The organism is Psychrobacter vallis (assembly GCF_904846715.1).
Taxonomy (GTDB): domain Bacteria; phylum Pseudomonadota; class Gammaproteobacteria; order Pseudomonadales; family Moraxellaceae; genus Psychrobacter; species Psychrobacter vallis.
On record NZ_CAJHBU010000004.1, the window covers coordinates 173015 to 229994 of the forward strand.

The following is a 56980-nucleotide window of genomic DNA, read 5'->3' on the forward strand; positions in this document are numbered from 1 at the left end:
ACCGCGATTGCCAGCTTGGTTTTTATAAACCAAGGCATAATTTCGATCAATCTTTGGTTGCGCAAAGTCATCATATTCGATAGCGTGCAGCAACGTGTTGAGACATGACGGCAGTGCATGACGGTAGCCCGTCCCAGCGATGATGCAGTCATAATCCGCCGTAAACGTCTGCTGTTGCTCACACTGTTCAAACGTTATCTTTAAAGTGTCATCAGATAAAGCATCATCAAGTGTTGCCTCGACCACTCCACAATTGGACAGCAGCGTCGTATGCAAGTCTTGGTTGCTGATACTGCGCTCATAAAGCTTATGATAAATATCGCGTATGGTCTCAAACCCCATGCCTTTATAAAGCAAATCCTGCTTGGGCGCGACTTTTGCTTTGGTAGCGCCGTCCAACTGATAAAAATAATCGGTATAAGCGGGGCTAAAATGCTCTAAGCCTAAAGGTGAGTATTCCATGGGGAAAAAACCCGCCGAACGGGTCATCCAGTCCAATTGGAATGTTGGCTCATCATTGGCATCAAATTGCTGATCAAACAACGCCCGATATACTTCAGCCGATGATTGACCAGAGCCTAATACCACTATTTTAGTCAGCCTATCTTCTCCATCATCTGCCTTTCCCTTTTTTGCTTTAATCGCTTCAAAATCAAAATTGTCGGCAAAATTTGCAGTATGCATACAGCGTTCGGGCGCTTGATTGGCAATCTTTTGCAGCGAAGGTGGCAGTGTTGGCTGCGTACCTGTTCCTATCACTAGATTTTTGGCGTAGTACGTTTTTTGTATGCCTTGTTCTTGGACAGTGACGACAAATCCTAGACATTCCTCAGTATTAGAGCCATTACTATTTTCTTTAAAAGCCACATCCACTACTTGTGCATCGAACGCTAAACTCTCCAGCTGCCCTGCGACCCATTGGCAATAATGATTGTACTCTTTACGATAAATCTTAAAGTCCTCTAAAAAATAAAACTTCAGCAATCGGTGCTGCGTATGCAAATAGTTTAAAAATGAATAGGGACTGGTCGGATCTATCAATGTTACCAAGTCTGCCATAAAGGGCACTTGCAACGTGGTGTGCGGTAAAATCATACCTTTATGCCAATTAAACCCAGCTTTTTGCTCAAAGAATTTGACATTGACGTCCGTTTTTTCCAGCAATGCCGCCAGACTAAGATTAAATGGCCCTAAACCAATACCGATAAGATCTAACACGTTGATTCCTTAATTATTTTTATATCGATTATTCACATGTCGATTTTATTTTGAGCGATATTTTGAGCGATAGTCAGATCAATATAAAAGTCAGTCAGCAGGACTGGCATAAATTTTACGAAGCCTCTGTCACCATAGGTACAGCAAGCGAGGAAAATTTGTACCAGTCCTGCATGCTAACGACCTGTCTCTATTGCACTTAGCATCGACGATACCTACCCTAGGCGCTCATAGGATTGGGAATGTCCACATAAATAGACTGTGTTTCAACAGGGGCTACAAGCTCATCTAATGCATGCAATCTAGTGAGCAGATTGCCTTTGAATGGCAATGTCGGACTACGCAGCAACAGAGCGATTAAAGAGCGGTGCGGATACTGGGTTTCTAAAGTCACCAGACAGTCTCGGAACGTCGCTAGTAACGCAGCTTCACTGACAAGCTGGGTGCGAGCAATCGCGGTAATGAGACCAAAGATCGTATTACCCACTAAATAATAAGCAATACGTGAGTCAGCAAAATCTTCTGGAATGACGCACTCTGCTTCACTGATCAGCTCCGGATACGCATCAATAAGCGTCTGGGCATATTCAGCAATATAGCCAAAGCTTTGATTGTCTCTCGCCCAAAACTTGGCAGGATAGCCGTCTTTTAGCTCAATAAGACTGTTTTGTTGATGAACCTCAAACGCAAGTCCATGCTTATAATACATATGAATTAGCGGTATAAAACCGACTTGTAAATAGGTATCAAACCATTTGCCAGCAATGTCCTCCAAAGGCTCATTGGTGCGCTCGTGAATTGACTGAAATAAAGTGGCCAACCGGTTGGTGAGACGAGTCGGATGATCTTGGCTTAAGCTGGCAAGATTGGTGACTTGCATCGATTCGGTAAAAGGATTGTCGCGTAAGATACAAATGGTCTCATCGATGATCTTCCCTTCTATAGACAGTGCGACCCAAGCAGGATCATTCAATACGGCAATTGTGCTGTACTCCGTGCCCAAATTTTTACCATAATCGCTACGCCATATCCGGCAAGCGTGCATACCGCGCTTACATTCTTTTGGCAAATTGATACGCACAGAGTTGGTAATCGCCACAGATAGCGACAACTTAAACATCCAAGGCGCGTCAAATGCCGCCAGCGTACGCACCGAAGTTGTCGGATGTAAATGCCAGCCAAGCCTGCCCAAATCAACCAATTCTCCTTTTTCAATCAATTGTTGATACCACGCTTGCTGCTGCAAAAACGTCGCTTGCCACGGGTGCAGTGGCAGCAATTTATAATCAGGATGTTGCGTAATGAGTTGTTGTTGATAATTACTCATATCAGACAACAGCTTTGATTTAAGCTCGGCGGTGATACTATCGCCATCCACGAACTCTTCGACAATGTGGTCAGGATGCACGAGCCAATAACGCAGCTGCGTTTTGCTGCTGGTCTCGGGCGCATATTTCGCCCATTCCGCGCCATAAAAACCCGCCCGACCTTTTGGGGTGGGATGCATGGCATGACCATAAATCAGGCTTTGCTCGGCTTGAATAAAATCCTGTTTGGCATCAATAATGTCATCAATCTCATCGTTACGATGTTCTAAAATAATCTGCAATCCTTCATAACTTTCAAGCCAGCGCTTGAGCACGCCATTGCCATCGAGCGTCACCTCATCCTTATAATGATGCACGATATCTTCGATAATCAAAGCAGCGAGGCTTACAGCCGAAGGTTTTAGCCAGTGGCGTTCTGATTGAGCGTCACTTAACGAAGCCGAATTCAATAAAGAAGGTGTATCCGCAAAACGGTGCTGACCCAACTGACTGACTCTATCGATGGGCACTGCCATCACAGTGTCATGCGGCGCTAGGGTCAATACCAAAATAGGCTTGTCTTGCGAGATTTGTTTTTGGAGCGCATCCTGCTCTTCTACCATTACAATCTTGCCGCGCCCTGTCTCATAACTGTAGGCGTTCACTAAGTTTTGTAGGGTTAAACGATCCAGCGTTTTATGTTGCATCATTGTGTTTTCCTTCAGAAATATGGAGTCGCTTAAAGCCAGCAATAGCCACTTGGTCAATGATGGTATTGATGTCGTTGATTTGGGTATTGGGATTTAAAATAGTGAGTTTTAGACAAAGCTGCTGCTCAAACTGAGTGGTGGCAATATTCGCCACATTGTTAATCAGTAAGTCTTGGGCAATTTGGCGATTGAGCTGTGACAGCTGTTGGCTAGATAACGTTTGATTTTGTGGCTTAAAGTAAAACAACACGCTACTAATGATAGGCTGGTGCATCAGCACAAAATTGGCGTTGGCTTCGATCAATTGCGCCGCTTGTCTGGCCGTATCAAGACAGGCGTCAATCAAATCGCCATAATCATCCGTACCCAATAAGTCAAGCGCCATCCAAAGCTTTAGGGCGTCAAATCGACGGGTAGTCTGTAGCGAATAAGTGACCAAATTAGGGATATTGTCTCTTTCATCATCGGAGGAATTGAGATACTCGCTATGATGACGAATGCTCTCAAAGTCTCGCTGATCGCGTAATAAAAAAGCACCACAGCTGATCGGCAAAAAGAAATGTTTGTGAAAATCCAAGGTAATGGAATCCGCCTCTTCAATACCGGCAATCAGCTGTCGATAACGCTGAGATAGCAGTAACGCGCCGCCCCATGCCGCATCCACATGCAGCCATATCTGGGCGTTGCGGCAGATTTTAACGATGTCTGCTAATGGATCAATAGCGCCCAAATCGGTAGTGCCCGCCGTTGCTACGACTGCCATCACATTGCACGCACCTATCTCCTCTATTTTATGCTGGAGATGAGATAGCAGCATCGCGCCACTCGAATCGGTCTTTACCTTTTCTACGCACTGTATACCAAGACCTAAAAGCGCTGCGTTTTTTTCAATAGAAAAATGTGCTTGGTCTGAACACAGAATCGTACCGCGGCGCTGACCCATTAGCCCTTCTTTTTGTACATCCACGCCTTGGGCTTCATAAAACTTGTTGCGAGCCAGTAGCAACCCCATAAGATTGCTTTGTGTGCCGCCACTGGTAAATACACCACCTGATTTACATGCCAATGAACTATCGGCTTGTGCATCGGTTTGAGCGTTTGTTTGAACAGCAAGACCTGTATCAAACTGCCATCGCTGGCACAGCCACTCGATGAGATCTTTTTCGATATAGGTGGCCGCTGGGCTTTGGTTCCAAGAATCCATACTCTGATTGGTTGCTGCGATAATCATTTCGGCAATTTGACCAATCAATAAAGTCGGTGGATGCAAATGCGCCAAACAATGACGATGCGCTGTTGACACGCAACTGGGCAAAAACTTGCCCTGTATGTCAGCCAATATGGCTTCGATATCTCGCCCTTTTGCATTAATACTAACAGATGTAGCGTCTTGTACCTGCTGCGGTGTCCCACCTAAATAGACATTGTTGGCATCCAGCCATTGCTGAATGACAGCGCTCGTTTGCTGCATGTGCGTGAGGTATTGCTCACTGGTTTGCTGATTTAATAAGTACAAAGTATCCTCACCAGTCTGTCCTGCGACTATTGTTATAATTTTACAAAACCATACTAGCGATATGATTTGCTACTGGTTGGCTTGTAGCGCACTTTCCAGTTTTGCCAATATTTGCTGTAACTCGTCTTTTGTCACATTGAGCGGTGGTAACAAGCGCAGTACCGTTCCGCCGCGTCCGCCTTTTTCGATGACCAAACCGTGTTTAAAACAGTCCTGCTGAATGCTAGCAGCCACCACGCTATCCGCAGGATAACTGCCGTCGGTTTGTTTGGGCAGACTCGGATTTATAATTTCCATACCGATCATCAGGCCTCGACCTCTGATGTGACCAATCCTTGGGTAGCGTTGCTGTAGAGATTTCAGCTCTGACATAAACCACGCGCCTATGTCAGCGACATAAACGGCCATGTCGTTCTCTTTTAGATACTCAAGGGTGGCAAGTCCCGTTGCCATCGCCAACTGATTACCACGGAATGTGCCAGAGTGATTGCCTGCTTGCCATACGTCATATTGTTTTTTGATACCCAATACCGCCATTGGTAAGCCGCCGCCAATGGCTTTTGACATCACAATCATGTCGGGATCGATATCCGCATATTGATAGGCAAACCAGCGTCCGGTACGGCAAAACCCAGTCTGCACCTCATCAATGATTAATAAAATATCCAGCTCTTTGGTCACTCGGCGTACCTGCTTTAGCCATTCTATTGGCGCAGGATTGACCCCGCCCTCTCCCTGAATGACTTCTAAAATGACCGCTGCTGGTTTGACTACCCCGCTTTCTACATCTTTTAGAAAACTTTCAAAGTAAGTAATGTGTGCGCTGACACTTTGCTCACTAGACAAGCCAAAAGCGCAGCGGTAAGCATTGGGATACGGCAGAAACTGTACTGGGCCCATCAACCCTTCGATGCCTTGTTTGGGGGCAAGATTGCCAGTCACCGCGAGCGCGCCATGAGTCATACCATGATAACCGCCGCTAAAGCTGACGATGCCTGAACGACCCGTCACTTGCTTGGCCAACTTAATCGCCGCTTCTACCGCATCGGCACCCGTTGGACCGCAAAACTGCAAGCAATACTCATCGCTACTGGTGGCCAAAAGCGTATATAAAAACTCACTAAATTTGTCTTTTAATGGCGTGGTGATATCCAAGGTATGCATTGGCAGATTGCTGTCCAAAAGCTGTTTGATGCTCTCAGTGACCACAGGATGATTATGTCCAAGCGCGAGCGTTCCTGCGCCAGACAGACAATCTATGTATTTATTGCCTTCCACATCGGTAATCCAAGCGCCTGTTGCCGATTGAATCGCAAAAGGCAGTTTGCGCGGATAACTGCGAACCTTGGACTCAAACTGCGCTTGGCGATGTAAATAGCATTCGTTATCAGTTTTTTCATCTAAAAAAGACATATACATAGTATCGAACCTTATTTGCTATTCTTCACTTCACCTTGAAAACAAGTTTTAAAGAAAGCTTGAGAAAATAGTCGGCTGATACCAAACCCAAAAATCAAAGTAGCGAGGAAAACGAGTAAAAATACTAATCATAGTAGGCTAAACAAGTTTGCCGCGACTCAGTGTATTTTTGGTTTTGGTATGCATTTAAAAAACATAGTGTGTTGCACTATAACGGGCATTAAACATTGAATGATAATATAAATGATAATCATTATCGTTAATGTGACGTATTATTGACGACCGAGGCTCTACTGTCAACCCCATTTGTTTATTTTTGAGCAGTTAATTTCGCAACTAGTACAAGATTAAAATTTATGAACGCGCAGACGCAAGCTAATGACCAATAATTACGAGCATAAACCCATGAGTATTAGTCATTAGCCTGTTTTTTTAATGCAGGAAATTATTGACTGACAGCAAATAACTAGCTGTATTTAGCACCGAATGAGCAAAATCAGAGTTTTTAAACTTTTCAAAGCGCTTGTTAATCCTTTAAATTCTTAAGCTTCATCCGTAACTCATCAACCGATAACGGTGGTGATTTGGTATGCAACATAGCATGGCAATTAGGGCAAACTGGAACAAGATCTTTAGTCGGATTGAGCTCATATGTTTTTGCAATGCCAGCTAGTGGCTTAATATGATGAACATGAATAAACTCTTTACCTATTTCCCCATAAGCTTCAAAAAATGAGAAGTTACAAACCTTGCAACGGTAGCCATGCTTTTTTAAACATTCAGCCCTTGCTTGCGGATTACGTTCATACACATTAACTGTCACATATTTTTTTGCACCCTCTGTAAATATGCTTTCATCATCTATCTCACCTAGAAAATTATCCTGGGGAGAAATATCTTTACGCCATGCGTAATGAGGAACAGTAGATAGCCTGCGTTCAGCTTCTTGAAGTTCAGCTTGGGAGAACAAATTTCGATACTCCGGCTTCAATACAGAAGACTCCATTGATAGTTCTGGGCGTCCAGCTTCGATCAGTTTTTGAAAGCCTCCTTGTTCAGCACCCACTTTTGATAAAGCTTTTTTTGCATGATTCACAGCCCCATTCTGCCTCACAGAACGAAGATAATAATTAGCCCAATAACCAGTTGCTTTTCCTACTACCGAATAAAGCTCTTCTAATTCTGACTGAAGTTTTTCTATGTTATTCATTATTTACTCGTAAGGATTGATGCCAAAGCTCAGGTGCCTCCGGAGAAGCCGTAAGCTGAAAAGGTAATGATTAGGCTACCAAATGACTTTTAAACGCTTTGTCGATACTAAACGAGACTATAACAGCAATATCTCTAATACCACAGACTCTAACAGCCATTAGCCGTATTTTTTATTCTAGAGTGACATCCTTATTGAATAGAAGAAAGACTAATAAAAAACTCTGATGAGGATTAATTCATTTGTTTATTAACATCCTACGCTTATTGTTACTACAAAAAACTATCGACTCACAGCGACGGGTACTTTACGAATCAACCATAAGAAATACGCGCCGCCAATAATGGCTGCAATCGTGCCCGCAGGTAACTCATAAGGGAAAATAACATAGCGTCCAATCCAATCTGCCAGCACCATAACGCCTGCACCCAACAAAGCCGCTACAGGCAACTGACGCTCAAGCCGCACCGCGCCAAGAGAGGTTGCCAAATGCGGCACCATCAAGCCTATAAAGCTCAGTGGCCCGACGGCAAGCGTGCTGGCGGTGCTCAGTGCAGCCACCAGTGCCAATAGCGCAATCGTGACTGGCGTGACTGCCACACCTAGATTACGAGCGACACCTGTACCCAAACCAAGGACACGCAAAGGTTTGATAAGCAGTAAGCTGAGTGTCAATAAGACAAGCGCAATACCCATGAGATACCACACAGTACTAGGCTGAGCGCTATAAGTCGTGCCTGATAACCAGCTAAGCATCGCCTCTAAACGCGGATCGCCAGACAGCTTGACCATATGCATCACCCCATCCATCATGGCAGCAATGCCAATACCGACTAGTAATAGATAACCCGAACTTACCCTGCGCGCCAGCCAAACGATCAATAACAACACCGCTATCGCCCCAGACAATCCTGACATCAACAACGTGCCTGAGCCAGCAGACAGCCCCAAACTTGGTAGCAATAAAAACCCCAAGACAACACCAAGCGCTGCCCCAGAACTCACCCCTAATACCTCTGGACTGGCCATCGGATTGCGGGTGAGCGTTTGCAGTAGGACGCCAGCGACCGCCAGCATAAGACCCGTTGCAGCCGCACTCAGACTGCGAGGCAGTCGATACTGCTCGGTAATTGCCCAATCCGTGCTCAGCCCCCAACCATTGACATCTTGCACCAAAAGACACGCCAGAATAATCATGACAATGACGCCAATGCCCCAGCGCCAAAACGCGATGGGCGTGTGCTTACCTGTCAACATTGGCGTCACGGTTTCTATGCGCTCACGGCGCTGTCGTAAAATCAGCCAAATAATAAGTGGTGCGCCAAGAATACCCGTCATCGCCCCTGCTGGGATTTGCATATTCAGCACCGGCTCAAGCAACAAGGCCAAATTGCTGGTCAGCCATAGCAGTAACGCCCCTAAACCAAAGGCCGCAGCCAAGCGTTTGCTGATTGATGAAATGCCTAAAGCGTTGACTAAGCTAGCAGCACCCAGACCGATAAAGCCAATTAGACCAACCTCACTGACCACCAAAGCCGTTATAACGGCCACGATAAGCACCACCAAAGCGCGGATACCATTGATAGGTACGCCCAAACGCTTGGCCTGCATGTCGTCCAAACTCATCAGGGTCAGTGGTTTTAATAACGGCAAGCACACGACTGCCATGACGACCGCCGTTATCGCCAGCATCATACTGGTGTGCCAGCTGTTCTGTGCCAAAAACCCCGCTGCCCATGACAACATGCCATTGCTACGCTCAGCAAAAAACAACACCAAGACGTTGGCAACGGCAGCGAGTAAAATATTGACCACCAAACCTGCCAATATTAAAATCAAAGGGTTAAATCGGCTGGGCGCTGACAGAGCAAAGACCAGCCCCATACTGATAATCGCCCCGACAAAGGCCACATAAATACCGCCATAAATCGCTAAGCTTGGCACAAACAAGGTCACGATTAGCATGGCCAACTGTGCGCCCACGCCCACACCCAAAGTGGTGTCTGAAGCCAAAGGGTTTTTGACCAATTGCTGTAGCAATATACTGACCACGCCCAGCAAACCCCCTGCCAATAGCGCCACCACACTGGTCGCTACCACATGCAGCTGCGTCGCCATGCTGGCAATATCCAACTGCGCGCTTGAGAGAAACAAATCCCCAATAGGCCGCGTCCACTCTTGATTGATTAATGCCCAGCTGCTCCACAAGCACAAGCTTACAAGGACAATAAACGTTGCCCATAATTGCCATGACGTAGCCGCGAGACGAGTGCTTTGTTGTTGAGGTGCGTTCGGTGATGGACTAGGTAGATTTTGCGTTGGCGCAGCGGGTTGCTTTGAGGTATCGAGCGACTGAGAAGAAGAAAGTGACGTCATAAGCTTGGCATCATTGGTTATGTTATTGGCAGGTGTGTGATGGGGCTGATTGGTGTTAGCATTGGTATTAACATTAATGTTAGCGGTCATGACGCACTCCCGCCTTTTAATTCGACAGTGGATAAATTATTTGCCAAGTCGACCAATGATGACATGCCACCATAAATCCATACTGGCGGCATCTCGCCCACACAGCGGTTATTGCCGTAGCTTAAGCGCTCCCAAACCAGACTGTCCTTAATCTCAGCTCGGGTGATCGGGCTTAAAGGATCGATGATTAATAAGCAAACATCGTCATCCAATTGCGCCAAGTCGCCCATTCGTATCGGCACAAAACCGTAACTATTGCCTTTGCCCAGTACCACAAGCTCTTTTTGCATTTGGGTAAGCGCTGGTTGAAACAAACTGTTGGCGACATACATGCGCATATTATTGGCATCAGCAAACTGTACCACGGCGAATTTTTTTATATTTGGATAGCGCTGTTGGAGACGCTCACTGGCGACCTCTATGTCTTTACGGCTTTTTACAATATAGTCTTCAGCCAATTTAGGCTCATCAATCAATTTACCTAACTGCCGTGTCGGCTGGGTATAATCCGCCCAAGTCGCGGTATCACCTTTAGCGGCAAACATAATAGACTCGGCGGGCACGTCCCCATAAAGGCTTCGGGCATGTTCATAAAAAAAGTTATCCACCACCATATCAACGGGCAGCTGGGCGATCAGTTCAGCATTGGGCTGATAGCGAATACCCAAATCAATCGTTGAAGGCGGCAATTTAGGCGTGCCCACCCATCTGTCCCAAACTCTCATATCGCCTGTTGCAATCGGTGGATAGCCCATTGCGGTCAACGTCGCCGCATTGCCCCAGTCGGGAGAAACGATATTGATGTCCACGTTATTTGGGCTGTCTACTTGCGTGGTCTGTTGCTCAGTCGTTGGCTTATGACAGGCAGTCAGTGCGGTGGCGAGTGCCAACGTTGCGACGATAGGTCGCCACTTTATCTTTACCAAAGCGGTGCCGATACGATCAGTTAGTAAAGGTTTTGCGACCCGTTTAGAGTCGATATATTGATACAGGACAGAAAACATAGCGGTCTATCTTTTTTAAGCGGATAAGATGAGATAAGTAAATGAGCAACAATGGGGAAAGCCCGATATCAAGCAACGGCAACCGGTTGTCCGGTTATAGGATGCTGAAGCAACTGCATATCGACGTTAAAGATGTCACGCAGTATGTCAGGCTGCATGGTGCTTTTGATGTCACCATTATGACAAACACGGCCGTTTTTTAGCGCGATGACTCGATCGGCATACTGCGCTGCCAAATTGATATCATGGATAATAATAACCACACTCAACCCCTGCTCATCGACCAAACGACGAATAAGCTGAATAACTTCTAGCTGATAGTGCATATCAAGTGCCGCTAATGGCTCATCGAGCAACAGATATCGGGTGTCCTGCGCCAGACACATAGCCAGCCAAACTCGGGCACGCTCGCCACCTGAGAGTGTGACCGTAATACGGTCAGCGAACGCTTCTGTTTGAGTGATACTCATCGCTTCTGCTACTTTATCTCTGTCAATTTGGCTTGGTTTTTGGAGCCATTTTTGATGAGGATAGCGTCCCAGCATGACCAATTCACGCACTGTGAACCCAGCGGCGTCCGGTAATTGCTGCGGCAAATAAGCCATTTGCCGAGCCAGCTCCTTACTACTGTAGTCACCAATACGGCGCTCATCTAAATTGACGCTACCGCCATTACTCATCATCTCGCCTGCCAACGCTTTAATCAAAGTGGATTTGCCTGAACCGTTATGTCCCACCAAGGCTACTAATTCATTGGTATCCATCTCACAGCTCACATTGTCTAGTAAGGTATTTCCTTGACGACTGACGGTCAGTTGATCTGCACGTAACATATAGGTACTCATCGTTAATTAAAATCGTGGTCTTTGTATCAAAAAGCCAATAAAAATTGATTTTACTCGTAAACGAGAATAAAAACAATTATCATTAATGGAGATGCCGTTTTTCTCTCCTCCATTCACTGTTGTTCGTGAGTATATATATGACCCATTCTATCCCCTCTATTGAAAACAAGTCTCCTACTCAAGCAGACTCGTATACCATCTTAACCTTCCCTGAGATTGCAGATGCCATGGCTCATATCAATGAGGAACATGTCGATGAGCTGCTCGGATTTTTGCAGGTTTTTACGTCCTTGAAGTCAGATGAGCTGGTTGGGGCAAACGTACAATTGACGGCGGTATATGCAGAAGCAATCGCCCTACAGATACAGTTTGATGACACAAAAAAAACGTCTACTCAGACACGTGAGCAGACGTTTTTTATTCCATTTATAGCGCCTATCACCCAAATGGAGGAGTTAAACACCCAATATATTTTGCTCAAACAAAAAGCGGACAAAAAGCTCGGCAAAAAAACCATCAAACTGACCAAACAGCGTTTTGTCGTACAGGACAGCCGCATGATCAGCAAAAACATGCTGCGCCTTATATTAACCGTCCCTCACTTAAATGCTATTGGTGATACCTCAAACCATCATCGCTCAAGCTCTGTACCAATCAATGAAGCTGGCTATGCGTATTTATTTGATTTAGAGCATAACCGCAGCGTGGCAAAAATTCCTAATGAAGGCGCTGATAACAGTATTGATAAAAGTGAGCAGCCTGAACGCGCTCATTGCTATTACACGTTAAGAAAAGCGTGGCAAACCTCAGATGGCGTGCAAGCGTGGGTCGATGTTTTTTTGCATGGTGACACGTCAGGCGGTAATTGGGCGCGTTCACTACAAGCAGGCGATAGCGTGATAAGCAAACGTGAATTCCCTGAAAAGGTTGAGCATTTGCGTGAAGGTCAAGCGTTGCTGATTGCTGATGAAACCTCGATGCCAACTGTTGCGCGCTTGCTCGAGCTTTGGGACAATCCTCAGCCGCCATTAGTTCTTTGTGTCACAGAAGATGCAGCCGATCAAACATATTTTGATACGGTTACATTAGGCACTGATAGCATAAATAATAATGCGGCAAATCAGCAAGACAATCACTTTACGGTATTGCCTTTAGTGACGAATCAAGTCAATGCGGGACGAGCGCTGGCCGACTTAATCGATAAGACATTGGCTGATTATTTGACCACACATCCTTTACACATTGATAAGTTTTGGAGCGCTTTAGAAGCAGGTACAGCCAAAGCACTTCGAGGGCTATTACAACAAAGGCTCGGATTGGCGCGGGCTGACTCGGTTATTAAGGTTTATTGGCGTAAGGATTGATAGAATAATCGTTGTTTCATTTTTTATTTAGGATCAACTATATACAGCTGGCTTCTATGGTTGGCGCTACTAGTGTGCCAAGATTAAACTCGGCGAACTCCGCATGCAGGGTGACCACATCGCCCATAATTAATAGTGCAGGCGTAGGCAGATTGGCAGACGCTTGTTGTTCTGCGATATCCTTTAATGTGCCTATAAGTACTTGCTGCGTGGGTAAACTGGCATGACTGATGATAGCAAAAGGTGTCTCACTGTCGCGTCCTGCCGCAATCAACCCTTTTGTCATCTCATCCAAACGGTGCAATCCCATATAAAAAACGACCGTCTGAGTGCTGTCAAGCAATTCGCTATAGTCAGTATTCGGTTCGCCAAGTTTTTTGCAGGCAGTGACAAACTGAACCGATTGGGCATGATCGCGATGCGTCAGTGGAATACCTGCTCGACTTGCCGCAGCACTGGCAGCGGTGATACCGGGAATTGACTCAAAGTAGATGCCATGACGTACCACTTCTTGTAGCTCTTCGCCGCCACGCCCAAAGATAAAGGGGTCACCGCCCTTTAGCCTCACCACTGTTTTATTGGCAAGCGCATGTTTGACCAAAAGCTCGTTGATACCCTCTTGCGGTAACGCATGATTGGCACGGCGCTTACCGACGAATATTTTTTCGGCAGTGAGCGCACACATATCCAAAATATCTTCAGAGACCAAGCTGTCATACAGTACCACATCAGCACGCTGCATCACTCTCAATGCCTTTAAGGTCAGCAGTTCAGGGTCACCAGATCCTGCACCCACCAAATATACAACTCCTTTCTTATGATAGGCTTTGGTCGTTTCTGCACAGTTTTGACCCGCTAAGTCGTACGTTGAACGGTTTGACACAAAGGCAGATGAATGCGGCATGACGGTAGCTCCTGATGACAACATAAATGCAGTAAAGTGGATAACGAAAAGTAAAACCGTTAAAAAACTCAGTCTATGACTGACCCGTGATCAGTTTTACTCTATAAGCTATAGGTTGCAAACAGCGTGCCACATGAGCGATTAAGCTTGTGCTAATTGACCATACTCCGCGATCAATTCATTGATCTGACCCACACAAGAACCGCAATTGGTACCGGCTCGGCACTGTTTTCCGACTGCTGTCGCACTGGTACAATCATGTTTAGTAATGGCCTCAATAATGATGTTTTCTCCCACAGACATGCACGAACACACCAGCGGCCCTGGATCGACGTAACCACTGGCAGGACGCCCTGCTAACAACCACTTATAACGCTGATTGAAGGGGATTTGACTGGTATCGGCAAAACAGCTGTCGAGCCAATGCATACTCGGTAACGCTTTGAGCGTTGGTGCAAGATAGACAGCCATAATGAGCGCCTCATTAGCCTTCTGATTGCCTGTTTTGATGTTGGCTGTGTTGATATTGGCTATGTTGGCCGTCACGCTACTATTTGCCGCTACTTCATCGATAGATTGGGTCATAACCAAGCGCAATTGCTGGTGCTCTTGGCTGACGGTGAACGCCGTATTCATAGCGCAAGCCTGTGAAACCGATGGCACTGATGATTGCACAGCTTGGGCAAACTGCTGCCAAAACTCAGGAGTATTCAACCGATCACGCGCCTTCGCACTTGGGCTGGCAACGTTAATTAATACGCTATTTGCTTGGCGGCTGAGATTCCAAGTAAGTGAGGGCAAGTTATTTGTCGAAGATGCATCAACACCTGCACTATTATTATTTTGCAATAATTCTTCTTGCCCTATTTTTGCCTCAATATTGTCCAAAATGGTACGCAATTGCACTATAACGGCGTCTTGCCAGTCAGGATGCACCAAAATCTTGCCAAATATGTGCATCGGCACTGCCGTGACGCTGATTGCGGAGTTTTTAAGCTCAGGCTGCCCCGAATGTGGATCAACGACCGTTGGAATCAGCGTGCCCATACGAGCAAAACTGGCAAAAGCCTCGCTCCAGTGCATCGGTATAAACGCATCGCCAACTCGCACCGCATCGCTAATCGTGACTTGTACCAGTACATTACTCGCGGCGACATCATCAGTCAGAGCAGATGTCACATTGTTTTCATATTGACGATAAACCTGCACAAAGTCATCGGCTGCCACATCCAACTGCTTGGCATCATCAGGATGTAGTGTCAGTGTGGGCACGGATTGATGCTGATTCAGTTGCGGGGCTAAGCCTGTTCGAGTCATGGTATGCCATTGATCGCGCAGTCTGCCCGTGATAAGTCGCAAATCAATGCTTGGTTTATTCAATGTTGACGATATATTCTCTTCTAATTGGTTGGCAGGTTGAGAGTAAGACTTTAGAGGATACTGATTGACATCCGCCTGTTGAAATTTACATTTTCGCTGGTGTTGGTTAGGCACACTGGCATCATCAGCAGGCGTAATGGCGATCAGTTGGGCTTTGATGCAAGTTGCTATTTGGTGAGTAGCACTCTTTGACGACTGATTGGATACGTTGTTTTGAATCATAGAGATACGCGTGCCGCCCCATTGAAACGGCGGCATCATGTCATAATCTTCACGACTAAGCGCACTTGACTTAAGGCTTTGATGGATAGGCTGACCGTTATGATCGGCCTCTGTCATAAACACGGATAAATCTTTGGCCAGATTGAAATAACGCGGCTGGTTTTTGGCTGATACGGTTTGGTTTTTATCATTGCCATAGGCTGTCAGTGCCACATACTCGTTGAATATCTCGCTGGGATCCTGATAGTCAAACCCTGCCAGCCCCATGTGTTTGGCCACTTGTGAGAGTATCCACCAGTCTGGCTTTGCCACACCTGTTGCCGGCATTATTGAGCGTTGACGAGAGATGCGCCGCTCAGAATTGGTGACCGTTCCTGATTTTTCGCCCCAGCCTTGGGCGGGCAGTACAATGTCAGCACATTTCACCGTGTCACTGTCTACTGAACAATCAGACACGATCACCAAGTCACATTCTGCCAGCGCTTGGCGAAATCTGTCCGCCTCTGGCAAACTGACCACGGGATTGGTCGCCATAATCCAAATGGCTTTGATTCGTCCATCCAAAATAGCGTCTGCCGCATCGCACGCTTTGACGCCAGCCTCTGAGGAGATAGGCTGCGGCGATTGCCAAAAGTCCGCCACCAGCTGCCGATGATCGGCATTTGCCAAATCCAAATGAGCAGCCAGCAAATTGGCCAGTGCGCCTACTTCTCGTCCGCCCATCGCATTGGGCTGACCAGTGAGTGAAAACGGACTCGCCCCCACTTTACCCACGCGCCCCGTGTACAGATGGGTGTTGATAATGGCATTGACCTTGTCCGTGCCACTTTTGGACTGATTCACTCCCATACTGAACGCCGTCACTGTCTGTTCATTGGCCGCAACCAGCTCATAAAACTGGCGAACATTGTCGATGGGCACTTGACATGCGCTTGCCACTTTATCGATCGTCCACACTTTAGCTGCATTCAAAGCATCATCGACACCTGTGATTTTGCTGACATACTCTTCATCTTGGCAACCGTGCTGCTCAAGGTAATGCAATAAACCATTGTATAAATGCGTGTCGGTGCCAGCCACAATGGGCAAATGCAAATCCGCAAACTCACAAGAGTCTGTACGGCGCGGGTCGATGACAATTAGTTTTTTGTTCGGATTCAACTTCTTGGCCGCTAAAAAACGTCCAAATAAAATAGGATGACACCACGCCATATTTGAGCCGACCAGTACCAACAAATCACAGGCTTCCAAATCTTCGTAATTAGCGGGCACCAGATCGGCACCAAACGCCCGCTTATGCCCTGCTACCGCTGATGACATGCATAGCCGAGAGTTGGAGTCGATGTTGTTACTGCCGATAAAGCCTTTGATAAATTTATTGGCAACGTAATAGTCTTCGGTGAGCAGTTGCCCTGAGACATAAAACATAATGCTGTCGCGTCCATGTTTAGCGATGGTGTCATTTAAACGCTTGGCAATATCTGCTAATACAGTGTCCCAGTCGGTGTTGTTAATAAGTGGCTGTGTATCAAAAATTGGCTGCGGGTCAGACGTTGTTATAGTATGAAGCCGAGTAAATATATCTGGTGGCATGGGCTGCTGCTGGTGCATAGATGCCAGCTTGTTTTGATAATAAGGCTGAATCAAGCGACGCTCAGCACCCAATGTTTGGGCAAGCGCGCTGCCTTTTGAGCATAATTTGCCAAAGTTAGCAGGGTGCTCAGGATCGCCTTTGACACTGACCGTGCCAGCCTGATCAATCTGAGCCAAAACACCGCAACCGACGCCGCAATAAGGACAGGTTGTGCGGACAGTTTTGATCGAACCATGAGCTGTGTCTAGCGACCGCACTTGATTAATCGTGTCAGTCACACTGATATTGTGAGTGGTAATGGTTTGGCTCGCCACATTTTTAGGATGCCGAGATGATTGACCTGAGGTTTTATTGATTGCTGCTTCACTCATGATGCCTCCTCCACCAACTCAGTCATGGCCAATACATTATTTGTCCCATCAACAGCTCTATCGTTCAGATTCAATTTGTCCAAATCACAATAGGCACTACCAAAGATTAAATCCTCTTTTATAAGCGATATATCGACGTTGTCCGTGATAAGTTGGCTGTAAAAACTGCCATCATTGACGTCACCATAAAGTACAGCGCCGATGACTCTATTATTCTTAAGATAAAGGCAGTGATAATGGTTCAAAGTGGGCTGACGATAGATGAGCGTTTCAATAGCCTCAGCATCGTCATCCTCAAAGGCAATTTGACCGGCAGAAAACGCCGATACGCCAGATACTTTGAGTTTTAAAGATAATGGTTTGCTAACGAAAGGTATCCAGTGTTCTTGTGAGGACGCAGTGCCGTCTAGTGTAGTTACGGGGTCTGATATTAGCGTATCTTTTAAGACCGTCACAAGGGTATCGACTTGCTGATTCACGGGGGCGACCATGCCAAACAGCTCACCCTCTAGCTCAATACACTCGCCAATTGCATACACATGAGGACAACTGGTGTGCATGCAGTCATCCACAACGATGCCGCGATTGACGGCAATACCACTGTCTTTCGCCAAGGCGGTATTGGGAATCACGCCCACTGCCATCACTATAAAATCAGCGGGCAAGATACGACCGTCTTTTAAGGCCAGTCCGCACACCTCGTCGGCGTCGTTTATGACGATGGCTTCAGTATTTGCAGACACTTCTAGACCAACGCCGCGTCGACTTAACTCGGCTTGCAAAAGCTCGGCAGCTGGCAAGTCAAGCTGGCGATTGAGCACGTAATCGTCAACATGAATCACGGTCATGTTTGCCCCTTGCGCAGCCAACGCACATGCCGCCTCTAACCCCAATACACCGCCACCAATTACCAAGCCTGTTTTGCCTTGACGAGCATATTCGGTTAACGTGGTGACATCTGATAAGTCGCGAAAGACATGCACACCTTTGGCCGTATGATTGGGAAACGGTATCACTCGAGCCGTTGAACCAGTCGCAATCACCAATTTGGCATAATGAAGACTTTGCCCATTATCAAGCTCAATACACTGGTGCTCAGTATCAATCGTCTCAACGCCGACCCCAGCCAGTACCGTGATACCCAATTGCTCATACTCTGATTTATCATACAAATACGTGTCCTCAAACGCCGTATCTCCTGCCAGCACTGGCGACAACATGATGCGGTTGTAACCCACCTGTGGCTCTTTACTAATCAGAGTGATTGGTAGCGGTACAGCGGAGGTTTCTGCCTGTATACTGTCTGAACGCGCGTTATTTGCCTGTATACCTTGCTGCCGCGCCCGTGCAAGCTCAATGGCAAAGCGGCTACCCGCCATGCCAGCGCCAATGATGATGACACCCGCACTGCCAGTTTGATCATTATGATGATTGGTCTTATGACTATCAGCACTATATTTACCAGCATTATCACTAGCACTGTCACTGTCACTGTCACTAGCGGCATGATGGGCAGACCTTTGGATGAATTCGGTCGTATAAATATCAGACTTTTCGGCAGTTTTTGACCTATGAAGCAACATAAAGCGACGTTCCTTAGCAGCATAGTGCAATGTTAAACAAGCGATGGCATGTCATTGAACGTGGGCGATCATGACAGATAGACCCACAACAATAAGACGATGATGACAGTCTGTATGAAGCAAATGCCATGCCATACCAATAAGGGATTGCGTTTAATCAGTGGTTCAGGGTCGCGACTGCGTGCTCGATTGTCAGGATTGAAGTCTTGTAAAAACTCACCGATGGCCTGATAGCGAACATTGGTATTGGGGTGTAGCGCCCGCATGAGCGCTTGCTGAATAACGGACGGTACATTGTGTTGCCGTAACGGCTGCGCTGGCATGACGAGAGTCTGCTGTGGATTCATTAAGTCTTGCGAGCCAAATGGCAGTTGCCCTGTCAATAGCTCATAACCGATCACGGCAATGGAGAATAGGTCAGAATGTACCCCTTTTGGTGCATCAGTGTAATACTCTGGTGCAGCGTAATGTAGATCGCCATTGGGTGGTCGCGTACTGTCTTTTAATATTGATGAGCTAGCAGAGCCAAAGTCGATTAGCTTCACGGCCCCTGATTTGGTCAAGAGGACGTTCTCAGGTTTAATATCTTGATGCAACAGATAATTGCGGTGCATCACACGAGCGGCCATACCGATTTTGGTCAGCAAATCATAAGTTTGCCATACATCGCAGGGCGCATGGCGTTCGATGAAGTCGCGTAAGCTCTCGCCTTCGATATACTCGGTCAAGTGATATAAATAGTTGGTGCTAGCAGGCACTGGGTAGTAACGCAACAGCCCTGAGGCGTGCAACCCCGACCCCATATTGTGGCTAGTGTTTTTATTTGCGTCAGTCGTCTGCAAGAGATTGGGATCCGCTTGATTATAAGCAGACTCGCCAGCACGGCGGTGTTTTGAGAGGCTCAGACCAATTTTACGTTCTTGTAAAAAATCACGCAGATAATGGCCATCAGCAATGGTATCAAGGCTTGGCGACTTCAATACAAAGTCATTCTGATCGTCATCTTGTACCCAATACACATGACTGCGGGCAGTGCGGGCAATAATACTGACCACGGTAAAACCATCGATACAATCCCCCACTTCCAAATCTGTGGGCAGCTGATAGCGATGCATATCGTGAGACGTTACGCTATCACTTTCAAACAAATCAACTGCATCAGAATTATTTATTAAGGTCGATTCACTCGATATCGGCTTCATACTCAGCATGATCATACTCAAGTTATCGTGACTGCCCTCTGTAAAAGCGTGCTCACATATGATCTGACTGGCCTGAAACCTTGCTGGTAGTTTGTGCGTTGTGGCCAGTGCTTGACACATATTTGTCGCCGCGGTACACAGCTCAAACGCTAACTCGACCTCATCGATATGCTCATAAATACCATCGGTCATTATTGCCAAGCATTCGTTTTGATGCAGTGTAAACACCAATTGTTGCAAGTCCACCTGCCCATCAGCGCCGATAGCCGCCGACAGCGCCCCTTTGTCTTCACCTCGATGAATGCGGTGATCGTCACTAAGTACCGTCAGGCTGTCTATCCCAACACGGTAAATCCGTGAATCGCCCGTATGAAACAGATGAATACGATCACCAATACACAATAAGCCCGACAGCGTCGACAATAAAGGCGGCACTCGCTGGTATGCTTGCGGAAAATACAACACATCATTGGCTTTATTGACTGCCGTTCTAATGATGCTAGCCACTTGATCCTCATCCAAACTGGCAGGCATGGCTTGAGGCTGATCTTCTGACTCATACTGCACTTGCACCAATTTTGCCAATGCAAGTGTGATTTTTTCGGCAACGGTGTTGATGACCAGCTGACTTGCCTGTTTTGGAAACTGGCAAGCACTGACGCCGTCTGCCATGAGCACCAACAGTGGCGCTGTTGGCATTGTCGCTTGTTTAGGCACACAATTTTGGGTTAAGTCAGCAGATTCGGTCGATACAGCATCCCCAAAATAATGCGGCAGACAAGTGGTTATTAGTAGGCTGTCTTGATTTTCCGCTTTACGGCCTTTCATCGTAAAGAAGTCCAGCCACCATAAGGCAGAGTCTGCATTAGAATGGCTGGATTCAATAGCAGATGACTGCTCACCAGTGTGACTTTGGATATCCGAGTTAGCAGGGACATTATCGGTCATGTCAATAGCCATATTAGTAGTCAAGTCCGCACTGACTTTATCACCCTTATACTGCGGGCTTTTGTGAGTGTCTTTTGGACGTCCCTGTTGGCAAGCTTTTGTCATCGTGGTCACAGTCATCCCCATTAATATTTCTCGTGCTACCGATGGCTGACTTGAATTTCGGCAAACGTTCCATCTGGCATCTCTTCTATGATGACACCTTCAGGTTCTTTGAGTAAAAATAGCGCAAAGAAACCAATCACAGCTGTCGCGGCGATCACAAAGAAAAACACCTGATACGACACCAGACTGAGTATCGTTAAATAGACCACTGAGCCAACGTTACCGTATGCGCCCGTCATGCCTGCAAATTGCCCTGTCATACTGCGCTTGATGAGTGGAATCACAGCAAAGACCGCACCCTCTCCTGCTTGTACAAAAAACGAGCAAAACATAGTAATCAATAACGCCAGCGCCAGCGGCCATGTTGAATCAAGAAAGCCCATTAATAAATACCCAATAGCCAAACCTGCTGTCAAAATCAACAAGGTAATTTTACGGCCAAATTTATCACTGAGCCAACCGCCGCCAGGACGTGACATAAGGTTCATAAAGGCATAACTTGATGCCAGCACACCCGCCATCACGATCGACAGACTAAAGGTCTCTTGATAGAACAACGGCAACATCGAGACAACGGCAAGCTCTGAACCAAAAGTGGCAAAATAGAGAATATTGAGGATACCAACCTGCTTAAAATCATAACGATGCGCTTCAGGTACAGGCGTGGTAAAGACCTCTTTATTAAAGCGGTAGCTGCTAATGAACTCGTAGACATACAGCACGGCAAGACCAATATAAATCATCGTGACACTAGATTGACTGAGCAAACTCACGCCAGCAGGTGACAACTTCCATGCCAATAACGCCAATGCCAAATACATTGGCAATTTAAACACCATCATCAGCCAAAAATCACCCGATGACGTCACCATCATGGCGCCCGACTTTTTGGGTTTAAAGTAAGTGGCACCTTTGGGGGTGTTGCGCGCCATTTTATAAAAAACCACGCTATAAAGTGCCATGACGACACCTGATACGGCAGTGGCATAACGCCAGCCCTCATCGCCGCCAAAGACAGCCGCTGCACCAATCGCCACGGTTGGCAATAACAGTGCCGCTGCCGCTGAACCAAAGTTACCCCAGCCGCCATAAATGCCTTCTGCCGTGCCCAGCTCATTGGTTGGAAACCAATCACTCATCAAGCGAATACCAACCACGAAGCCTGCACCCACAAAACCCAGTAAAAAACGAGACAATGCCAAGGTGTTGTAATCTTGTGCAAAAGCAAAGGTAAAGCACGGAATCGCACCGATGGCCAAAATTGCTGTATAGACAATACGTGGGCCAAAACGATCGGTCAACATGCCGATGATGACACGGGCGGGGATAGTCAATGCCACGTTTAAAATCAGCAACGTTTTGACTTGGTCTTTAGTCAGATTCAGCGTTTCACCAATCGCTGATAAAAACGGTGCATGGTTGAACCACACAAAAAAAGTCAGAAAAAACGCCATCCAACCTAAATGCAGGATTTTATTTTTGCCCGAAAAAGACAAGACATTAAGCTTGTCTTTAGTAGATGCAACGGGGGTCGATGATGACATAGGCGGCTTCCTCAAATGGTTAACTTCTAGGTTATTACAAAGCGTCAAGTGTCCAAAAACAATCAATTAAGACACTTGAGGCGGTGCAATGGCTATGCCAGTTGAAGTTGCAAGCCACGTTTTTAACATGAAAATTGATCCTAAAATACCGCTACAACGCCTTCTTATTAAGGCTTGTACGGCGATGGCAAAATAACATGGGTATTTTAATAACTATGAAAAACATAGGGCAGTAGTCAAGGTAACGCGATGACGGACAGACAATGATAGAACCCAAATTGGGGCATGATTATCGCTATTTTGGTGCATTTGTACCTTATGCAGGCACTGACAGAAAATGCATGACCGACAGCCTTATCCTCCATATTGATGTTGGTTTTAGTCTTTCTTTAGCCCCTATTCAGACCCTACCAAACGTTAAGAAACCTACTGTTTATCCTCATACGTCAAGCAAATGCTGAGAGCGTCAATGCTCAGGAATCACACCAAAATAAAGTTGCTTGGCACAATTATTGAATGTTCTATAGCAGTAGGCATCTAAATGTCATTTATCAGCTATATAGAGGACAGTCGTATGAGTAGCACTACAATAAGAGCAGAAAACACGGTCATAAAAAGCAAAGGCAATCTGGTCGTGATTGGCAATGGCATGGTCGGCCATCATTTCGTTGAGAGAGCGATTGAGCAAGGACTGCATGAGCAATTCGAGATTCATGTATTTGCAGAAGAAGACCGCCCTGCTTATGACCGTGTGTATTTGTCCAGTTATTTTGAGCACAAAGATGCCAGTAAGCTGAACCTCGTCGATCTCACCACTTATGAGTCGTCGCAAATTAATTTGCATTTGAACCAGCGAATTGTAGATATCGATTCGACCAATCGCTCTATCACCACTGAGTCTGGTGAGCAGATTGAATATAGTGAGTTGGTATTGGCGACAGGCTCGTACCCCTTTGTGCCACCGATTCCTGGTCGCGAGCATCCGCACTGTCACGTGTATCGTACAATTGCTGATTTGGATGAGATTTTGGCCATTGCTGAGTTACCCACAGTCAAAAAAGGCGTGGTGGTGGGCGGCGGTCTACTTGGACTTGAGGCGGCAAAAGCCTTGGTTACATTAGGTCTCGACACTTATGTGGTCGAGTTTGCCCCGCAGCTTATGGGTGTTCAGCTAGATGCAGCGGGTGGCGAGATTTTGAAGCGCAAAATTGAGGCGCTGGGCGTAAAAGTCCTGACAGGCAAAAACACTCAAGAGATTTTCTCTACTTCTGATAGTACAGACCCTGATAGTGCAGACAGTAATGCCAACTATCTCACCATGCAATTTACCGATGGCACATCGTTAGACACCGATATGATTGTGTTTAGCGCAGGTATTAGACCACAAGATAATATTATTAAAAACAATCCTGAATGCGGTATCGAGATAGGCGCACGCGGTGGCATTTTAATCAATGAGCAATGCCGTACCAATGCCGATCATGTCTATGCGGTTGGTGAGTGCGCCGTTTGGGACAATAAAGTGTTTGGCTTAGTAGCACCCGGCTATAACATGGCGAGTATTTGTGCCGCGCAGATTGCAGGCGATAACGAGCAGACTTTTACGGGTGCTGACATGAGCACCAAACTAAAATTGATGGGCGTTGACGTGGGCAGTATTGGTGATGCTCATGGCACGACGGAAGGCGGACTGAGCTATCTGTATCAAAATCCGGCGGAAGGCATTTATAAAAAGCTTGTCACCACAGCGGATAACAAACGCTTGCTTGGTGCTGTATTGGTCGGCGATACCGAAGACTATAATAACTTGCTGCAATTGTATCTCAATGACATTGACCTGCCAGCGCATCCTGAAAGCCTGATCCTACCCAATGTCGAAAAACCTGTAATGGGCATCGCCAATCTGCCAGATACCGCCACGATTTGCTCTTGTTATAACGTGTCCAAAGGCGCAATTTGCTCAGCGGTCGAAAACGGCGCGTACTCGATTGCTGATGTAAAAGCAGTGACAAGTGCAGGCACGGGCTGCGGCGGTTGTGCGCCCATGGTGAAAGACACCCTGAGCCATCAGCTAACCACGCTTGGTTTTGAGGTCAATAACGACTTGTGCGAGCATTTTGCTTACTCTCGTCAAGACTTGTACAGCTTGATTCGGGTGCATGGCATCAGAACCTTTGATGAATTGCTGACTGAACATGGTCGCGGTCATGGCTGTGAGATTTGCAAACCGACAGTCGCCTCTATTTTGGCCTCGTGCTGGAATGATTATGTGCTAAAACCTGAACTGACGCCATTACAGGACAGCAACGATTACTATTTAGGTAACATCCAAAAAGATGGCACGTATTCCGTCGTGCCGCGAGTACCGGGTGGTGAAATCACTGCCGACAAACTCATCGTCCTTGGACAAGTCGCAAAAGAGTTCAATCTATATACCAAAATCACTGGCGGGCAGCGTGTAGATCTGTTTGGTGCACGTATGGAGCAGTTGCCTGACATCTGGACACAACTGGTGCAAGCAGGGTTTGAAACTGGGCATGCTTACGGCAAATCGTTACGTACCGTCAAATCTTGTGTGGGTAATGACTGGTGCCGATATGGGGTTGATGACAGTATGGGGCTCGCTTTGAGACTAGAAGATCGTTACAAAGGCGTGCGTTCGCCGCACAAGATCAAGATGGGGGTGTCAGGCTGTATGAGAGAGTGTGCTGAAGCGCAAAGTAAAGACTTTGGCATGATCGCAACCGAAAACGGCTGGAATTTATTTGTCTGTGGCAATGGTGGTATCACTCCGCGTCACGGTGAATTGTTCGCAACTGATCTCGATACTGAGACCTTGGTCAGATATATCGACCGCATTATTATGTTTTACATCAAAACGGCCGACAAACTACAGCGCACCTCAAAATGGCGTGAGAGCTTAGAGGGCGGCCTTGAATATCTACAAGCGGTCATCATCGAGGACAGTCTAGGAATCGCGGAGGAACTTGAAGCCCAAATGGAGCTTCTCATCGAAAATTACGTGTGCGAATGGGCTGAGACGATCAACGATACCGAAAAACTCAAACGTTTCCGCCATTTTGTGAACAGTGAACAAGGCGATGACAATGTGGTGTTTGTGACCGAGCGTGATCAAATCCGACCAGCGACTGAGGCAGAGAAGTCAGAAATAAAACTCGTGGAATTGGCTTAACTGAATATCAGCGCCCTGTTCTTTTGTAGATGGTTGGTTCGATTTAAAAAGAGTACCGTTTAAAAAAGATAGCACTACTGGTATAAATGCTTCAAATCCTCTGCCTATCAACCGCACAGCAAGCGAAGAAAATTTATACCAGTAGAATGCTTTATTAACGCCACAATCTTTAAGGATAACACCCCATGACACAGCACACTATCTGTCATCTTAACGACATCATTCCTGATACAGGCGTTTGTGCGCTGATAGAGGGCAAGCAAATTGCTATTTTTCGCACCAAAAAAGACGACCTATTTGCTCTTGATAATTACGATCCATTCAGTCAAGCTAATGTACTGTCGCGAGGTTTAATTGGTGGCACGACGATTGTGACTGAGGCAGGATCGGATGAAGAAATACTCTATGTCGCCTCACCCATTTATAAGCAGCGTTTTAACCTTGCCACTGGACAATGCTTGGATGATGAGAGTGTGATACTAGGGGCTTATCAGGTGACATTAAATAATAACAATATTATTCTGCAAGGCTGGTAAAAAAAAAGGGCGTATCCTCATTGAAGATACGCCCTAAATCTTTTCATAAAGTTTCATTGCTTTAAGAGTTTCTTATGCTGTCTTAATTGACTCATGACTTTTTACGCGACTAATGGTGATACCTGTGAAACCAAACAATATCGTCAGTAACAGCGACAAATAACAGAAAAACGCATAAGGCAAATAGTCAAGAACAGGCACACCCAGCGCTTGGCTGATAAACACACCGCACACACTCCACGGCACCAAAGGATTGATGACCGTACCTGCATCTTCGATGGTACGAGACAAGTTTTTAGGATGCAAATTCAAACGCTCAAACGTTGGGCGAAAGGCCGTACCAGACAGTAAAATACTCAAATACTGCTCACCAATCAGCACGTTGATGCTGAGTGCCGACATGGCAGCGGCAAAGATAGCGCGTCCTGACGTGGTCAACGAGTCTTTTATACCGGATAATAATGCGGGCAAAATACCCAGTGCTGTCAAGAGTCCACCAAGACTCAGCGCCAATATCACAATCGCCTGCGTAAAGAACATACTTTGGACACCGCCACGCGATAGCATGCCACCAACTTCGCCTAACGCCAATGATTCAGCTGGGGCATAGCCAGCAAACAGATAGCCACCCAGCTGCCCGAAGCTCGGCGAGCTATGCAAATAAGTAATGATAAGAGCCACAGCGATGGTACAAATAATCGTGTAGATGGCATTGACGCGAAAAACCGCTAAACCAACCAGTACGATAAAAGGCAACACCGCATAGCCGTGTACCAAGCCACTTTCAATCAATTGTCCTTGTAATACGATTACTTCGCTAAGATCAGAGCCTGCCGTCTGCCCTGAAAAAAACCAAAAAAGAATGACCGTCAGTATCCACGCAGGTACAGTGGTATACATCATATTGCGAATGTGTTCAAACAAATCAATGCCCACAACAGATGAGGCAATCGTACAAGTATCAGACAACGGTGACATCTTATCACCAAAGAATGCCCCTGAAACCACAGCGCCCGCCGCAATCGCGACATTGGCATCAAAGGCATTACTCATACCAATAAAAGCCACGCCTAGCGTCGCCGCAGTGGTCAAACTACTACCCAAGGCGATACCGATAATAGACGTCAATACAAAAGCAGAAATATAATAATACTCTGGTGATATCAGCTCAAAGCCAAAATACATCAAGGTTGGAATGGCACCGGACATCATCAAAGCGGCGACCATCAATCCAATGAAAAAGAACAAATATATCGCACCAATGCCGCGCATAACACCAGAGGCCATTTGTGCTTGCATGTCATCGAAGCTCAAGCCTTTGAACAGACCAATGGCCAGTAAGACACAGATAGCAAGTATTAATGATAAATGAGGAACCCAGCCAAAGCCAATCATGGTAACGCCCATGATGGCAATGACAAGGGCAGAAATCATAAACGCCAATTGCGGTGAAATTTGAGTTAATATTTTTGGAGGCATCACACATCCTTAAAGCGCCAGTGGAAGCTGGCGTTAGATTGAATTTAAGTATTGAATTTAAGTGGGGGCAAGTTTAATGAGTTTGTTTGGCGATTGCCAATCGGATTATTGATCCAATAATCGATCGGTTTTAGCCGCCATGACGAAATCATTGTGATGCAAACCTTTGATGCTGTGAGACCACCATGTAACGGTTGCTTTGCCCCACTCTACCAAGATGCCCGGATGATGCCCTTCTGCTTCGGCGATGTCTGCGAGTTGATTGGCGAACGCCATCGCTGCAACGAAGTTTTTGAATTTATACTGACACTGTAATTGCTTGATGCCGTCTACGTTGATTATTGACCAATCTGGAATTTGTGATAACAGCTCTTTTGCCTCAGTCTCGCTGACGGTTGGTGCGCCAATACGGCAAGCTTCGCAGCTGTCTTGTGATAATGCAGTCATTATAATGTCCTTTTATTTTAGGGGTTAATCGTCGTCTCTTTCAGACGCTTACATCCGTGTTGAGGGTGCTGTACTAAAGTTTAAAACGTTAATAATAAAATCTAATCTGTGCAGCCATTAACTAATTTTCAACGGATAAGTCGGCTCAAACAGCCCCAGTGACATGGCTTGCTTGACCATGCCCATAATATCGCTGTCGATGATCTCAAACAGCGTATCCAACTCATCAATGACATAATAAATCGGCTGAATCTGATCGATGCGATAAGGCGTACGCAGCACATCCATTAGATCAAAAGCTCGACACTCTGGTCGATTTTGCGGCTCATTGCTCAGGGCATAGACGGTTTCAGAGGGTGAACTTAGGATGCCGCCGCCATAGATTCTACGGTTTTCAGGGTTGCTCCCAACCAAACCAAACTCGATGGTAAACCAATACAGCCTCGCCAAAAATCCTCTTTCTTCTTTGGTCGCAGTGAGACCGAGCTTGCCGTAGGTTTCGTTAAAAATCGCAAACGCAGGATGCGTCAGCAGTGGGCAATGGCCGACGATTTCATGAAAAATATCAGGCTCTTCGATGTAATCCATGTCCTCAAAGCGGCGGATAAAGGTTGCCACGGGAAAGGACTTATTGGCCAATAGTTTAAAAAACTTGCCAAAGCTGATTAGTGCCGGAACAGCCGCTGTTTGCCAGCCTGTCGTGGCTTGCAATACCTCATCGATATCCTGTAGCTGTGGAATATAACTAGTCGGTAGATTGAGTTTTTCCAAGCCTTGCAGGTACTCTACGCAGGCACGATTGGGTATTTTCGTCGCTTGACGTGCCAGCAGCGCCTGCCACATAGCATTCTCATCATCACTATAATGAATATGACCATTGGCATCTGGCTGATGCGAGAGGTAAGGTTGCTTTTTCGCAGTCATACTACCTGCACTGACGGTTTTATGAGGAGAGTCTAGAGATTGAAGGCGTTCCATGCCAGTGTTCCTTTTATTGCTGTTAAGGACAAGATAAACTCCATTTGTCCTGTCCACTTATCACATTAAAACTTAACGAAACTTACGGCGTTCCAAGCTTTTGCTAATCGGCTTTTTGCTAATCATGCTTTTACTAGCCAGCTTCTTGCTGACCAACCGTGCCGCGACGTACTTGGTCACGCTCGATAGATTCAAACAATGCCTTGAAGTTACCTTCGCCAAAGCCTTCTGAGTAATCACCTTTACGTTGAATAAATTCAAAGAACACAGGGCTACCTAAGATAGTTTCGGAGAAAATCTGTAGCAATAGACGCGGTGTACCGCCTTCTGTCGTACCGTCTAATAAGATGCCTCGCATTTGCAAGTCAGCGACATTTTCGCCATGGTTTGGCAAACGCTCGCTGAGCATTTCATAATAAGCAGCTGTCGGCGCTGTCATAAGCGGAATCCCAGCGGCTTTGAGCTTATCGATACTGGCAAATAAATCATCACTGGCTAAAGCAATGTGCTGAATACCTTCGCCATTGAAGTGCATCAAGTACTCTTCGATTTGGCCGCCGCCCTGCTTAGATTCTTCATTTAGCGGAATACGAATTTTGCCATCCGGTGCGGTCATGGCCTTACTGGTCAGCCCTGTGTACTCACCTTTGATATCAAAAAAGCGGATTTCACGGAAATTAAAGATACGCTCATAAAAGTTTGCCCAATAGGCCATGCGACCACGGTAAACATTATGGGTCAGATGATCGATGACTTTGAAACCATGACCGACAGGACGTCTATCAACATCGGCAAAAAACTTAAAATCGACATCATAAATAGACTCGCCGTCTTTATAACGGTCAATTAAATAAATCAATGAGCCGCCGATACCTTTAATCGCTGGCAGTCTCAGCTCCATCACCCCTGTTGGTACCTCTACTGGCTGCGCACCCATTGCAATGGCACGCTCGTAGGCTTTTTTGGAATCTTGCACACGAAAACCCATGCTACAAGCCCCTGCCCCATGCTCTTCGACGAAGTAGCTGGCTTGGCTTTTTGGCTCACGGTTTAGGATAAGATTGATGTCACCTTGACGATATAGCGCCACATCTTTTGAGCGATGGTTGGCCACATGGGCAAAGCCAAGCTGTTGGAACAAGGCATCGACAGCGTCAGGTTGAGGTGAGGCGAATTCAACAAAATCAAACCCATTCAAGCCCATGGGATTTTCAAATAAATCTGCCATTGTAATCATCCTTAATTTCAATTGGTGGTATAAAAAACTGTAAAAAATATGCTCAATCAATAATTCTTATTGACGATGCATTTATATTAGATTAGCTTTATTTATAAGACTAATTGTTTTTTATGATTTATTTATCAGGTTTACTTATGAATATCAGCATTCGCCAATTGACCGCTTTTATCAAAGTCGCTGACAACGGCAGTTTTACGCGTGCCAGCGATCAGATGCATTTGACCCAATCTGCCGTTAGTGGTTTGATCAAAGAATTAGAATCTAGCCTTGGTATTGTGTTATTTGATCGCACCACACGTCAGCTGTCCTTGTCGACAGTCGGACATCATTTGCTCCCTCAAGCTCGGCGCATTTTGAATGAGATGCAACTGTTTGAGAACGAGGCCAGCAGTTTGACCAATTTGGCACAAGGTAACGTCAGACTGGCTGTTTCGCAGTTTGCAGCCTCCTCTATGCCAGCAGTGATCGCCCAGTTTGCCCAGCAGCATCCTGAAATTGGCGTGTCATTGTTGGATTGTTCAGCAGAAAATTTGCTGAAACATGTTCAAGACATTGAGGTGGATTTAGGCGTCGGTACTGAGCTTGAATTTATGGAAACTGAAGATGATATCCGTGCCGATTTGTTATATCAGCTGCCGTTTTGCGTGGTCATGCCGGACACACATGCACTGGCAAAAAAACCTGAAATCACGTGGCAAGATTTATTAGATATTCCGCTCATTACGCTACAAGGGCCTTTTATTGAAAAAGTAACCGCAGAGCTGGATGACCGCATCGCTGACCATATTCAGCAGGCGCGTTACAAAGTAAATTTTATGTCCACCGCGCTTGAGATGACCCGTCAAGGCTTTGGCATCACTCTGTGTCTGCCCTATATGCCTGAGGTGATTGACTGGGTCAGTGCCAACGGCCTACAAATGAGACCGCTGGCGCAACCGGTTAAAATGCGGCAGTTTTTTATCTATCAGCGGTCTTCGCGTGCGCTCTCTCCTGCTACTATTGCCTTTAAGGAGTTTTTGCAGACTTACTTTTCTAGCCATTTTAATGACTTACAGCGTAGTTAAGTATGGAGGCAACAGGCATTACTGGCGATAAAACCGTTAATAAATAATGCCTTTGAACAACTATCTGATTAATTATGCAAGATAGTTGAATCTCATATTGAGTTAAGCGTCGATTTGCTCTATGATTTTTGGCGGCTCAATTTATATTTTATAAGGAAACAACATGTTTGAACGTATCGACTATTATGCTGGTGATCCAATTTTAGGGTTGATGGAAAAATATTCAGCGGACAGCAATCCCAATAAAGTCAATTTAGGCATTGGTATTTATTATGATGAAAATGGCGTATTGCCCGTACTCGACTGCGTAAAAACAGCAGAGCAGCGCATTGCTGATCCTATTTCTCCTCGTCCCTATCTGCCAATGGCAGGCTTACCAGGACATCGTAAAGGCTGCCAAGAGCTATTATTTGGTAAAGACGCTCAAATCTTACAAGACGGTTTGGTTGCGACCATCGCCACTATCGGTGGTTCTGGCGCTCTAAAAGTCGGCGCTGAGTTCATCCATGAATGGTTCCCACAATCTAAATGCTATGTGAGTGATCCAACATGGGGCAATCACATTGCCATTTTTGAAGGCTCTGATGTCGAAGTCGGTAAATACCCGTACTATGACAAAGCCAGCAGTAGCATCAAATTTGATGAGATGATTGCGTTTTTTGAAACGTTGAACAAAGATGATGTGATCTTGCTACACCCTTGCTGCCACAACCCAACAGGGCTTGATTTGACCCGTGAGCAATGGGACACAGTGCTAAACGTCATTCAAGCGCGTGAGCTGATTCCATTCATGGATATTGCTTACCAAGGCTTTGGTGAAGATATGGACAGCGACGCTTATGCGATTCGTAAAGCCGTCGATATGGGATTGCCATTGTTTGTCAGTAACTCGTTCTCTAAAAACTTATCACTATATGGCGAGCGTGTCGGTGGTCTATCAGTCGTATGCCCAACGGTTGATGAGACCGAGCGTGTATTTGGTCAGCTGAATTCTTTGGTGCGCCGTATCTATTCAAGCCCACCATCACATGGTGGACGTGTCGTCGATATCGTCATGAATGATGAAGTACTACATGAGCAATGGGTTGGCGAAGTCTATGCGATGCGTGACCGTATCAAAGCCATGCGTCTCAAGCTTAAATCTGTCTTAGAAGCCAAAATCCCGAACCGCAACTTTGATTATATTACCCGTCAAAATGGCATGTTTAGCTTTACAGGATTGACGCCTGAACAAGTAGAGCGCCTACAAAGCGAGTTTGGTATTTACATGGTATCCAACTCCCGCATGTGTGTGGCTGGATTGAACACCAGTAACATCGACTATGTCGCCAATGCGATGGCAGATGTTTTAAAAGACTGACTGCATCCTTTATCAAACGATACCGTTTGGTAAAATCAAGTTATAAGAAAAAGGCTGAGCGTTTGCTTAGCCTTTTTTTCGTCCAGTATTTATTTAGAATTGGCTGTATCCGTACCATATATCATCGCTATATAAAAAACTTGCAATCTATTGCGTCATAAATTACATTATACGTAAGCAATTATTCATAACATAATTTATTACTCATTTTTAGCAAGGAGCATGCTATGTCAACGATTGACACAACCCTCACCTCATTTATCGATATTGCTAGCGATTCTGATTTTTCTATCCATAATCTGCCCTATGGCATCTTTAGTGAAACTCAAGACGGCAAACGCCGCGCTGGGGTCGCCATTGGCGAGCAAGTCTTGGATTTGTCTGTAATCGAAGCAGAAGGTTTATTAAGCTTAGAAGGCGGCCAATACTTTGATCAACCCACGCTAAACGCTTTTATTGACTCTGGTCGAGACAACTGGACGCAAGCGCGTACGACTATCCAAACCCTACTGTCTAGTGCCACCGATACCTTGCGTGACAATGCAGATTTGCAGAAAAAAGCCCTCTTCCAGCAAGCCGATGTCACCATGCATTTGCCTGTTCACGTACCAGGTTTTACCGACTTTTACTCTTCTAAAGAGCACGCGACCAATGTCGGCACCATGTTCCGTGATCCAAGCAATGCCCTATTGCCTAACTGGACTGAGATGCCCGTTGGCTATAATGGACGCGCCAGCACAGTTATCGTCAGCGGTACTGATGTTGTGCGTCCATCCGGTCAATTAAAGCCAAATGCGGATGACCGTCCTATTTTTTCAGCTTGCAAGCGTTTGGATTTTGAGCTTGAAACTGCTTTTGTAGTTGGCAAAGGCAATAGCATCGGACAACCAATAGCAGTAGATCATGCTGCTGATCATATCTTTGGCATGGTTTTACTCAACGATTGGTCAGCCCGTGACATTCAAAAGTGGGAGTATGTGCCACTAGGGCCATTTAATGCCAAAACTTTTGCCTCGGAAGTCTCACCTTGGATTGTGACCATGGATGCGTTGGCACCTTTCAAAACCTCATGTCCAAATCAAGAGCCAAAACCATTGGCTTATTTGAACGAAAAAAACACCGATAACAGTTTTGATATCAATCTATCAGTCGAGCTACTGCCCGAAAATGCAGAGAGCGCCACCGTTGTTTGCGAAACCAATTTCAAATATATGTACTGGTCAATGGCACAGCAGCTAACGCATCACACCATCACAGGCTGTAAAGTAGAAGTCGGCGATATGATGGGTTCAGGCACCATTTCGGGATCAACACCCGACTCTTACGGCTCGATGCTGGAGATTGCTTGGAACGCCACCAAACCTGTCACGCTTAAAGGCAATGAAACGCGCAGCTTTATAGAAGATGGCGATACTGTGATCATGAAAGGCTATAGCGAAAAAGATGGCATCCGTGTCGGTTTTGGCGAAGTACGCGGCAAAGTATTGCCCGCGCTCAGCTTTGATTTTGATAAATAACAGCCAACACATAGCACTAGGGCGTGTCTTCAATCTGAAAATGGTGATAAAAATAAGATAAATGGCAGCCAAACAAGGAAAATAGTGCAGATAATATCGAGATATTGACTAGCTATTTGACGTAGTTTGGCAAGATTTAGCTATTTTTAGCTCATTTAGTCGCTTTTGTTCAGATTGAGGACATGCCCTAATATAAACATAGAAAAATAGGCGTAAAAGCAGTTGAGTGGCACCGTTAAACAAATACTACTGATAGTAAATATTTACTACCAACTTGCTATAGTCGAAGCCAAATAATTTCGATACAAGGAAGCCACGCACAGATAGTACAAGTAGTACATCAAGCGGGGATGACGATGTAGCGGATTTATAGGGGTTTGACTATAAACGCTTTATCAAAAGGAGTTTGATATGAGCTTTACCATCGAAAAAATTCATCATGTGGCTTACCGCTGCAAAGATGCCAAAGAAACCGTGGAATGGTATAAAAAACACCTGAACATGGATTTTATCTTGGCATTTGCCGAAGATCATGTACCCTCAACCAAAGCCTTTGACCCTTATATGCACGTTTTTTTGAACGCTGGTAGCGGCAATGTTTTGGCGTTCTTTGAAGTGCCCAACCAACCAGAAATGGGCTTTGACCCCAATACGCCCAACTGGGTTCAACATTTGGCACTCAAGGTTAAAGACCGCGATGAGTTGCTACTGGCTAAAGAGCATTTAGAAAAAGGCGGCATTGATGTGATTGGCGTGACCAATCATGGGATTTTCCATTCTATTTATTTCTTTGATCCCAACGGTCATCGCTTGGAGCTGACTTATGATGATTCTGCATCAGACACAAAAATATCGATGATTACCGAAGAGATGAAGCAAGAGATGCTGGATGAATGGTCACGCACCAAACGTGCGCCAACACACACGCAGTTTTTGCATAGCGAGGAGATGGCTGAGGCCAAGCAACAAGTACCTGTAGGCGAGTAAACACTTATTAAAGATTTTTCCATCACGTTGCTGACATCTTCTCGGCTACGCTATTTGATAACGCTGCGCTATCGCCAGTATTTGCTCAACCACATTGTGCTGCTTACTCATGGGTAGCTGCTCTGTGGTTCCAATGATGGTGATGGCATACTCTAATGGCAGGCTTTCAATAGAAGGCTTGCCATTGTTGTCATTGATAGTAGGTGACGTCACGATGGCATTGGTGGGTTGTGGCAAGATAACGGGAATGGTAATAGCGTTAATGCCCATCAACATATCACCTGTGACGGTCGCATAACCTTGGGTACGAATCTTGGTTTGCAGTTGGGTGAAATGTTGCCATTGTTCAGCGACTGCCGCTTGATCTTTTGTGTGCCATTCCGTCATTACCAATGGCTCAATGATGGCGTCAGGTTGGTAACTGGCAAACAGCTGCCCTGTCGCCGATGTCGTCAGCGGCATGCGTGAGCCAATTCGCGTAATAATGCTAATGGGGCTGTCCGGCTCAACCGATTGAATGATGATAGGGCCTTCATTAAACCATTTGGCAATTTGCACCGCACAATTTAAAGTATCTTTAATTTCATTGGCAATATGCGTCAGTCGCGCCAAGATATCGTGTTGATTGTAGCCAGTGTGCCCCAATGCTGCCAGTGCATTGACCCTATCACCCAGTCCATAGCGGCCGTCGTCAAGCTTGCGCGCGTAGTTCTTACGAATGAGGCTAACCAAATAACGATGGCACTTTGCCGGATGCATTTGCATCATTTGGGCAATATCCTTTAGCATCATAGGCTCGTTATGATCGATAAGGACATCTAGTATCGACAGGCCAATTTCAAGTGACTGGACACCGTTTTGATTTTTGCTCGTGGGAGAACTGTCTACAAGGCTTTTGGCTACTGGCATGAGTTGCTCGATTAAATATCAATTAAATAAAAGCGTGATTCAGGAATACTTGTCGTTCACTAGGTGGAATAAGCTTGGTATCAATCATTATAAGCCCTTATTCTACTAGGGCGTTTCCTCATTTGAAAAATGGTAATAAAAATGAGATAAATTGAAGCCAAACAAGGAAAGTAGTGCCGATAATATCGGGATATTAACCAGCTATTTGGCAAAATTTAGCCATTTTCAGCCCATTTAGATGACTATCGATTGGATTAAGGACACGCCCTAACAACATACCATAATAAAAGGAATGAATAATAATGAAACTTTATGGCTATTTTCGTAGCAGTACCGCTTATCGTACCCGTATCGCGATGAATTTAAAAGGTTTAGAGTACGATTATGTCGCGGTCAATTTGGCACAAGATGAACAGATGGAAGAAGCTTTTAAGTCTATCAACCCACAAGGACTGGTTCCTGTTTTACAAGTCGATGATTTATTGTTATACCAAAGCCCTGCTATTTTGGAATGGTTGGAGGAAGTCTATCCTGAAAATTCTTTATTGCCAAAAGATGCGATCGGTCGTATGCATGTGCGCGCTATTAGCGCCATGATTGGCTGTGATATGCATCCGATTAATAATCGACGTATCTTACAGTATCTACGTAACGAGCTGTCCGTAGACGAAGCTGACGTTATGGCATGGTGCAATCGCTGGATAAGTGAGGGATTTATTGCTTTAGAAAAACGTCTGGCAGCGGATAACAATCGCGGGAAATTCTGTTACGGCAATCATCCTACTTTTGCAGATTGCTATTTGATTCCGCAGGTTTCTTCTGCTCGCCGCTTTAAAGTAGACCTAAGCCCTTACCCTAATATTGTTGAAATTGATACACATTGCCGTACGCTAAAAGCTTTTACAGACGCCGATCCTATGATGCAACCTGATGCGCCAAAAGCTTGATATATACACATAATTAAATAAATTAAACGCTTCACAAACGAATTTAAACATGTGTATAATTCAAATTAACTTAATAAGGACATTATTTAGTTAACTAGTAATTGTAAGTGAGATCGAATCTCAACCGCCCAATCACTTAAAGTTTCTTTACAAGGATCCGTATGAAATATACCACAAAGGCGCTAATAGCAGCCATGACCCTATGCGTGAGTGCAAGCGCCGTCGCCTCCAGTCACCGTGAAGCCCCTTCTATTACCAAAACCCCAAAAGTCGATGCCTCTGACTTTTATATGTTCAACAGCTATGAGAATAACCGGTCAGATTATGTCACGATTATTGCCAACTATTTGCCTTTACAAGATGCTTACGGCGGACCCAATTATTTCGCCCTAGATCCAGATGCCCTTTATGAGATTCACATCGACAACAACGGTGACGCTGTTGAAGACATTACCTTCCAATTTGATTTTACTCAAAATTTAAATAGTATTGAAATCGATTCAGATCGTAACCCATCAACACCAAATGTCGCCATACCTTTATCTAACGCTGGCGATGCCTCAAACCCTGCCAATGTCCAAACGAGCGAGAGCTATAACGTAACGATGGTCAAAGGTGATCGCCGTAGTGGTGCGCGTACCTCATTAGGCAATTTCGATAAACCATTTGATTATATCGGTACCAAGTCGTTTGCTGACTATCCGACATATGCTCGCAGCTTTATTAAGCCTCTAAATTTAGGCAGTTGTGGTACAGGCAGAGTGTTTGTCGGTCAGCGTGCTGAAGGTTTTGCCATTGATTTGGGCAGAGTGTTTGATTTAATCAATTTGAACCCACTGGGTGCACGTGATGGCGGTACCAACATACTAGCGGACAAAAACGTCACATCGATTGCGATGGAAGTGCCAAAATCTTGTCTCGTCAATAGCACCAGTAAAGACCCTGTGATCGGCGCTTGGACGACTGCCAGTGTTCGTCAGGCGACACTAGTCAATCCGTCTCCTGCTTCTGGCATCAGCACCACCGCTAAAAAAGGTGGCGCATGGACGCAAGTTTCAAGATTGGGTATGCCGCTCGTCAACGAAGTGGTCATTGGTCTAAAAGACAAAGACAAGTTTAATGCCTCAGAGCCAAAAGATGATGTTGCAAACTTCGCCCCTTATGTATTTTATCCGACGCTTCCAGCGTTGATTCAGACGTTATATCCAACGGCACCTGCGCCAACGAACTTCCCACGTCAAGATTTAGTGACCGCATTTTTAACAGGCGTTCCTACAGTGAACAAGCCTGCGAATACAAATCAAGTACCTGCAGATATGCTACGTTTGAACACTAGCATTGCAGCGGTACCTGCTGCAATGCAAAACGATTTGGGTGTAATTAGTATTATTCCTGGTCAGACCGATGGTCGTCCTAAGGCAGATGCTAAAGATGTTGCAGGCTTTCCAAATGGTAGACGCCCTGGTGATGATGTCACTGATATTGCATTGAGAGTATCGATGGGTGCCTTATGTCATGCTGGTCTACCAGCTGCTGTCACCTGCGTACCTGCTGATGCAAAAGCTGGCAAAGCACCACTCACTGATGGTGCGCTCAAACCTGCTACTGAATTTGACTCAGTCTTCCCTTATCTAACAACACCAACCCCAGGTGCTCGATAAGCTGAAACGAACCCAAGGAGAAATACTATGCGCTATATAATGTTAGCCGTATTGATCACTGGATCAGCTGCACTTTCTGGTTGTTTCAATGATAATGATAACAATGCTAGTAAACCCACAAATCCAGTCAATAACGATGTTGCAGTAGACCAAGAAAAAGCTAAGTTGGCCGTTAGCAGGACTTCTGATGTGATTGACGCCAGTAATAATGTGGATACCGATGAGCCTCAAGATATCGATCGGATTATACTTCCTGAAGCAAATTTGGCAGAACCTGTTGTAGTAGCAAATGCCAATGCCTCACTCTAGTATGACGTGAGATAAATCCAGCAAACACCTAGTCAGTATACTGATTGGGTGTTTCTTTATGTTCTGAGTGAGATATTTTATGCACTGGATTAAGTTCCCTATCGAATGCTTATTGTTATTATTCATTAGTAGTCAGCTTATTCATGCTGCCCCCTTTATTCCAAAAGACGATCAACAAATTCTTGCGACCCTACCCGAAGACTCACCGCCACCGCGCTATCTAAGCACGGCTGACTTTGTGTCAGATACCGGCTCAAGCTCACTTGAGCAAACCGGTGAATTGTTAGAACGCGCTTATTTGCAAGGTGACCCAAGAGCACTCGGGCAAGCACGTGCGCAATTGGATCAGAGCACCGACCAAAGTATCGATACACTCATGCTACAAGCGCGGGCACTGCAATCGGATCATAAATTCTCTGAAGCAAAAGAAGTGCTAAAACAAATATTAGACCAAGAACCCACTCATCCAGATGCGTTATTGACTCTATCTTCTTTACTGCTCGTCCAAGGTCAATTTACAGAAGCCATGAGCTACTGCCAAAAGCTCGATGATCCTTCGCTTCGCGTTTATGCATTAGCCTGCGAAGTTCAAATACAAAGTATGACAGGGGCGCTTGAATCAGCAAAACAAACGCTTAGTGGTCTGGCCGCCATTGCGCCTGGTCTAGACGCATCGACAGCGCGCTGGATTTATCTCATTCAAGCAGATGCAGCCCTGCGTAGTCAAGATGCCGCGCTTGCCACTCAAGTGTTTGATACGATGGATGATGAGACCGTGCCTGCACTCATGGCTCGCGCTGATTGGCTATTAAGTATCGGTAAGTACGAACAAGTCCGTGACCTACTCGCAGACCATACGGATAAAGACGCGCTGTTACTACGGCTTATTACGGCTCAGATGAAATTGAATGATCCCAAAGCCAAGCAAAATTTAGCGTTGATGAAAGAACGTATTGATGTCTGGCAAATACGTAAAGAAGATGCCCATATGCGAGAGCAAGCAACCTATGCCTTGCTCGCCAATCAGGTAGATTCAGCCCTTTCATTGGCGCAAAAAAACTGGCAACAACAGCGCGAAACCGCAGATATCGAGCTGTATGCCACCGCAGCACTCAAGGCAAATAGCCAAAAAGACATCGATTTGATACGCCAGTTTATAACTGACACGCAGTTTGAATATCCAGCGCTCGAGCGCGATCTACGTGTGGGTAAAATCAGCGACTGTCTACACTGTCAAACTGCTCGCACGCAAGACTCGTCTATGCAAGTTAAAAGCATCCAACATTCAGGTGCACAAGTTCAGATCAAGGATAAGCCTTTATGAGCGTACTTAGCAGACTTATTTGGAGTCACACTTACCGTTATTTGACATTACTATTACTAATGGTAACTTGTACTCTAGTACAAGCGCATGAAGCCAGTACCGCTTACTTAAACCTGACCAAAGATGATTCCACAAGTGCCGCAGACACTAGATACAAAGCTGAATACGAGTTATCACTGCGTGATTTGGCACTGCTCGTAGATATCGACCCAAACAAAGACAGTGAGGTCAGCTGGGCAGAAGTAAAGTCACAAACGCCGCTTATAGAGCAACTTATAACGTCTAAGATCACTCTAGAAAACGCTAACCAAGCCTGTAACGTCGCAAATTTTGCACCTTTGGCAATTAATACGCGTGGCGGTTTTAATTATTTATATGCCAATTTTGCACTACAATGCGAGCAGCCAATCGACAATCTTGATTATCAGATATTGGCAGGTATTGATGCCAACCACCGCCTGATATTGATGCAATCAGACTCTGATGCCCCATTGCAAGTGTTGGCTGTCGGACAAAGTCCATTGGGATCAGAGGCTGACTCTGGCTGGATGGCGATGGCGACAAACTTCCTTAAAAGCGGTGTCCACCATCTACTCATTGGTCTCGATCATCTGCTATTTTTGTTTGTGTTACTCATTCCTGCGGTATACATTCGTAAGCAAAAACAGCTGGTTGCCGTTGCCAACCCAAAAGCGGCGCTACTTGAGGTTTTTTGGATTGCCACGTCTTTTACACTGGCCCATTCCATCACCTTGAGCCTAGCAGCGCTACAAATCTTTAGTATTCCTGCGCGCTTTATCGAGTCGGTCATCGCATTATCTATTGCGTTTGCCGCACTCAATAATTTGATGCCGATGCTGCGAGTGCGAGCCGTCTATTTGGCCTTCTTTTTTGGACTCATTCACGGCTTTGGTTTTGCCAATGTATTGGTGGACTTGCCACTCGACACAGGTTCGCGCGTGCTGGCACTATTGAGCTTCAATATTGGTATTGAGCTTGGGCAGCTAGCATTTATCGCGGTAGTATTTCCGATCGCACTATTGCTACGTCATACGACGTTCTATAAGTGGGGAATATTTTATATCGGATCGCTGATTGGTATCTTAGTGGCACTATGGTGGTTTTTTGAGCGGGCATTTTAGCGCGTGATATCAACGTAGTCTTACTTATGAGAGATAAAAAAGGGAGATAAAAAAGGAGTGCATCACTTCTTTTTTATTTTATGAATCACTGCTTTTAAGGTCTCTCATAAACCAGTGACATCGGTACAATGGCGTCAACCGCCTTATCATCTTTTATGATCGGGTTGAGTTGTCCTGCTCTTACTTGCGTCGTTGCGACAGCATCAACAATAGGACTGCCTGACGACTCAAGCAACTGTACTTCAGTGATATAGCCCTCTGTATCAATATGCAACTCAAGCATTACGATAAAAACATCACCCAACCTACGATCGACACTACGCCATATAACTGAGGAGATACTAGTATTGGGTGCCTCTCCATCAATCCAACTGCCAGACTCCGCCATCACAGGCGACTCTTTATCAGTGGTGTCGTTCAAATTGCCATTATCATCCGCTTGTTGTTTTGCTTGGTCAGCAGCCAATGCTAGCATATGGCTGAACGCCTCGTATTCGGCTTGCCATTTTTCTTGCTCGGCGCGCTTTTGGTTGGCTTGTTTGGCAGCTGACCGCTTTTGTGCGGCTTGATCGCGATTAAACTGCTCTGTCACGCTACGAATCATATCAGACAGATCATCCTCTGCTTCGTCTTTTGTATTGTCCGTTTTGTTAGAGATGCTTGCTATCTTTTTAGATTCCACTATCGTTAGGTTTTGTACCGATGAAAAATTAGTAGGCTCCATTTCTGTGTCAGATTTTTCTGTAGGCAGTTCCGTACTTTTTACTGGAGCGATGTATTTTTTTTCTGTTTTTGTTGTGAGTGGTTCAACTGCCTCCATTACTGGCAACGGTTTAACAGACTTAGCTTTTTCTGTTGACTCAGCGGGTGGTTTTTTAGGCAGTGAAGACTCTAAAGGCACGGGTTTAGACTGAGGCTCAGGAGTGAGAGCAGTTGTAGATGATGGATTTTTTTCAGGCTGTGCAGCCAAGGTTATCAATTCCAATTGAATAACTTTTGGTTTATTTTTTGTTTCGAGAGGCTTTGGGCTATCTATGGACATCATCGCCCACACAGTGACCCCGTGTAGTAAAATGACTAAAACGGTTATCCAAGCAGTGACAGGACGAGTAAATAAATTCGGTATCATAATAGCTATTAGAATACGCATTAAAAACAAACCTGTATATGGATTTTTTTGGTTATTCAGCAAATAAGAACTGAAGGGTATAACCCTTTTTATTTTTTACTCTTTTGATATATTTACCTTTTTTAAATCAGTAAGTTACTAAAAAACGATCTTGGGATAGCCAATATTGCATTGTTGCTTAAACTACTTATGTTTCATTCATAAAAAGCAAGACAACTATTGTCTTGCTTTTTATGTTTTTCTATTTGCTTTACCACTGTATTTGAATTTTTACTCAATCGAAATGAAAGCCTGCACCGATCGAGGCGCCAGCATTACCTTGCGTATCTGCGGTACCGTTTAGTTTCATGACCCAACGACCGTCGTTAGATAACTTAGAGAAGCCGATCGCGACTGCGCTTTCTCCATTGTATGTACCCACGCCGCCCCCAATCATTGACTTTCCTACAATATAAGCCTGTGGTAGTGAAGACATCGCCATGGCTGCTGAAATACCAGCGTTTGCATCATCTTCGACTTCACCAATCTTATAGCCTAACTCATTCATACTGTCGCCAAGTCTTCTACTAACCGCATCTAATTGGCCAAAATTCACGGCATCTCGAGGAGCCATACCATCAGCAACATTAGTGATCTTGTTCCCAGCGGCATTGATGCCACTTGCGGTCATACTAGGGCCACCAACCATAGTAATACCATTATCATTGATCGTGGTATTACCAGTAGTAACGCTATCTAAATTGATATTACCGTTTAGATCAAACTTAATACTACTGCCCTCTGCCGTGGTCGTGATGTTATTACCACCTGTGAACGTAAGGACACTGCTATCCCCTACGGATTTGTTGATGTTAGCGCCACTATCTGCCCCAAAATTAAGTCCTGCATCCAGTCTATCCTTATTAGCCTTGATGTTTGTCACATTGGTTGCGATATTGGTGGTGTTAGTTGCGATATTAGTAGTGTTATTAGCAATGTTAGCCGTATTGGTTTGCACGTTTTCATTGATTGCAATGGTGCCTTGTCTGATAGACGCGATGGCACCATCAATATTATCTTCACCTGTTCCACCAATATTACTATTAGTAAAAGTCCCATTTGTTGGATCATAAACAGTATTGCCACCGATAATGCTACTGATACCACTACCTTGTGCGTAAAGCTGACTGCCATTGATAGCTTCTTGGCTGTCCGCTGTAACATCACCTTGTTGAACACGAGTAATTTTAGTGTTCGCGGCATCAATACCGTTTTTGGTAACGCTTGGACCACCTACAATCGTGAGTCCGTTATCGTTGATCGTTGTATCGCCAGTCGTAACACTAACCACACTGATATCTGGGTTCAGATTAAAGCTGATACCATTGGCAGGGACAACAGCCGCGTTTGCATTGGTAGTAAACGCTGTATTATCAGCCACTGTTCTAGACACTTTGATATTACCATCTGTACTGTTCATATCAACACTACTTCCTTGTTTTATCATGGTGGCAATATCACCCTGAGCAGTGATTCCCCAACCTTGATCTAAGGCAATCGCTACTTCTCTTAATTGCTCAACGTTTACGGCATCAGTATTTAGTGTACCTTTACCCACGTTGCGAATAGGGTTGCCACCGTTATCTAGACCAATACTGCTTAGCATAACCCTTGTACCAAAACCATTATCAATAAAGGTAAAGCCATTACTATTCATGATGCTATTGCCAGTTTGTATACTACCGACATCTCCCAAATTCAGCTGGTTGTTCAGTTTGACCTGAATACCAGTCGCAGAAGCAATGGTGGTAAGGTTGCTGTCACCCGTAACGTTAATAGTGTCACCTAACGCGAACTGCTGATCATTATCGCTGTTACCATCACCGATTTTGATACCTTTAGCAATTTCATTATTGGTCGTTGTGAGCTGCGCGAAGTTTACGGCATCACTTGGTGCAATCCCTTCAGCAACTTTGATGATTCTATTATTGCCATTATCAAGTCCTTCATTGCTCAAAGTAATGGTCTGATTAGGGCCGTCAGTGATGGTGAGTCCTGCATTGTTAAGTATCGTACTTTCTGTTCTCACACTGCCTGTTCTACCCAGATTGATGTCCTTGGCCAACCTAACGTTCAGGTTGCCCTCGTCATCAGCAACGACCCCGATGTTGTCCTCTGTCAGGTCTTTCGCTCCCCCTTGAATCGTCAACGTCTGACCAAGTTTACGGTTGACAACCACTGCGGTATCGTCTCCAGTAAAACCCAGTCCCAAGTCAACGGTACTGTTGGTTGCCTTTAATTGTCTGACGTTAACAACATCTGTATCGTCATCACCATCTGCCACATTAGTGATTTGATTACCGCCATTATCCAGACCGGTGCTGCTTAGTCTGACGGTACTAGCGCCACTGAAGCTGACGCCACCCATGTTCAACAAGGTGTTGCCAGTGGTGACGCTGGTGAAGACAACGTCATCTGCGGTTGCGACTTTGATACCACCATCCTCAGCAGTTAATACGATGTTGTCACCAGTGAGGAAGTTGGCGGTGTTGTCCCCTTTATTCAGGGTCTTGACCGTATCGCCGTCAATTTGTGTGACCACAGTCTGCATGGCGCTATCTGCTTTAACTAAGCTTGCTTTGCTTGTTTCACTTAGGTCAACGGCATAGTCGGTCGTGTTAGTTACGGTGTCTTTGTCACCTGCTGTGACGGTGACTGCGGTAGATCCAGCTGACGCGGTGACGCCATCCGCGTTAATGGTATAGACGTCCTGTCCGTTGCTGCCTGAGGTTTTTACCACATCGCTAATGTTGGTGCCTGCTCCAACTTCGGTTCTAGCAGCGGTAGTGGCGTTATTGAGCTGACTGACGTTGACCGCGTCATCAACAGCAACACCTGCTTTGACGTTTGTGATCTTCTTACTGCCCGCATCAATACCACCAGATCGGGTCATGCTTGGACCATTAAGCATGGTCAGACCATCAGTCGTTAACAGGGTACTAGGAATGCCTAATGGTCCATTCACAAATACCCCAGCACCATTGACTGCTGTGCTGCCCAGTCCGTTGCCTGTTATGAGACCCAATCTATTAACTGTCGTGACAAGACCAAGGCCAAATGGACTACTAGATCCTATTTTGATGCTACCCGTACTGCCTAGATCAAGGTTGTCGTTTAGCTCTACTTCAATTTTACCGTTATTCACTCGCGTGTCGATATTGTTGTTAGAGCCGACCAATTCGACTGTTTGTCCCAGAGATTTTTGTACCGTATTTCCATCAGCAGCTTTTAAACCAAAACCTAAGGTAGATACTCCCGTAATTGCATTATTTAAGTCACCAATATTCGCAGCATTCGTTGCAGTTGTACCGCCACTCGCCACATTAGTGATTTGATTACCACCGTTGTCAAGGCCGGTGCGGCTTAGTCTGACGGTACTACCGCCAAGGAAGCTAACGCCACCCATGTTCAACAAGGTGTTGCCAGTGGTGACGCTGGTGAAGGATACATTCTCTGCGGTTGCGACTTTGATACCGCCATCCTCAGCAGTTAATACGATGTTGTCGCCAGTGAGGAAGTTGGCAGTGTTGTTGTCTTTATCAAGGGTTTTGACGTCATTGCCGTCGATCTGAGTGACCATACTTTGCAGGGCGCTGTCCGCTTTACTCAAACTGGCTTTACTGGCGCCGCTTAGGTCTACCTCGTAGTCGGTCATGTTGGTCGCTGTATCTTTGTCACCTGCTGTGACGGTGACTGCGGTAGATCCAGCTGACGCGGTGACGCCATCCGCGTTAATGCTATAGATGTCTTGGCCTGTGAGGCTGTCAGTCGATAAATCAACACTGGCGACATTGGTGCCTTTGACTACTTGGGTTCTGGCAGCGTTTGATGCACGGTTCACATCTCCTATGTTTGCAGCATTCGTTGCAGTTGTACCGCCACTCGCCACATTAGTGATTTGATTACCACCGTTGTCAAGGCCGGTGCTGCTTAGTCTGACGGTGCTAGCGCCAAGGAAGCTGACGCCACCTGTGTTCATCACGGTGTCGCCTGTAGTGAGGCTGTCTAAACCAGTTAAATTTTTAGCCAACTTAATGGTTAAGGTATCAGACCCATCAGCCATCACACCGATGTTGTTACCGTTGGCTAATTTTGTACCATCTGTCTCGCCACCTTTAACCAGTAACTCATCACCAAGTTGACGATTGACTTTAGTACCACTGTCACCGCCAAAATCCATACCTTGATTAAGCGTATTGTTGACACCATTCTGTAGGCCTTTTAACTGAGCCACATTAACTGCATCGCTGTCGTTGGTACCAGCTGCTAGATTGACAATCTGACGATTGCCACCCTCTGTGCCAGTACCAATTGATACTGCACCAAGCGCCACACTTCTCGTTGCAATAATCGCATTTTCATCGATTGATAAAGCACCCAATGGTACGAAACCAGTTGCCCCACCTGCAACATTAGCAACAGAACTTGCTCCTAAAGCCACACCATCTTGAGCATTAGACTCGGCACCTGCACCAAGTGCCAGTGCTCCTTTTCCGGTAGCTGAAGATCCCATGCCAAAGGCAGAAGATGCGGTGCCAGCTGAGTTAGCATGTACGCCAACAGCGGTAGATAGATCACCTTTAGACTGTGACTTTACACCAATAGCAATCGATGCTGCACCACCTGATTCTGTGTTCACATCGAACTGATTGGCTTCTACCATATCTTTACCAGCATAATCCTTAAATACAGTATTGACGGTGCCACCGTTTAATACACTACTAGCAGAATGATTTCCAATATTAGCTTTTGAAGCATAATTTAAATCATCCCCGCCAAGCGCAATAGATGAGTGACCTTTTGATACCACATTTGCACCAATTGCGATGGATTGCTCTCCACTTGCGGTGGTGTGTTGACCCGTTTTACCACTACCAATCGCAATGGCTTGTTCGCCAGTAGCCGTTGTATTTCCGCCCATGGCCATCGCGTTTTGACCGGTTGCGCCATCATTATTAGCGTTACCAGCAACATCTGAGTTGACGCTGTAGTACTTGGTCTTGTTTGCTGCAACTGTAGTATTGATAGCGTTTAGTTGGCTACCGTTCACGGCGTCCATACTGGTTGCATTGATGGCTCCAGGAGCCACACCAGTGATAACGTTATTACCATTATTCAAACCACTATGACTCAGCACAACATTATTTATTGGGTTGTGTGCTCTAATCGTAATACCTGAACTATCTACCAAAGTATCACCCATTTTGAGGCTACCATCAGCACTCAAATCGATATTTTCAGCCAATTGGATGGTCAAAGTATCACCGATACCGAACACACCAATGTTACCATTCGTTAGCGTTCCAGTTGCTCCGCCCAAGATATTAAGCGTCTCGCCATTACTGCGTGTAATAGTGGTGGCATTATCACCTTCGAATTTTAGGCTGATGGAGTCTCCCGAGTGATTAGGGTTAGAATTAGTATTGTGACTATTGTTACCAGTAGTATGGTAATGAACTCCATGACTGCCATGGCTGTGACTGTAGTCGCCATCATGGTGATTCTCTGTACCTGTAGCATTTGTTTGCATGCCAAAACCAGCGGCCAGTAGCCCAAGCACTATGGCACTCAAACGTAATGTATTGAAAGAAGATAGATTAGATGTTGTGTTGATGGTCGTGTTAGAGCTAACACTAGATTTGGAAGATTTGCCACGTCCCTTCGCATACTCACCGACTGCGGTAAAACAACCCAAGGCTTCATTCCAGATGACTTTGTAGATGCGGTTCATGATATGTACTCCCTTACAGATTTGTCAGATTTAAAAAATCAGAGGTAAAATCTATATCGCAGAGAGTCGATATCACAAAATAAAACGGGATATAAACGGATAATCACGAAGCTTTTTAGAAAACCATGTGTATAAATATTTAAGGAATGAGAAGTTTTGTCTTGTGAAATCTTTAGCACTCTCTATATATTAGTATTACCGAATATATAGAGAGCTACAATACCGTCAGTCGGCATTTTAATACCGCCTGTCTATTATATTCAATTAAACGAATATAAAGAATCAATTATTTATATTGAAATAATACATTTTGGTGAAATTATCTTTTTTTCGAACTCAGTAAAAATGAGTTTGAAACAGCGAATCATGTTTTTGAAATTGGTATCATTTTCATTGTTTAATAGGCAGCACAATCTGTACCACCAATCCTTGTATACCATCTTGTCGATTGTAAACATTGATAGCCCCCTTATGCGCCATCACTACTGCATGGACGATTGCCAACCCCAATCCATAGCCGCCTGTTTCGCGATGGCGGGCGGAATCTAGCCGTACAAAAGGCTGGAAAATACGCTCTACGTCTTTATCCTCGACGCCGCCGCCTTCGTCTGTTATGCTAATTTGAATAGCAGGTGTCTTATTGTTCATTTCTACTTTTTTAATTTTAGCAGTCACCACTGACCCAAATGCCGTATGCATAAAAGCATTACGAATGACGTTTTCAAGCGCACTGTGTAGCTGTTCTTGATTGCCAAGCACCGTCCAAGCATCTGTCGATGTAGCTATTGATGTAGGTATCGATGCAGAGTCAGGCGGCTGCCACTGCCAGTGCACTTCCTTATGTTGAAATTCAAAGCACACATCTTGTCCAATTTCACTGACGATTTCAGAGATATCGACCTCGTCGTTTTCTAAATTATCGATGGTATATTGCTGCATTTGTAGTGATTGAATATGAATGATTTGCTCAATCAACTCATTCATTCGCGCAGACTCTTTATCAATACGGTCTAGATAACGATTGGCATTGGGAGCAAAATCGCGAGTCAGTTCAGTCGCAACGTCCAAACGCGCTAGTGGTGAGCGCAGCTCATGGGAGATATCACTGAGCATCTGCTTGCGTGCCAGCTCACTCTCAGCCAGTCGCACCGAGAGATTAGCCACGTCTTGCGCCAATAATCCCAGCTCATCGCCACCCATTTTGGACAGATTTGGATTGACTTGATAATCACCATCGATCATACGGTGCACCGTACTCTGTACACGGCGAATGCGGCGAGTCAGCGTCCGACTGAGCCAAATACAGACCAAAACACTAAAGACCACAATCAATAGCAAACGGATCGGAAAATTCTCACGTTGCAGCTCTACCACGTCAGCAAACCGCAAATGTGGGCGTAATTGTATGATGACTGTCTGCTTATTCGGTAACACAACCGTCATATCCGCCAATTCAGGACGATTATCAGAATCAGCAACCGTAGCGCTACTCGGCATCATCGGCTGTAGCACGCTACTTAGCATAGACGGTTTGTCTTTTAATGCTTCATCACTGCGCTGTTGGTCAGAGTTATCATAGGGGCTGCGCTGTTCGGGCGTTTTTTTTATAAAAGGATGCCCTCCCTGCCGATCGTCTTGCGGACGTTCTTGTCTGCGCTCTTCTTTATCACGATAACGCGGAAATATGATTGCCCCTTGCTCATCATAAATCCTAATTTGATTGGTGAGCCATCGGTCTTGACGGTAGATTTTTCTGACCGTTCTCAAATTACCCGTTTGTAATGCCTCAACCATTTCTTGACGCTTAGTCAATAAGCGATCAATTTGTACATCCATTCGAGCCGTCAACTCCTTTTCAACCAGCCAGTGCTCCACCCGAATAGACAAAATAGAAGTGATAAGAATCGTCAATAAAAGACTCAAAAACAGACGCCAAAACAGTGTGATTCTCACCTTAAATATCGGTGTTTTTACCGAAGAGTCCATCGATGAATCCATCATTAAAGCACCAACTGATAGCCTTTCCCGCGAACCGCTTTTATCGGCTCATCGTGAAAAGGTTGAAGTTTTTTACGCAAGCGCGATACATGCACATCAAGGCTACGATCAAACGGCTGCAACTCTCGCTGTAGGACATGCTCTGACAGCCACGTCTTACTCACCACCTCGCCTTTTTGTTTGAGTAGCGCGACCAACAGATCAAACTCTGTCCCAGTGACTTGCAGCGCTACGCCATCTATCTGACAAACGCGCTGGTTTTGATCCAGATGCAACCGACTCTCTGGCAATGGTGTGTGCTCTGATGCCGCCGCATTCGTACGCTTAATCACAGCATTGATACGTGCCAGCAACTCCCGAGGATTGCAGGGTTTGGTAATGTAATCATCCGCGCCAAGCTCTAGACCGATGATACGATCAATCTCCTCGCCCTTTGCTGTCAACATAATGACGGGGATATCACTGATATTTGGCAATTGCCGTAGCACACTCAATCCATCAATTTTTGGCATCATGATATCTAATACCAGCAAATCATAAGCAGAGGCATTATGACTCGCCGCTTTTAGTTTCTGAATCACTGCTTCGCCATCATGCACGCAGTCGCACTCGATACCGTGATTCTGCAAGTATTCTTGTAATAACTGTGTTAGCTCTTCGTCATCATCGCCTAGTAATATATTTGCCATGTCTATCTCCTGAAGCTTTAAATATAGTCTAGGCAGTTTAAAGTGCGTACAAGGCAACCGAGCGCAGATAGTACCGTTGTACAGCAAGTAAGGTTAACACCGTACTCATTTATAAATGCTTTGACTATGGCTTTATGACTCACATTATCAGGCAAGTGCTTAGCCATACGCTATAAACGTTACCTTTCTTAATATTTCATAAATGTTCGTAACCTTTAACTGTCGTAATATAGCGGTTATCGATAACAAGTATGTTGATTGTTTAGGCGGCTTACTCGATTATATTTGCCAGATAAAACCTAAATGTTCATTTCACCAAACCAAATTATACAAAGGACGTCCTTATGAAAAAATTAGTATTGGGTTCAGTATTGGCACTATCTAGCGTATTTACCGTTACCGCATGTACCAGCGTGAATGCCACCACTGACACCAAGCCCGCAACCAGCAAAATGCAGCATAAAGATGGCATGAAAAAAGGCATGAAAGGTCCAATGTCTCAGTTGGATTTGACCGCGACGCAAAAAGCACAAATTAAAGCGATTATGGAAGCCAAACAAGGCGATCGCAAAGCTGACCGCGAAAAGCATAAAACCGAGCGTGCACAAATGCACCAACAGATGCAAGCATTGACCAATGCCAGCACGCTAAACACTGCGGCTGTGAACCGTTTGGCTGACCAAGAAGCAGCCAAAACCAAGCAGCGTTTTATTGAGCGCGTACAAACCGAGCACGCCATCTCACAAGTATTGACGGTTGAGCAACGTGAGAAACTGGCCAAAATGAAAGCTGATAAAATGGCTAAAGGTTATAAAGGCTCAGAGCATCGTAAAATGCATGGCAAAGAGCACAAAGGCCTATAATTTGTCATGAATAGGTCAGTTATAATCAGTTCAGTATAAAACCGACTATACCTACCTAATCAGTAACTTATAAAACTGAGTATTCATCTAAAAAGAGGCGCATCGTTCAAACGATGCGCCTCTTTATTTAGCGACCCTAGTACTATAGCCAATCCAGAATAAAAGTGGTATGTACGTTGATTGTGTTCTACTGGTATAAATTTTCTTCGCTGGCTGTTCGCAAGCGTGACAGATGCTTCATAAAATTCACCCCAGCAGAACTGCAACCTTTTTAGAATGGATCGACTATACCCAATCACCAGCAAGTGATCCGTTTACTCAATAGTCTCAACCGACTCTTTGGCCATTGGCAACATACCAAACATCATCTTACTCATCGCCGTACCATTGCCATCACGGTAATATTGCGTAAGATCGCGTCCATACTCTCGCACATCAATACTATTACTCGCGTTCGGCACTTGCCTATCACTGGGTAAATTAGGGAACGCTCTATCTGTCGCACGTATCGCGGAATACTGCTGTAAAACATCTATGACCAGACCCTTGTCAGACGCACTGCGCTCAGAAGAGGTCTTTCTTGGAAGTGAGGTCTTTCTTGGAAGTGAGGTCTTGCTTGGAAGCTCAGTGCGCAAATGCTGCCATTTGAGCTGACCACGTTTATCAAAGCCGTACAGCTCTTGCACCTTTGTACTTGATGCTGTGGCCTCAACCTCATTATCCACGGAACTTTTTACCATGGCTAATAATTGTTGCACCAGCGCTTTACTGGTGAATTTCTCAGCGTCCGTGTCCGCCACTGCGTCAGACTCGTTTGCTTTAATCAGTTCAGGATATTTTTGACTGATGCGATTGTAGAAGATGCGCAGGTAATCTTGATAAAACTTATCATAGCTCTCGGCACTCTGCACACGGCGAATGACTTGCGCGCTTGCTTGCATTGCTGGCGACTGATGCTCAGGTAATTTGGGAGAAAGTGATGCCAACGTATTAGGGGCTACATAGTCAAACTGACTGACAGGCGCTGCTTCATACGTTAAGTCTAGCGCAGCAAAGTGGCTTTTTATCACTTCCCGACCGAAGCCTTTAGGCAAAGTTCCATCGTCCATCGCTATTTTTAGCCATTTGTTTCGCCACTTGGTGCCAAGCTTGTCGTCTAAAAATTCTGAATTCAACATCGCAACATTGTCTGCCCATAGATAAATATCACCGTTTTTGAAATCGATATAAATAGGCTGATTGATACTGCTGTGATGATTGCGCGCATGGTACTGGACACTGGCGAGCATGGTGGCTTTGCCAGCGAGTGGCTGATAGACGCCTTGTGAATTGATAGACAATGGCTTTAATAGATAAGCATCTAGCAGCGCCGCTTTTTTGGCATCGAGCGATTTTGGTTTATCATCGTAATTGTCAAAGAGCTGCTGATAAGAAGATGCTACTACCGCGCTATCTTCTTCGTTGTCTTTACTGTCTTCCCATGCCTCATAGGCAACGCTGCACTCAAGGTAAGTGTCTTTAAGCGCCGTTCGCTGAGCGTCATAATCGGCATCCAACACCTCTTTATTTTGTGTTTCTGCTTGAGCGATTAATTCGGCATACGCTTGGTCATGCGTCTCTTCGCAGTACTCTTCCACAGCGTTTGACGCAACCTCTTCTTCGACATCAACATGGGTCAACTGCTGATCGTTACTAATCTCAACGTTGCTATGATAACTGAATGATTGGTAACGCTGTTTTTGTAAGGCAGCCGCCAATGCAGTTTTGGCCGCTGCTGGCGTTTGCTTTGCCGTCATGGCGTTAGATTGGTTGGTATTGTTAGAAAGGCTGGTAGATTGACAACCTGTCAATAACAGCGCTCCTGTCAATAACGCACTGGTTAGTAGTGTATTTTTTTTGAGAGCGGATGGGATATGACTTGCGATGGTTTGATGGTCGGTTTTCATTTTTTATCCTTAATAAGAAATCGCTTAAATATGACAAAATAGCGTTATTTATCCTCTAACCTGCTGTCAGTATCTTTTTTGACATCGGTATTAGGGTATACATCGCTGTACTCTTCGCGGCTACTGTCATCATCACGACTATCGCTATAATCCTCGCTGCTGCTATAACTATAATCATAGCGCGCGTAACGTGCCGTTTGCAGTCGGTCTTTTTGTTGACGTTGGTCTGCAATCCATGCGTTGCCATCAATCGCAGGTTGGGCTTTTTCTCCAAAAGATTCGGCCAATAAAGGCGTTAATATATGGCGATTAAAGCTGGCTTTATCGTAGCGTATTTGATTTATCATAGTGGTCTTAGCACCCATCAGATCGCTACCAATATTGAGACGCTGTTGTTTGGCAAGCAGACGATCTGAGCTGTCTAAGTAATAGTAATTTATCTGATTAAAAGAGATGGGGCCGACGGCCTCGATAAGCTGTAATAGCGAGCCTACATCGGCACTTTGATAGCCTTTATTGTATAGCGCCAACTTATCAAGCGCGGCTTTTAGCATGGCGCCATCAGGATATTTGTCTGGATTGGCATCCACATAACCCTGTAGTGACCGAGTCATGTATTTTAATGTTTTACCGATCATCTCTCCGCTTTGCTGACTGCCAAAATATACTTTTACCGCTCGATCAGCGCCGACTTCTTTTGCAAATTGATCGTCACGTATGTCTACCGCGCTAAAATGCTCAGGTGCTAGCTCTGCCATACTGCTCTGTATCGCAGCAATCGCAGCATCATAAATCACCGCAGAGGGTAATTGCGCCGTGATACTCTCAGGCAAACCAAAATTCACGGTATGTGAGGCCATCTGGTTAGGTAACGGCGTGTTCTCTGGTTTGGCAAGCGCCACGATAGGCATGATTGCCGAAGGATCTACTGTGATACTGCTGTTATTAAAATCAAACGCCAACGGTATCTGTATTGATGAGCTGAGCGTCGGTGTCATATAGTCGTAGCTATAGACGCTTTGTAGCTGTCTTTGTTTGGGCTTATACTGACTGACGCTATTGAACGTGAGGTTTTGATATTGATAAGCATTGGTCGCTGCAATCTGTTCAGGTGTGCGATGGAACATGCTTAGCATTTGACCAATCACGCCAGTTGCTGCTATTGGTGTATTTTTTTCATTCGACGGCTTTGGTTGCTGCTTGTCCATCTGCATGGCTTCGTAGTTTTTTGCCAGATTTTTTAGCTTAAGATCTGACATTCCAGCAAGAATACCGCCTCTGTTATCACTACCCTCGTTGGTTTCATCGTCATACTCATCCGTATCATATTCATACTCGTCATCGTCGTTATTTATTGACGTTTCATTTTCACCTGCTTCAGCCAATATGTCCGCAACTGCTTTGCTTTCTGCCTCAGAATATTCGCGAGCATCATCGGATTCAGTCATATTTGCCGTATCATGGTATAAATCATCATAACTTTCATCAAATGTACTGTCATCATATTCGCTGTCTGAATGCTCAAGCCCATAACCATACGTTTCTATAATCGTTCTCAGCAAGCTACTAGAGCCAGCATCGATACTATCGGCATCAATAAAAGGTACTGATTGATAGCTGGCCTGCGCCACGGCGACATGCTCTGTTGCCAAATGCTGACGAATCGCAGTAAGTAAGTGTGACTTGGCTTGATTCTCAGTATTGGGATATTTGTCTTGGTTAAACAGTTGCTCGTGGTGCTTGAATGTGGCATTTAAGCTGTCGTTAAAAGCGCGTCCTTGTGCTTGGTTTTGGGCAGTATTGGCGATATTAAAGTCTATAGTACTGCCAGCGGCCGATGACGGCATTGGAGTCGATTGGCAACCTGCGAGCACAAAAGGCGCACTGCTGAACAGCAATGCGTATCCGGCGATAGAAGTTAATTTACGCGGCGAATATGAGTGACTATTTTCATTACTTGTCGATGAGTCATAAGGCGCGTTTTTAGCATGACGCTGTCGATCGTGATTATTATTTTGGTTCGCTGACATAAAATCCTCTTATTCAGATAAGTAGTCAATAGTAGATGTATGTTGGTAAGTGTATTTATAGCACAAAAGGTTACAATTTAGTAATATCAGAGCACTATTTACAAGGAATTCTTTATTAATCCATAAATATTATTAAATAAAACATCTCATGATCGCTACATGGTCATAAAGCGATGACTAACAGTAGGATAAAATCAGAGGATAATCATAAAATTTAAAATCTAATAAACAACTTTCTACCATTGGTTATTTTCGTTACTATTCAAGTAGCGTCATTACTTTATCAACCTTATGAAACTATTTGGGGCTGTAGTAGATAAGCACCATGCTAGACTACTAAAATGAAGATAACCCGTTGTAAATTAAGTAAAAAAGAGCAGCGACGACTGTTAGAGTTTTTCACGGCCGAAGTAACCGCTAGAACCGCCGCAGATTTACTCAATATCCAGCCTAACACTGCTGCGCTTTTTTACCATAAAATAAGACTCGTTATAGAGTATTATTTATCTCTTGAAGCAGATGACATCTTTGACGGTGAAGTCGAATTAGA

At 45.3% G+C, this 56980-nt stretch carries 38 protein-coding genes and 1 pseudogene (1 of these 39 only partly in view); 15 read left to right on the forward strand and 24 right to left on the reverse strand.

All coding sequences use genetic code 11. The annotated features are described in order from the left end of the window. From JMY02_RS04360 to JMY02_RS04395, 8 genes are all read right to left on the reverse strand, one after another. A protein-coding gene (locus JMY02_RS04360) for a lysine N(6)-hydroxylase/L-ornithine N(5)-oxygenase family protein (protein WP_201595587.1) crosses the window boundary here: on the reverse strand, positions 1 to 1218 show its 5' portion. It extends 165 nt beyond the left edge of the window; the window shows 1218 of its 1383 coding nt (coding positions 1–1218); the start codon lies at positions 1216 to 1218; its stop codon lies beyond the left edge, outside the window. A gap of 220 nt (positions 1219 to 1438) precedes the next feature. Continuing rightward, on the reverse strand, positions 1439 to 3235 hold the full coding sequence (locus JMY02_RS04365; RefSeq protein ID WP_201595591.1) for an IucA/IucC family protein: 1797 nt from the start codon (positions 3233 to 3235) through the stop codon (positions 1439 to 1441). Beyond that, the gene (locus JMY02_RS04370; protein WP_201595594.1) at positions 3222 to 4751 is read right to left on the reverse strand and encodes a pyridoxal phosphate-dependent decarboxylase family protein; all 1530 of its coding nucleotides are present in this window, start codon (positions 4749 to 4751) and stop codon (positions 3222 to 3224) included. Before JMY02_RS04370 ends, JMY02_RS04365 begins: the two co-directional genes overlap by 14 nt. A gap of 69 nt (positions 4752 to 4820) precedes the next feature. Next, on the reverse strand, positions 4821 to 6170 hold the full coding sequence (locus tag JMY02_RS04375; RefSeq protein WP_201595597.1) for a diaminobutyrate--2-oxoglutarate transaminase family protein: 1350 nt from the start codon (positions 6168 to 6170) through the stop codon (positions 4821 to 4823). 526 nt (positions 6171 to 6696) lie between these two features. Continuing rightward, positions 6697 to 7380: an HNH endonuclease gene (locus JMY02_RS04380; RefSeq protein ID WP_201595600.1), complete on the reverse strand. Its 684-nt coding sequence runs from the start codon at positions 7378 to 7380 to the stop codon at positions 6697 to 6699. Between the two features lie 282 nt (positions 7381 to 7662). Continuing rightward, the gene (gene fhuB / locus JMY02_RS04385) at positions 7663 to 9846 is read right to left on the reverse strand and encodes a Fe(3+)-hydroxamate ABC transporter permease FhuB (RefSeq protein WP_227678410.1); all 2184 of its coding nucleotides are present in this window, start codon (positions 9844 to 9846) and stop codon (positions 7663 to 7665) included. Further along, complete coding sequence (locus JMY02_RS04390) at positions 9843 to 10850, reverse strand: TroA family protein (protein WP_201595603.1); 1008 nt, start codon at positions 10848 to 10850, stop codon at positions 9843 to 9845. Before JMY02_RS04390 ends, fhuB begins: the two co-directional genes overlap by 4 nt. 68 nt (positions 10851 to 10918) lie before the next feature. Further along, positions 10919 to 11683, reverse strand: a complete 765-nt coding sequence (locus tag JMY02_RS04395; RefSeq protein ID WP_201595606.1) for an ABC transporter ATP-binding protein — start codon at positions 11681 to 11683, stop codon at positions 10919 to 10921. Positions 11684 to 11832: 149 nt separating this feature from the next. On the opposite strand from JMY02_RS04395, the gene JMY02_RS04400 reads away from it, so the two are divergent. After that, positions 11833 to 13059 carry a siderophore-interacting protein gene (locus tag JMY02_RS04400; protein ID WP_201595609.1) on the forward strand — a complete coding sequence of 409 codons (1227 nt, stop codon included), beginning with the start codon at positions 11833 to 11835 and terminating at the stop codon, positions 13057 to 13059. Positions 13060 to 13096: 37 nt separating this feature from the next. Here the strand turns inward: JMY02_RS04400 and cobA are convergent, their stop codons facing one another. From cobA to JMY02_RS04425, 5 genes are all read right to left on the reverse strand, one after another. Further along, the gene (gene cobA, locus JMY02_RS04405) at positions 13097 to 13963 is read right to left on the reverse strand and encodes a uroporphyrinogen-III C-methyltransferase (protein ID WP_201595612.1); all 867 of its coding nucleotides are present in this window, start codon (positions 13961 to 13963) and stop codon (positions 13097 to 13099) included. A 141-nt stretch (positions 13964 to 14104) separates the two neighbouring features. Next, complete coding sequence (locus JMY02_RS04410; protein WP_201595615.1) at positions 14105 to 17530, reverse strand: molybdopterin-dependent oxidoreductase; 3426 nt, start codon at positions 17528 to 17530, stop codon at positions 14105 to 14107. Continuing rightward, positions 17527 to 19113, reverse strand: coding sequence for an NAD(P)/FAD-dependent oxidoreductase (locus JMY02_RS04415; protein ID WP_201595618.1), 1587 nt, complete (start codon positions 19111 to 19113; stop codon positions 17527 to 17529). Before JMY02_RS04415 ends, JMY02_RS04410 begins: the two co-directional genes overlap by 4 nt. A 68-nt stretch (positions 19114 to 19181) precedes the next feature. Then, on the reverse strand, positions 19182 to 21143 hold the full coding sequence (locus JMY02_RS04420) for a protein kinase domain-containing protein (RefSeq protein ID WP_201595697.1): 1962 nt from the start codon (positions 21141 to 21143) through the stop codon (positions 19182 to 19184). A 260-nt stretch (positions 21144 to 21403) separates the two neighbouring features. Further along, positions 21404 to 22912, reverse strand: a complete 1509-nt coding sequence (locus JMY02_RS04425) for a NarK family nitrate/nitrite MFS transporter (protein ID WP_201595621.1) — start codon at positions 22910 to 22912, stop codon at positions 21404 to 21406. 263 nt (positions 22913 to 23175) lie between these two features. On the opposite strand from JMY02_RS04425, the gene JMY02_RS04430 reads away from it, so the two are divergent. From JMY02_RS04430 to nirD, 3 genes are all read left to right on the forward strand, one after another. Beyond that, on the forward strand, positions 23176 to 23373 hold the full coding sequence (locus JMY02_RS04430; RefSeq protein ID WP_201595624.1) for a hypothetical protein: 198 nt from the start codon (positions 23176 to 23178) through the stop codon (positions 23371 to 23373). Positions 23374 to 23486: 113 nt separating this feature from the next. Next, positions 23487 to 26105, forward strand: coding sequence for a nitrite reductase large subunit NirB (gene nirB / locus JMY02_RS04435; protein ID WP_201595627.1), 2619 nt, complete (start codon positions 23487 to 23489; stop codon positions 26103 to 26105). A gap of 185 nt (positions 26106 to 26290) precedes the next feature. Continuing rightward, entirely contained in the window at positions 26291 to 26641 is a 351-nt protein-coding gene (nirD, locus tag JMY02_RS04440; protein WP_021814500.1) for a nitrite reductase small subunit NirD, read from the forward strand. A gap of 72 nt (positions 26642 to 26713) precedes the next feature. Here the strand turns inward: nirD and JMY02_RS04445 are convergent, their stop codons facing one another. From JMY02_RS04445 to hppD, 4 genes are all read right to left on the reverse strand, one after another. After that, positions 26714 to 28120 carry a Na+/H+ antiporter NhaC family protein gene (locus JMY02_RS04445; RefSeq protein WP_201595630.1) on the reverse strand — a complete coding sequence of 469 codons (1407 nt, stop codon included), beginning with the start codon at positions 28118 to 28120 and terminating at the stop codon, positions 26714 to 26716. A 105-nt stretch (positions 28121 to 28225) separates the two neighbouring features. Continuing rightward, a complete protein-coding gene (locus JMY02_RS04450; protein ID WP_201595633.1) occupies positions 28226 to 28567 on the reverse strand; it encodes a 4a-hydroxytetrahydrobiopterin dehydratase in 342 nt (113 codons plus the stop codon). Positions 28568 to 28684: 117 nt separating this feature from the next. After that, complete coding sequence (gene phhA / locus JMY02_RS04455) at positions 28685 to 29545, reverse strand: phenylalanine 4-monooxygenase (RefSeq protein ID WP_265087948.1); 861 nt, start codon at positions 29543 to 29545, stop codon at positions 28685 to 28687. A gap of 133 nt (positions 29546 to 29678) precedes the next feature. After that, positions 29679 to 30773: a 4-hydroxyphenylpyruvate dioxygenase gene (hppD, locus tag JMY02_RS04460; protein ID WP_201595635.1), complete on the reverse strand. Its 1095-nt coding sequence runs from the start codon at positions 30771 to 30773 to the stop codon at positions 29679 to 29681. A 146-nt stretch (positions 30774 to 30919) separates the two neighbouring features. On the opposite strand from hppD, the gene JMY02_RS04465 reads away from it, so the two are divergent. The 4 genes from JMY02_RS04465 (at position 30920) to JMY02_RS04480 (ending at position 35713) form a co-directional block, all read left to right on the forward strand. Continuing rightward, positions 30920 to 31849 carry a LysR family transcriptional regulator gene (locus JMY02_RS04465; RefSeq protein ID WP_201595638.1) on the forward strand — a complete coding sequence of 310 codons (930 nt, stop codon included), beginning with the start codon at positions 30920 to 30922 and terminating at the stop codon, positions 31847 to 31849. A 163-nt stretch (positions 31850 to 32012) separates the two neighbouring features. Beyond that, the gene (locus JMY02_RS04470; RefSeq protein ID WP_201595641.1) at positions 32013 to 33209 is read left to right on the forward strand and encodes an amino acid aminotransferase; all 1197 of its coding nucleotides are present in this window, start codon (positions 32013 to 32015) and stop codon (positions 33207 to 33209) included. A 227-nt stretch (positions 33210 to 33436) separates the two neighbouring features. Beyond that, a complete protein-coding gene (gene fahA, locus JMY02_RS04475) occupies positions 33437 to 34726 on the forward strand; it encodes a fumarylacetoacetase (protein ID WP_201595644.1) in 1290 nt (429 codons plus the stop codon). A 411-nt stretch (positions 34727 to 35137) separates the two neighbouring features. Next, on the forward strand, positions 35138 to 35713 hold the full coding sequence (locus JMY02_RS04480; protein WP_201595647.1) for a VOC family protein: 576 nt from the start codon (positions 35138 to 35140) through the stop codon (positions 35711 to 35713). A gap of 45 nt (positions 35714 to 35758) precedes the next feature. Here JMY02_RS04480 and JMY02_RS04485 read toward each other — a convergent pair whose 3' ends face one another. Further along, on the reverse strand, positions 35759 to 36622 hold the full coding sequence (locus tag JMY02_RS04485; RefSeq protein WP_201595649.1) for an IclR family transcriptional regulator: 864 nt from the start codon (positions 36620 to 36622) through the stop codon (positions 35759 to 35761). A gap of 302 nt (positions 36623 to 36924) precedes the next feature. Between JMY02_RS04485 and maiA the strand changes: the two genes are divergently transcribed. The 5 genes from maiA to JMY02_RS04510 all read left to right on the forward strand — a co-directional run bounded on the left by maiA (position 36925) and on the right by JMY02_RS04510 (position 42005). After that, on the forward strand, positions 36925 to 37569 hold the full coding sequence (gene maiA, locus JMY02_RS04490) for a maleylacetoacetate isomerase (RefSeq protein WP_201595652.1): 645 nt from the start codon (positions 36925 to 36927) through the stop codon (positions 37567 to 37569). Between the two features lie 161 nt (positions 37570 to 37730). Then, a complete protein-coding gene (locus JMY02_RS04495) occupies positions 37731 to 39230 on the forward strand; it encodes a DUF4331 domain-containing protein (protein WP_201595655.1) in 1500 nt (499 codons plus the stop codon). A gap of 27 nt (positions 39231 to 39257) precedes the next feature. Next, a complete protein-coding gene (locus JMY02_RS04500) occupies positions 39258 to 39539 on the forward strand; it encodes a hypothetical protein (protein WP_201595657.1) in 282 nt (93 codons plus the stop codon). 79 nt (positions 39540 to 39618) lie between these two features. Beyond that, entirely contained in the window at positions 39619 to 40863 is a 1245-nt protein-coding gene (locus tag JMY02_RS04505) for a tetratricopeptide repeat protein (RefSeq protein ID WP_201595660.1), read from the forward strand. Next, positions 40860 to 42005 carry a HupE/UreJ family protein gene (locus tag JMY02_RS04510; RefSeq protein ID WP_201595662.1) on the forward strand — a complete coding sequence of 382 codons (1146 nt, stop codon included), beginning with the start codon at positions 40860 to 40862 and terminating at the stop codon, positions 42003 to 42005. The genes JMY02_RS04505 and JMY02_RS04510 overlap by 4 nt, the downstream gene beginning before the upstream one ends. A 94-nt stretch (positions 42006 to 42099) precedes the next feature. On the opposite strand, the gene JMY02_RS04515 is transcribed toward JMY02_RS04510, so the two are convergent. The 4 genes from JMY02_RS04515 to JMY02_RS04530 all read right to left on the reverse strand — a co-directional run bounded on the left by JMY02_RS04515 (position 42100) and on the right by JMY02_RS04530 (position 51591). Continuing rightward, positions 42100 to 43155 (reverse strand): energy transducer TonB, encoded by a 1056-nt coding sequence (locus tag JMY02_RS04515; protein WP_201595665.1) that lies wholly within the window; start codon positions 43153 to 43155, stop codon positions 42100 to 42102. A gap of 253 nt (positions 43156 to 43408) precedes the next feature. Further along, positions 43409 to 48904: a YadA-like family protein gene (locus JMY02_RS04520; RefSeq protein WP_201595668.1), complete on the reverse strand. Its 5496-nt coding sequence runs from the start codon at positions 48902 to 48904 to the stop codon at positions 43409 to 43411. Positions 48905 to 49294: 390 nt separating this feature from the next. Continuing rightward, positions 49295 to 50890 carry a sensor histidine kinase gene (locus tag JMY02_RS04525; protein WP_227678411.1) on the reverse strand — a complete coding sequence of 532 codons (1596 nt, stop codon included), beginning with the start codon at positions 50888 to 50890 and terminating at the stop codon, positions 49295 to 49297. Positions 50891 to 50904: 14 nt separating this feature from the next. Further along, positions 50905 to 51591: a response regulator transcription factor gene (locus tag JMY02_RS04530; RefSeq protein ID WP_201595673.1), complete on the reverse strand. Its 687-nt coding sequence runs from the start codon at positions 51589 to 51591 to the stop codon at positions 50905 to 50907. A gap of 344 nt (positions 51592 to 51935) precedes the next feature. Here JMY02_RS04530 and JMY02_RS04535 point away from each other — a divergent pair, with 344 nt between their 5' ends. Beyond that, on the forward strand, positions 51936 to 52454 hold the full coding sequence (locus tag JMY02_RS04535; RefSeq protein WP_201595675.1) for a Spy/CpxP family protein refolding chaperone: 519 nt from the start codon (positions 51936 to 51938) through the stop codon (positions 52452 to 52454). Positions 52455 to 52768: 314 nt separating this feature from the next. On the opposite strand, the gene JMY02_RS04540 is transcribed toward JMY02_RS04535, so the two are convergent. Beyond that, positions 52769 to 54400 (reverse strand): hypothetical protein, encoded by a 1632-nt coding sequence (locus tag JMY02_RS04540; RefSeq protein ID WP_201595678.1) that lies wholly within the window; start codon positions 54398 to 54400, stop codon positions 52769 to 52771. A gap of 44 nt (positions 54401 to 54444) precedes the next feature. Beyond that, positions 54445 to 56430, reverse strand: a complete 1986-nt coding sequence (locus JMY02_RS04545) for a hypothetical protein (RefSeq protein WP_201595681.1) — start codon at positions 56428 to 56430, stop codon at positions 54445 to 54447. A 341-nt stretch (positions 56431 to 56771) separates the two neighbouring features. Here JMY02_RS04545 and JMY02_RS04550 point away from each other — a divergent pair. Next, positions 56772 to 56980, forward strand: a pseudogene (locus tag JMY02_RS04550) (IS1595 family transposase); the annotation flags it as partial.

Bases quoted from the DNA above. Each gene is read 5' to 3' on its own strand.
- JMY02_RS04365 (WP_201595591.1), bottom strand. From the start codon at position 3,235: ATGATGCAACATAAAACGCTGGATCGTTTAACCCTACAAAACTTAGTG.
- JMY02_RS04375 (WP_201595597.1), bottom strand. From the start codon at position 6,170: ATGTATATGTCTTTTTTAGATGAAAAAACTGATAACGAATGCTATTTA.
- JMY02_RS04380 (WP_201595600.1), bottom strand. From the start codon at position 7,380: ATGAATAACATAGAAAAACTTCAGTCAGAATTAGAAGAGCTTTATTCG.
- fhuB (WP_227678410.1), bottom strand. From the start codon at position 9,846: ATGACCGCTAACATTAATGTTAATACCAATGCTAACACCAATCAGCCC.
- JMY02_RS04390 (WP_201595603.1), bottom strand. From the start codon at position 10,850: ATGTTTTCTGTCCTGTATCAATATATCGACTCTAAACGGGTCGCAAAA.
- JMY02_RS04395 (WP_201595606.1), bottom strand. From the start codon at position 11,683: ATGTTACGTGCAGATCAACTGACCGTCAGTCGTCAAGGAAATACCTTA.
- JMY02_RS04400 (WP_201595609.1), top strand. From the start codon at position 11,833: ATGACCCATTCTATCCCCTCTATTGAAAACAAGTCTCCTACTCAAGCA.
- cobA (WP_201595612.1), bottom strand. From the start codon at position 13,963: ATGCCGCATTCATCTGCCTTTGTGTCAAACCGTTCAACGTACGACTTA.
- JMY02_RS04410 (WP_201595615.1), bottom strand. From the start codon at position 17,530: ATGAGTGAAGCAGCAATCAATAAAACCTCAGGTCAATCATCTCGGCAT.
- JMY02_RS04415 (WP_201595618.1), bottom strand. From the start codon at position 19,113: ATGTTGCTTCATAGGTCAAAAACTGCCGAAAAGTCTGATATTTATACG.
- JMY02_RS04420 (WP_201595697.1), bottom strand. From the start codon at position 21,143: ATGAAAGGCCGTAAAGCGGAAAATCAAGACAGCCTACTAATAACCACT.
- JMY02_RS04425 (WP_201595621.1), bottom strand. From the start codon at position 22,912: ATGTCATCATCGACCCCCGTTGCATCTACTAAAGACAAGCTTAATGTC.
- JMY02_RS04430 (WP_201595624.1), top strand. From the start codon at position 23,176: ATGATAGAACCCAAATTGGGGCATGATTATCGCTATTTTGGTGCATTT.
- nirB (WP_201595627.1), top strand. From the start codon at position 23,487: ATGAGTAGCACTACAATAAGAGCAGAAAACACGGTCATAAAAAGCAAA.
- nirD (WP_021814500.1), top strand. From the start codon at position 26,291: ATGACACAGCACACTATCTGTCATCTTAACGACATCATTCCTGATACA.
- JMY02_RS04445 (WP_201595630.1), bottom strand. From the start codon at position 28,120: ATGCCTCCAAAAATATTAACTCAAATTTCACCGCAATTGGCGTTTATG.
- JMY02_RS04450 (WP_201595633.1), bottom strand. From the start codon at position 28,567: ATGACTGCATTATCACAAGACAGCTGCGAAGCTTGCCGTATTGGCGCA.
- phhA (WP_265087948.1), bottom strand. From the start codon at position 29,545: ATGGAACGCCTTCAATCTCTAGACTCTCCTCATAAAACCGTCAGTGCA.
- hppD (WP_201595635.1), bottom strand. From the start codon at position 30,773: ATGGCAGATTTATTTGAAAATCCCATGGGCTTGAATGGGTTTGATTTT.
- JMY02_RS04465 (WP_201595638.1), top strand. From the start codon at position 30,920: ATGAATATCAGCATTCGCCAATTGACCGCTTTTATCAAAGTCGCTGAC.
- JMY02_RS04470 (WP_201595641.1), top strand. From the start codon at position 32,013: ATGTTTGAACGTATCGACTATTATGCTGGTGATCCAATTTTAGGGTTG.
- fahA (WP_201595644.1), top strand. From the start codon at position 33,437: ATGTCAACGATTGACACAACCCTCACCTCATTTATCGATATTGCTAGC.
- JMY02_RS04480 (WP_201595647.1), top strand. From the start codon at position 35,138: ATGAGCTTTACCATCGAAAAAATTCATCATGTGGCTTACCGCTGCAAA.
- JMY02_RS04485 (WP_201595649.1), bottom strand. From the start codon at position 36,622: ATGCCAGTAGCCAAAAGCCTTGTAGACAGTTCTCCCACGAGCAAAAAT.
- maiA (WP_201595652.1), top strand. From the start codon at position 36,925: ATGAAACTTTATGGCTATTTTCGTAGCAGTACCGCTTATCGTACCCGT.
- JMY02_RS04495 (WP_201595655.1), top strand. From the start codon at position 37,731: ATGAAATATACCACAAAGGCGCTAATAGCAGCCATGACCCTATGCGTG.
- JMY02_RS04500 (WP_201595657.1), top strand. From the start codon at position 39,258: ATGCGCTATATAATGTTAGCCGTATTGATCACTGGATCAGCTGCACTT.
- JMY02_RS04505 (WP_201595660.1), top strand. From the start codon at position 39,619: ATGCACTGGATTAAGTTCCCTATCGAATGCTTATTGTTATTATTCATT.
- JMY02_RS04510 (WP_201595662.1), top strand. From the start codon at position 40,860: ATGAGCGTACTTAGCAGACTTATTTGGAGTCACACTTACCGTTATTTG.
- JMY02_RS04515 (WP_201595665.1), bottom strand. From the start codon at position 43,155: ATGCGTATTCTAATAGCTATTATGATACCGAATTTATTTACTCGTCCT.
- JMY02_RS04520 (WP_201595668.1), bottom strand. From the start codon at position 48,904: ATGAACCGCATCTACAAAGTCATCTGGAATGAAGCCTTGGGTTGTTTT.
- JMY02_RS04525 (WP_227678411.1), bottom strand. From the start codon at position 50,890: ATGGACTCTTCGGTAAAAACACCGATATTTAAGGTGAGAATCACACTG.
- JMY02_RS04530 (WP_201595673.1), bottom strand. From the start codon at position 51,591: ATGGCAAATATATTACTAGGCGATGATGACGAAGAGCTAACACAGTTA.
- JMY02_RS04535 (WP_201595675.1), top strand. From the start codon at position 51,936: ATGAAAAAATTAGTATTGGGTTCAGTATTGGCACTATCTAGCGTATTT.
- JMY02_RS04540 (WP_201595678.1), bottom strand. From the start codon at position 54,400: ATGAAAACCGACCATCAAACCATCGCAAGTCATATCCCATCCGCTCTC.
- JMY02_RS04545 (WP_201595681.1), bottom strand. From the start codon at position 56,430: ATGTCAGCGAACCAAAATAATAATCACGATCGACAGCGTCATGCTAAA.